This is a genomic window from Streptomyces sp. NPDC088554, assembly GCF_044752945.1.
GTDB lineage: Bacteria > Actinomycetota > Actinomycetes > Streptomycetales > Streptomycetaceae > Streptomyces.
The window spans coordinates 1-57,399 of sequence record NZ_JBIVMF010000033.1 but is presented as its reverse complement, the minus strand read 5'-3'; the positions used below and the strand labels follow the sequence as shown (position 1 = coordinate 57,399).

The following is a 57,399-nucleotide window of genomic DNA, read 5'->3' as shown; positions in this document are numbered from 1 at the left end:
TCGCAGGGCGAGATCGCGGCCGCGGTGGTGGCCGGCGGGCTGTCCCTGGAGGACGGCGCACGGGTGGTGGCGCTGCGCAGCCGTCTGCTGACCGGCCTGTCGGGTGGCGGCGGCATGATGTCGGTACGCCTGTCGGCGGACGCGGTACGGGAGCGGCTGACCGGCAGGGCGGAGGTGTCGGTCGCTGCGGTGAACGGCCCGGGCCAGACGGTGGTGGCGGGTCCGCCCGCCGAACTCGGTGCGCTTCAGGCGGCTTTCGAGGCGGAGGGGGTGCGGGCGCGGATGGTCCCGGTGGACTACGCGTCGCATTCCGCGCAGGTCGAGGTCCTGGAGGCGGAGCTGGTCGCGGAGCTGGCGGGGATCCGTCCGGTGCCGGGCCGGGTGCCGTTGTTCTCGACGGTGACGGGCGACTGGCTGGATCTGTCGGAGATGGACGCGGGCTACTGGTACCGCAACCTGCGGGCCACGGTCCGCTTCGAAGACGCCGTACGCGGCCTCGCCGACGCCGGGTACCGGGCATTCATCGAAGTCAGCCCCCACCCCGTCCTCGTCCCCGGACTGCAGGACACCCTCGACGACACCCCCACCGGCGGCGTGGTCCTGGAAACCCTGCGCCGGGACAGCGGTGACACACTCCGCCTCGCCACCGCCCTGTCCCACGCATACGTCCACGGCCTCCCCATCAACTGGACCAACACCCTCCCGACCGTCCCGGCACGCCAGGTCCCCCTGCCCACCTATGCCTTCCAGCACCAGCACTACTGGCCGCTCGCGCAGCGGTCCGACGCTGTGGACGGTGCGAAGAACACGGTGGACGCGGACTTCTGGCGGATCGTGGCGGAGACGGACCGGCACCGACTCGCCGATGAACTCGGCGTGGGCCAGGAACCGTTGGACGCCGTGCTGCCCGCCCTGTCGTCCTGGCGGCAACGGCTCGGCGAGCAGTCCGTGCTGGAGCGTTGGCGCTACAAGGTGACGTGGGCGCCGGTTGCCGGAGGGACCGGCACCGGCGGTGCCGGTCCCTCCGGAATCTGGCTGGTGGTCACCCCCACCGACAGCTCCGCACAGAACTGGACGGACGCTTCCGTTCGCCTGCTCACCGAGTGCGAGGCGACGGTCGTACGCCTGGAGGTCGATCCCCTCGGTGTCAGTCGCACGGAACTGGCCGACCGAGTAAGGGAGATTCTCGCCGACACAGCCGTCGACTCACCCGCAGGCGTGTTGTCGCTGCTCGCCCTGGCACAGGAGCCCTCCACGGCGCAGGTGCCGGCCGGTGCGGTCGGCACACTGACGCTCGCACAGGCGCTCGGTGACGCCGATGTCCAGGCACCGTTGTGGTGCCTGACCCGGGGCGCGGTCTCCGTGACTCCCGAGGACGTCGTCGACGCGGACCAGGCCCAGGTCTGGGGCATCGGCATCGTCGCCGCGCTGGAGCACCCCGACCGGTGGGGCGGCCTCATCGACGTACCGGTGACCCCCGAGGACGCCGTCGACGTATCGGCGGGGGACACACCGCAGCTGTACGACAAGCGCGTCCTCGACGGTCTTGCCGCCGCACTCGGCGGTGTGCCGGTCGGCGGGCAGGCGGGCGCCGCACACGAGGATCAGCTCGCCATCCGGCCTTCCGGCCTGCACGCCCGACGTCTGACCCGCTCCGCGCGGCCGCGGGCCGCCGCCACGGGCGCCAAGTGGCAGGCCCGTGGCACCTATCTCGTCACGGGGGGAACCGGCGGTCTCGGTGGCCGGCTCGCGGCCGATCTGGCCCGTTCGGGGGCCGAGCACCTCGTGCTGATCAGCCGCAGTGGGCCCCATGCCCCGGCGGCCCCCGCGCTCCGCGCCGAACTCGAAGAGCTGGGTGCCCGGGTGACCATCGCCGCCTGTGACGTCGCGGACCGGGCCGCGCTCGCCGCGCTCGTCGCGGACGTCGAGGCGGACGGGTCCGGCGGGTCCGAGATCCGGGGCGTCGTCCACGCGGCCGGCGTAGGCCAGTTCGTCGAGCTGGCGGCGACGGACGTACCGGAGTTCGCGCGGGTCGTCGCGTCGAAGGTGTCGGGCGCCCGCAACCTCGACGAACTGTTCGGGGACCGTCCGTTGGACGTGTTCCTGTGCTACTCCTCGATCTCCAGTGTCTGGGGCGGCGCCGGGCAGGGCGCCTACGCGGCAGGCAACGCTTTCCTGGACGCGCTGATGCACCGCCGTCGGCGGCGCGGTCTGACCGGTACCTCCGTCGCGTGGGGCGCCTGGGCCGATGCCGGGCTGGCCACCGGCCGGACGGAGGAGGACCTCCGTACCCGGGGTGTCCTCACCATGGCGCCCGAACTCGCCGTCGACGCGCTCCGTCAGGCACTGACGGACGACGAGACGCACCTGGTGGTGGCCAACATCGACTGGGGACGGTTCGCCCCCGTGTACACGATGCTCCGCCCCAGCCCCCTGCTGCTTCAACTCGCCGACGCTCAGGCGGCTTTGATGCAGACCGAGGACGAGAGTGGCGAGCCGGGCGGGGAGAGGCAGCGGCTCCAGGACACCCTGATGGCTCTGCCCGCTCCCGAACGGATCAGGAAACTGACGGAGTTGGTCCGCAGCTACGCCGCGCTGGTCCTGGGACACCCGACGGCGGAGTCCGTGAAGAGTGAACGGCCCTTCCGTGAACTGGGCTTCGACTCGCTGACCGCGGTCGATTTCCGCAACCGGCTCGCCACCGAGACCGGTCTCGCCCTGCCCACCAGCCTCGTCTTCGACTACCCCACTCCCGATCTCCTCGGCCGCCATCTGCTCGGTGAGCTGCTCGGTGACCGGCCCGACGCGGCGTTCACGGAACCTGTCTTCGCCGAACTGGAGCGGCTGGAACTCGCCTGGTCCGAGGCTGCGGCAGACTCCGACGCCGAGACCCGGTCGAGCCTCACCGACCGGCTCCAGGCACTCGTCGCCCGCATGGCTGACGTCGGCCACTCCGGTCCGGCACTCTCCGGCCCCAACGCCTCGGGCGCGGGAGCGGAAACCGGCCCGGATATCGAGCGACTCCTCGACGGTGCATCGGACGACGAGATCTTCGACTTCATCAGCAAAGAGCTGGACTGACCCGCCTTCCGTACGCCCCTGGCAACTCGCCTTTTTGCACGTCCCTGAACTTCCCCCCTTCCCCTTTTCTACGCGGTTCTCGCACCCGGTGTGATGACGCTCGCCGAGCGACTGTGCACTGTGCGACGGAGGTTGACTGAAATGGCAAATGAAGAGCAGCTTCGCGAACACCTGAAGCGTGTAACGGTGGATCTGTACAAGACCCGCCTCCGTCTGCGTGAGAACGAGCAGAAAGCCCAGGAGCCGATCGCCATCGTGGCGACCAGTTGCCGGTTCCCGGGGGGAGTGACCTCGCCCGAGGAACTGTGGGCCCTGGTGGAATCGGGCGGCGACGCGATAGCGGAATTCCCCGCCAACCGCGGTTGGGACCTGGAGGGGCTCTACCATCCGGACCCGGAACACACCGGCACGTCGTACACGCGTCAGGGCGGATTCGTCTACGACGCCGACGAGTTCGACCCCGCTTTCTTCGACCTGAGCCCGCGCGAGGCGCTGGCGATGGACCCGCAGCAGCGGCTGTTGCTGGAGGCGTCCTGGGAAGCTGTGGAACGGGCGGGCATCGAGGCCGGCTCGCTGCGCGGCAGCCGGACCGGTGTTTTCGTCGGGGCTTCCGTCCTTGGGTACGGCGTCGGCCTGGACGAAGTCCCGGAGGGCGCCGAGGGCTATCTGCTGACCGGTACCGCGGCCAGTGTGATGTCCGGCCGGCTCTCGTACACCCTGGGCCTGGAGGGCCCGGCGGTGACGGTGGACACGGCGTGCTCGTCGTCCCTGGTCGCCCTGCATCTCGCCGCACAGGCCCTGCGGGTGGGCGAGTGTGATCTCGCGCTGGTGGGCGGGGTGGCCGTGATGTCGACCCCCGGGGCGTTCATCGAGTTCTCACGGCAGCGGGGGCTCGCGGTCGACGGCCGGTGCAAGTCGTTCGCGTCGGGAGCGGACGGTACGGGCTGGGGCGAGGGCGCCGGTGTGCTCCTCGTGGAGCGGCTGTCGGATGCCGTACGCAACGGCCACGAGGTGCTGGCGGTGGTACGGGGCAGTGCGGTCAACCAGGACGGCGCGAGCAACGGGCTCACCGCCCCGAACGGCCTCTCCCAGCAGCGGGTGATCCGCCAGGCCCTGGCCACCGCGGGTGTTCCGGCGGCCGAGGTCGACGTCGTCGAGGCACACGGCACCGGCACTCGGCTCGGCGACCCGATCGAGGCGCAGGCCCTGCTCGCCACGTATGGCAAGGAGCGCACCGCGGACCGGCCGCTGTGGCTGGGCTCGGTGAAGTCGAACATCGGTCACACGCAGACAGCTGCCGGTCTGGCCGGTGTGATCAAGATGGTGGAGGCGATGCGGCACGGCGTGCTGCCCGCCACCCTGCACGTCGACGAACCCAGCAACCAGGTCGACTGGTCGGCCGGCACGGTTCAGCTCCTGACCCGGGCTCGGGAGTGGCCGGAAGCCGACCACCCGCGCCGGGCCGGTGTGTCCGCCTTCGGTGTCAGCGGCACCAACGCCCACGTCATCCTCGAACAGGCGCCCGTCCCCGAGGTGAACGCCCAGCCCGGGGAGACCGAGCCGCAGCCCACGACACAGCCGGTGTCCTGGGTGTGGCCGGTGTCGGGGCGGAGTGAGGGCGCGTTGCGGGGGCAGGCGGCGCGGTTGCGTGGGTGGGTGGAGTCCGATGGTGGGCTGGACCCGGTGGATGTGGGGTTGTCGCTGGCGGTGGGTCGTTCGGTGTTCGAGCACCGGGCCGTGGTGACGGGCCGGGATCGCGCGGAGTTGCTGGCCGGGTTGGCGGCGGTGGAGTGCGGGGGGGCGGCCGCGGGTGTGGTGCGGGGTGTGGCCGGTTCCGGTGCGTGCGCTGTGCTGTTCTCGGGCCAGGGTGCGCAGCGGCTCGGTATGGGTCGGGAGTTGTGTGAGGCGTTTCCGGTGTTCGCGGGGGCGTGGGATGCGGTGTGTGAGGTGCTGGATCCGTTGTTGGAGGCGCCGCTGAGGTCGGTGGTGTGGGCTTCCGGTGCGGACGAGGGTTTGTTGGATCGGACGGTGTGGGCTCAGGCGGGGTTGTTCGCGTTTGAGGTGGCGTTGTACCGGTTGGTGGAGTCGTGGGGTGTGGTCCCGGGGTTCCTGGTGGGTCATTCGGTGGGGGAGGTCGCTGCCGCGTATGTGGCGGGTGTGCTGTCGTTGGCGGATGCGTGTCGTGTGGTGGCGGCGCGGGGCCGGCTGATGGACGCGCTGCCCGGGGGTGGGGTCATGGTCGCGGTGGAAGCCTCCGAGGCCGAGGTTGTCCCGCACCTGACCGAGGGCGCGGGGATCGCCGCGCTGAATGCGCCGGGTTCGGTGGTGGTCTCGGGTGAGGCCGATGCGGTAGGGGCGGTGGCGGAGCACTTCGCCTCGCTCGGTCGTCGTACGCGTTCGTTGCCGGTGAGTCATGCGTTCCACTCGGTGCTGATGGAGCCGATGCTGGACGACTTCCGGAAGGCACTGGAGGACGTTTCCTTCCGGCCTGCTCGTATGGCGGTGGTGTCGACGTTGACGGGTCGTCCGGCGGGTGCGGAGTTCAGTACGCCGGAGTACTGGGTGCGGCAGGTCCGTGAGGCGGTACGGTTCGCCGACGCGGTGGAATGGCTCGCCGGGGAGGGTGTGTCGGCGTTCCTCGAACTCGGACCGGACGCCGCACTCAGCCCCATGGTGGAGCGCTGCCTGTCCGGCGAGGGCGCCGGTGTGGTGGTGCCGTTGCTGCGCAAGGATCGTGGTGCCGAGCCCGTCCAGTTCGTTGAGGCGTTGGCGTTGGCGCAGGTGAGTGGTGTGTCGGTCCGGTGGGCCGAGTTGTATGCGGGGAGTGGCGCCCGGCAGGTCGCGTTGCCGACGTACGCCTTCGAACGCGAGCGATACTGGCTGTCGAGCCCGGTTCGTGGCCCCGTGGTGGACGGCTGGCGGTATCGGGAGGTGTGGCGCCCGGCGCGGGCCGGGTCGGGCGGGGCGCGGTTGGCGGGGCGCTGGCTGGCCACGATCCCGGTCGGTGCTGCCGAACAGGCTGATGCGCGGGAGGTGTTGGCAGCCCTGACGGCTGCCGGTGCCGAGGTCGTGACCGTCGAGGTGAACGCCGGCGCCCTCGACCGGGCGGAGCTGGCTGTACGGCTGCGGGAGGTCGCCGAGGGCGTCGTCGGTGTCGTATGCCTGCCGATGCCGGCGGACGACGAGGGGGCGACAGGGGTTCCCGTGGCGGTGACCGCCACCCTCACTCTCGTACAGGCGCTGGGTGATGCCGGGGTGGATGCCCCGCTGTGGTGCGTGACGCGGAGTGGGGTCGCGGCCGGTGGTTCGGACGATAGGGTCTCGGTCGCACAGGCGGGTGTGTGGGGGCTGGGCCGAGTGGTGGCCCTGGAGCACCCCGGGCGCTGGGGCGGTCTGATCGACCTCCCTGCCACGACAACGACGGTTGCGCCAGGGGCGGAGGACGCTCCCGTGACGGTTGGTCCTGTGACGGAACGGCTCATCGCGGTCCTCGCCGGCGCGTTTCCCGCCGAGGACCAGCTCGCCGTACGCGCTGCCGGTGTGTTTACGCGCCGCCTGGTCGCGGCCCCGCCCGTTCCCGAGGACGGGTCGGTGTGGCGGACGGACGGTACTGTCCTGGTGACCGGTGGTACGGGCGGTCTGGGCGCGGAGGTGGCGCGGTGGCTGGCGCGGGAAGGGGCGCGGCGGCTGCTTCTGGTGAGCCGCCGGGGCACGCGGGCGCCGGGCGCCGCCGACCTCGTAGCGGAACTGGCGGAGTCGGGCTGCGCGGCGAGTGTGCTGGCGTGCGATGTGTCGGACCGGGCCGCGCTGGCTGAGGTGCTGGCGGGGATTCCGGCGGAGTTCCCGCTGCGGGGCGTTGTCCATACGGCCGGAGTGCTGGACGACGGTATCGTCGAGGCGCTGTCACCCGAACGGTTCGCCGGGGTATGGGCGGCCAAGGTGGACGCGGCGGTTCATCTCGATGAGCTGACCGCCGAACTCCCCGAACCCCTCTCGCTGTTCGCCGCCTTCTCCTCGGCATCCGCCTCCTGGGGCGGCGAGGGGCAGGGCAACTACGCCGCCGCCAACGCGGCGTTGGAGGCATTGGTCGAGCGGCGTCGCGCGCGGGGGCTGGTCGGCTCCTGTGTGGCATGGGGGCCGTGGGCCGGTGCCGGGATGGCCACCGACGAAGTCGTGGCGAGCCGGGTACGGCGTGCCGGGGTCGGACTGATGGCCCCTGCCAGGGCTTTGGCGGAATTCGCGCGGGTGATCGCGGCAGACGAAGGCGTCCTGACCGTTGCCGAGGTCGACTGGAACCGCTTCCTGCCCCTGTTCACCACCACCCGCCCCAGCGCTCTCTTCGACGAGATCCGGAGCGGGACCGGGACGGAGAAGGACCGGGCACGTACCGGCACCGATCAGGCCGGGCAGGGCGCGAACACCCCCGCCGGGTCACTCCACACCCGGCTGGCCCTCCTCCCGGAAACCGAACAGCGCGGTCTGCTCCTGGACATCGTCCGGGAGCAGGCGGCGATGGTGCTGGGACACGCGTCGGCGGACACGGTCGTACCCGGGCGCGCGTTCAAGGAGTTGGGCTTCGACTCGCTGACCGCCGTCCAGTTCCGCAACCGTCTGGGCGCGGAGACCGGCCTCGCGCTCCCGCCCTCGTTGGTGTTCGACCATCCGACCCCGCTCTCCCTGGTGCGGCACCTGTGGTCCGAGCTGGCTGGAATCGTGGATGCGACGGACCAACTCCCTGTCTGGAGTGGGTCATTGGCTGACGACCCGGTGGCGATCGTGGGTATGGCCTGCCGCCTTCCCGGTGGTGTCGCCTCTCCCGAGGAACTGTGGGAGCTGCTGGCCTCCGGTACCGACGCCGTCACCGGGTTCCCGGCCGACCGCGGCTGGGAGCAGGCGTACGACATGGAACCGCGCGGCGACGGTACCGACTACGCTCGGTACGGTGCTTTCCTGACGGACCCGGCCGGCTTCGACGCGGGGTTCTTCGGCATCTCGCCGCGCGAGGCCGGCGCGATGGACCCGCAGCAGCGGCTGCTCCTGGAGACCTGCTGGGAGGCGCTGGAGGACGCGGGGATCGACCCGGTCTCGCTGCGCGGTGGCCGGGGCGGGGTGTTCATGGGCACCAACGGCCAGGACTACGCAGGGCTGTTGTTGAAGAGTCCCGATCCCGCCGAGGGGTATCTGGGCACGGGCAGCGCGGCCAGTGTGATGTCCGGGCGGATCGCCTACACCCTCGGTCTGGAGGGCCCGGCCGTCACCATCGACACCGCCTGTTCCGCCTCCCTGGTCGCGCTCCACCTCGCCGTACAGGCGCTGCGCACTGGTGAGTGCGATGTGGCCCTCGCCGGTGGCGCGACCGTGATGTCCACCCCCGCCATCTTCGTCGAAGCGACTCAGCAGGGAGCTCTGTCGCCCGGCGGCCGGTGCAAGGCGTTCTCGGCCGACGCGGACGGTACGGGCTGGGGCGAGGGTGCCGGTGTGCTGCTCGTGGAGCGGCTGTCCGACGCCGAGCGGCTCGGGCACCGGGTCCTCGCCGTGGTGCGGGGCAGCGCGGTCAACCAGGACGGCGCGAGCAACGGACTCACCGCCCCGAACGGTCCCTCGCAGCAGCGGGTGATCCGCCAGGCGCTCGCCTCCGCCGGACTAACCGCCGCCGACGTGGACGCGGTCGAGGCACACGGCACCGGTACCCGGCTCGGGGACCCGATCGAGGCACAGGCGCTCCTGGCCACGTACGGCAAGGAGAAGTCGGACGACCGGCCGCTGTGGCTCGGGTCCATCAAGTCCAACATCGGACACACGCAGGCCGCCGCGGGTGTGGCCGGTGTCATCAAGATGGTGCAGGCCATGCGGCACGGCCGGCTGCCGGTCACCCTGCATGTCGACGAGCCGACCGACCAGGTCGACTGGTCCACCGGCGCCGTCCGGCTGCTCACCGAAGCCCAGGAGTGGCCGGACAGCGACCGGCCGCGCCGGGCCGGTGTCTCGGCCTTCGGTGTCAGTGGTACCAACGCGCACATCATCCTCGAACACACACCTGAGCCCGCGTCCGAGCCGGAGGCTCCGGCAGCCGCCCCCGGTCCTGTCTCCTGGGTGGTGTCGGCGAAGACCGGCAGCGCCCTGCGCGAGCAGGCCGCGCGGCTGCGGACCCAGGTGGAGAGCACCGGCTCCGACACGGTGGACATCGCCTACTCCCTGGCCACCGGCCGGCAGACCTTCGAGCACCGGGCCGTTGTCATGGGCGCGGACCGCGAACGGCTGCTCGGCGGGCTCGCCGCGCTGGAGTCGGGCGAGCCCGCCGCAGGTCTCGTGCACGGCACGGTCGCACCCGGCGCCGAGCCTCCCCGTACCGTGTTCGTCTTCCCCGGACAGGGCGCGCAGTGGCTCGGTATGGGCATCGAACTCTACGATTCCTCACCGGTGTTCGCCCGGCGCCTCGACGAGTGCGCGGCGGCCCTGGCCCCCTGGGTCGACTGGCCGCTGCTCGGTGTGCTGCGCGGTGAGGACGGCCTGCCGTCGCTCGACCGCCTCGATGTCCTCCAGCCCGCGCTGTGGGCCGTGATGGTGTCGCTGGCCGAGGTCTGGCGGGCGCATGGTGTCGAGCCGGACGCGGTGGTCGGCCACTCCCAGGGCGAGATCGCCGCCGCCGTGGTGGCGGGCGGCCTCTCGCTGGCCGACGCGGCCCGCATCGTGACCCTGCGCAGCACGATCCTCAACCGGCTGTCGGGCCTCGGCAGCATGGCCTCGATCCGGCTGCCCGCCGACGAGGTGCGGGAACTCCTCACGGAACGACCTGAGTTGTCGATCGCGGCGATCAACGGCCCGCGCCACACGGTGATCACCGGTCCCGAGGACGTACTGCACCCCCTCGTCGCCGAGCTGACCGAGCGGGAGGTACGGGCCCGGCTGGTGCCCGCCGCCGCCGCGGGGCACTCGGTCCAGGTCGAGCCCTTCCGCGACGAACTGCTCGCCGGTCTCGCCGAGGTCGAGGGCCTGTCCGGTACGGTGCCCTTCTACTCCACCGTCACCGGTGACCGTCAGGACCTGGCGGCGCTGGACGCGGCCTACTGGTACCGCAACCTCCGCGAGCCGGTCGCCTTCGAGTACGCCGTACGCGCCCTGCTCGACGCGGGCTACCGGGCGTTCGTCGAGGTCGGCCCGCACCCCGTGCTGGCCCCCGGCCTCCAGGACATCACGGAGGACGCGGACATCCGCGCTGCCGTGCTCACCACACTCCGCCGGGACCAGGGCGGGCTGCCCCGGATCCACACCGCGCTGGCCGAGGCGTACATCCAAGGGGTGGCCATCGCCTGGGACACCACGTTCGACGCCGCGCACGCCCACCGGGTGCCGCTGCCGACGTACCCCTTCCAGCGTGCGCGCTACTGGCCGCGGCCGGTGGCTCCGCTGCCCGGCGCCGACGCCGGGACGAGCCCGGCCGACGCCCGGTTCTGGGAGGTCGTCGCCAACGCCGATGTCGACGCGCTCGCCGCGACCCTGGACCTCGACGCGGGCGCCGACCGGTCCTCCCTCGACACCGTGCTGCCCGCGCTGGCCTCCTGGCGGCGGCGCAGCCAGGACCGGTCCACCGTGGACGGCTGGCGGTACCGGGTGCGCTGGTCGCCGCTCGCGGCCCGGCCCGGTACGACCCTGTCGGGGACCTGGCTGGTCGTCACGCCCGAGGACGGGCCGGTCGCCCTGGCCGAGGGCGGGCCGGTGTCCGCCGTTCTGGCCGCTCTCGCCGCCCGTGGTGCCCAGGTCGTCCCCCTGACGGCCGCCCCGGACGCCGACCGCGCCGAGCTGGCCGCCCGCCTGCGGGACGCGCTCGCCGAGCGGTCCCCGGTCACCGGCGTCGTATCGCTGCTGGCTCTTCAGGACGGCGAGGAGCCGGCCACCGTACCGGCGGCCGTGACCGCCACACTCACCCTGACCGTCGCCCTCGGCGAGGCCGGAGTCGAGGCTCCCCTGTGGTGCCTGACCCAGGGCGCGGTCTCCGTGACCGACACCGAGCACGCCACCGCGGCCGCGCAGACCGCCGTGTGGGGGATGGGGCGCGTCGCCGCCCTGGAGTACCCCGGACGCTGGGGCGGGCTGATCGACCTGCCCGAGACCCTCGACGACCCCGCGCTCTCCCGACTGGCCGGAATTCTCGACCAGGGCAGGAGCGGCACGCTCCCCGGGGACGCGGCACTGGGGACCGAGGACCAGCTCGCGGTACGCCGTACGGGCATCCACGTACGACGGCTGATCCGCGCCACACCGGCCGCCGAACCCACCCGCCGCTGGCGGCCCTCCGGCACCGTCCTCGTCACCGGTGGTACCGGCGGCGTCGGCGCCCACATCGCCCGATGGCTGGCCCGTGGCGGCGCCGAACACCTCGTGCTCACCGGCCGCCGGGGCGCCGACGCGCCGGGCGCCGGGGAGCTCGGGGCCGAACTGGAGGAACTGGGAGTCCGGGTCACCCTGGCCGCCCTCGACATCGCCGACCGGCCCGCGCTGGATGCCCTGATCGAGGGCCTGCGGGCGGACGGCGACGAGATCCGGGCCGTACTGCACGCGGCCGGGGTCAGCCGGATGATCTCCCTCGCCGACACCGCCTCCGCCGACCTGCCCGGCCTGCTCGCGGCCAAGACCGCGGGCACCGACAACCTGGACGCGGCCTTCGGCGACGCCCCCCTCGCCGCCTTCGTCCTCTTCTCGTCCTGCGCCGCGGTCTGGGGCGGGGCGGGCCAGGGCGCGTACTCCGCCGCCAACGCCTACCTGGACGGCGTCGCGGGACGCCGCCGCGCCCGTGGGCTGACCGCCACCTCCGTGGCGTGGGGCGGCTGGGCGGACGGCGGCATGGCCGACGCCGAGGCCATGGACTACATGCGACGGCGCGGACTCCACCAGATGGAACCGGAGTTGGCGATCGCCGCGCTGCAACAGGCGCTCGACCTGGACGAGACCTTCCTGGCCGTCACCCATATGGACTGGGAGCGGTTCATCTCCTCGTTCACCTCGGCGCGGCCCAGTCCGCTGCTGAGCGAACTGCCCGAAGCCATAAGGTTGTTGAGCCCACCCGTTGAACCGGACGGGCCTGCCGCCGGCCGGCCCGTCGAGAGCAACGCCCTGTACGAGCGGCTGAGCGGTCTCGACCCGGACGACCGGCTCGAAGCGCTGGTGTCCTTGGTACGCGCCCAGGCCGCCGCCGTGCTCGGGCACGCCTCCGCCGATGCCGTGCCCGCCGAACGCGCCTTCCGCGACTTCGGGTTCGACTCGATCACCGCTGTGGAACTCCGCAACCAACTGATCGCGACGACCGGGCTCGCCCTCCCGGCCACCCTTGTCTTCGACTACCCCACCCCCGAGGTTCTCGCCGCCTTCCTCGGCGAGGAACTCCTCGGACACACCGCTTCGCCGACCGGAGCGGTGGTTACGGAGCAGCGGTCCGCGACAGCCACCGACGAACCCGTCGCCATCGTCGCCATGGCCTGCCACTACCCCGGTGGCATCACAGGACCGGAACAGCTGTGGCAGGTGGTCGCGGACGGCACCGACGCGATCGAGCCGTTCCCCTCGGACCGGGGCTGGGACCTGGCCCCTGCGGGCGAGGGCGCGAAGCACACGCGGGAGGGCGGGTTCCTCGCCGACGCGGCCGGGTTCGACGCGGGGTTCTTCGGGATCTCGCCGCGCGAGGCCCTGGCCATGGACCCGCAGCAGCGGCTGATGCTGGAGACCTCCTGGGAGGCGCTGGAGCGGGCGGGCATCGACCCCACCGGGCTGCGTGGCAGCCGTACCGGTGTGTTCGTCGGAGGCAGCGGCTCCGGCTACGGCCCGGCGATCCAGATGTCGGGCGAGACCTCCGAAGGGCTGCTGACCGGTAGCGCGGGCAGTGTGCTGTCGGGACGGATCTCCTACACCCTGGGCCTGGAGGGCCCGGCGGTGACGGTGGACACCGCGTGTTCCTCGTCCCTGGTCGCCCTGCACCTCGCCGTGCAGGCGCTGCGCGGCGGCGAGTGCGACCTCGCCCTCGCGGGCGGCGCCACCGTCATGGTCACACCGGACGCCTTCGTGGAGTTCTCCCGCCAGGGCGCGCTCTCGGAGGACGGCCGATGCAAGGCGTTCGCCTCGGCGGCGGACGGTACGGGCTGGGGCGAGGGCGCCGGTGTGCTCCTGGTGGAGCGGCTGTCCGACGCGCGGCGCCTCGGGCACCGGGTGCTCGCTGTCGTACGGGGCAGTGCGGTCAACCAGGACGGTGCGAGCAACGGGCTGACGGCTCCGAACGGTCCCTCGCAGCAGCGGGTCATCCGGCAGGCGCTGGCCTCCGCCGGACTGTCCGCTGCCGAGGTGGACGCGGTCGAGGCACACGGCACCGGTACCCGGCTCGGGGACCCGATCGAGGCGCAGGCGCTCCTGGCCACGTACGGCAAGGACCGGCCCGAGGGCCGGCCGCTGTGGCTCGGCTCGGTGAAGTCGAACATCGGACACACGCAGGCGGCCGCCGGTGTGGCCGGTGTCATCAAGATGATCCAGGCCATGCGGCACGAGACACTGCCCGCCACTCTGCATGTCGACGAGCCCACCGACCAGGTCGACTGGTCGGCCGGCGCCGTCCGCCTCCTCACCGAGTCCCAGGAGTGGGCGCGCAACGGGCACCCGCGCCGGGCGGGCGTCTCCGCCTTCGGGGTGAGCGGCACCAACGCCCACGTCATCATCGAACAGGCCCCGGAATTCGAGGAGTCCGAGCCCGAGGCCGATGTCCCGGCCGTACTGTCGGGCCCGCTGTCGTGGGTGCTGTCGGCGAAGACCGAGCCCGCGCTCCGCGCGCAGGCCGGGCAGTTGCGCGACCACCTCCGCACCCGTACCGAACTCACCCCGGTGGAACTGGCGTCCGCTCTGGCCACCGGCCGTACCGCCTTCTCCCGCCGGGCGGCCGTGATCGGCCGGGACCGGGACGACCTGCTGAAGGGGCTCGCGGCCCTGGCCGACGGCACGGCCGCCGCCCAACTGGTCACCGGGGTCGTGGGGGTCGGCAAGACCGCCTTCCTGTTCACCGGGCAGGGCGCCCAACGCCTGTCCATGGGACAGGAGTTGTACGAGACCTACCCGGTCTACACCGAGGCGTTCGACGCCGTCCGCGCGGAGTTGGACGCCCACCTGGACCGCCCGCTGGCCGAAGTGCTGACCGACGGGCACGAGGCGGCGGACGGGTTGCGCGCCCTGGACGAGACGCGATACGCGCAAGCCGCCCTCTTCGCCGTCGAAGTCGCCCTGTACCGGCTGCTGGAGTCCTGGGGCCTGACCCCGGACTTCGTGATGGGCCACTCCCTGGGCGAGCTGTCCGCCGCCCATGTCGCGGGCGTCCTCTCCCTGCCCGACGCCTGCGCGCTGGTCGCGGCCCGGGGCCGGCTGATGCAGGCCCTGCCCCCGGGTGGCGCGATGGCCGCAGTACAGGCCGCGGAGGACGACATCGTACGGTTCCTGGAGGCCGACGGAGGCGCCGTCGCCGTCGCCGCCGTCAACAGCCCCGACTCCACCGTTGTCTCCGGCGACGAGGAGGCCGTCGAACGCGTCGTCGCGCACTTCAGGGCGGCGGGCCGCAAGACCCGCAGGCTCCGGGTGTCGCACGCCTTCCACTCCCACCGCATGGACGGAATGCTCGACGAATTCCGCAGTGTGGCCGAGAAGTTGACGTACCACACTCCGCGCCTTCCGGTCGTCTCGAACCTCACAGGACTTCCTGCCGAGCCGGACGACATCGCCTCCGCCGACTACTGGGTACGGCACGTCCGGCAGCCCGTCCGGTTCCTCGACGGCGTCCGCAGTCTGGCCGAACGAGGCGTGACCCGCTTCCTCGAAGTGGGCCCCGACGGGGTGCTGAGCGCCCTCGTCCCCGAGTGCCTCCCCACCCAGGAGGACGACACGGCGCCGACGGCCCCGGTCGTGGTCGCCGCTCTGCGCGCCGACCGCCCGGAGGCCCGTACGCTCATCGCCGCTCTCTCCACGCTGTACGTCAACGGCGTCACCCCCAACTGGTCGGCGCTGTACGGCGAGGAGCGCGCCCACCGCGTCGACCTGCCCACCTACGCCTTCCAGAAGCGGCGCTACTGGCCGCGGGCGGGGCTGGGCGGCGGCGAACCGAGCGTGCTCGGCCTGGAACGGGCCGAACACCCCTTCCTCCGCGCGATAGTTCGGCTGCCCGAGAGCGGCGGCACCCTCTTCACGGGCCGTCTCTCGCTCCGTACCCACCCGTGGCTCGGCGACCACACCGAACACGGTGTCGTCGTCATCCCCGCGAGCCTCTTCGTGGAACTCGCCCTCTGGAGTGGCCACCGACTCGGCCACGACCACCTGGAAGAACTCACCTTCCAGGCGCCGTTGGCCCTGCCCGAACAGGGCGGGCTCGCCCTGCGGGTCGTGGTGTCCGACGGCGACGCGCCCACGGTGACCATCCACACCAGGCCGCAGGGCGCCGCCGACGACGCGCCGTGGACCCGGCATGTCACCGGCACCCTCACTTCCGCTCCTGCCGCCCCCGTGGACGCCGACCTCACGGTGTGGCCGCCGTCCGGGGCCCTGCCCGTACCCGTCGAGGACGTGTACGACCGCATGGCCCGCACCGGCTTCGGCTACGGCCCCGCGTTCCAGGGGCTGCGCGGAGTGTGGGAGCGGGACGGCGTGCTCTTCGCCGAGGTGGGACCGGAGCAGCGACACGTTCTCGACGCACCGCAGTTCGGCCTCCACCCGGCACTCCTGGACGCCGCGCTGCAACCGCTCGGCCTCGGTACCCTCGACGGCACCGGACACGACCGGTTCCTGTTCGCACTGCGTGGCGTCACACTCGGCGCCCCCGGCCGGTCCGCCCTGCGCGTCCGGCTGGCCCCGGCCGGCACCGCGGGTGGCTCACTGTCGGTGACGGCCACGGACGGCGCCGGACAGCCGGTGCTCTCCATCGCGTCGGCCACCCTGCGCGCCGCACCCGGCGCGAGTGAGACCGCCCTGTACCGGCTGGACTGGACGCCGGTCCCGGCGGCCGTACCGGAGGCCGGAGCATGGGCGTGGCTGGCCGGCCCGGACGACACGACGGGCCGTCCGGACTGCGCCAACTATCCGGATATGCCAGCCCTGTTGGCCGCGCTCGACTCCACCGGCCCCGTGCCCGCCACCCTTCTCGTCCCCTTCGCTCCGGGCCGCGGGGATGCGGCCGAACTGGCCGCCCTGACCCGGTCGGCGGTCGACCGCGTGACGGATCTCGTACGGTCCTGGCGCGCCGACGAACGGCTGAGCGGCTCCCGCCTGGTCGTTGTCACCAGGGGAGCGGTGGCACAGGACCCGGTCGCCGCCGCCGTGTGGGCGGTCGTCCGCTCGGAACAGGAGACAGGCCGGGGGCAGGTCGCAGGCTCACAACAGGCAGGATCGGGCCGGTTGACCCTTCTGGACCTGGACCTGGACCCGAACCCGGACTCGGACGCACCGGACCTCGCATCCGAGCGGCTCGCCGGAGCCCTGGCCACTGGTGAACCCCAACTAGCCCTGTACAGAGATGAGTTGCTGGTACCCCGGCTGCTCAGGATCTCCCCGGTCGAGGGCGTCCGCCCGTTCGACGGGAGCGGTACGGTCCTGGTCACCGGCGGCCACGCCGACCCGGCCGCCGTACGCGCCGCTGTCGGCCAGGCCGCCACGGTCGAGACCTGCGAGGTCACGGCCCTGGGCGCGGCGCTCGACGCGGTGCCCGCAGACCGTCCGCTGGCCGCACTGATCCACACCGTGGACGCCCGGGGCACCGACGACCCGGACGCCCTGTCCCGTACCCTGACCGTTCTCGTCGAGCTGGAGGAGCTGCTCGACTCACATTCGGTAACAGCAGAGGTGGTGCTGTTCACCTCGGCCGCCGCCACCCTCGGGGCGCCCGGCGCCGCCGAGTACGCGGCGGCTCACGCCTTCGCCGACGCCCTGGCGCGCCGGCGCCGGGACCGTGGGCTCCGCGCCCGCTCGCTGGCCTGGGCGCAGCAGCCGCAGGACGCCGATGTCGAGGCGGCCCTGACGGTCGACGTACCCCTCGTGCTGGCGCTCGGCGCGAACAGCGCGCCGCACTCGCCGCTGTGGCGGAGCACGGCTCCCCGGCGGCTCGCACCGCCGGCCGGCCCGGTCGGGGCCGAGGCGGCCGAGACGGCCGCCGACACCCCGGGCGGACGGCTGGCCCGGCTGGCCGCCGCCGAACAGGAGCGCTTCCTGACGAACGTGGTGCGCACCCAGGCGGCCGCTGTCCTCGGCCATGACTCGGCCGACGAGATCGACGTACACCAGGCGTTCCAGGAACTGGGCTTCACCTCCTTGAGCGCGGTGGAACTCCGTGACCGGCTCAACGAGGCGACCGGGCTGCGGCTCCCCGCCACCCTGGTCTTCGACCACCCGACCCCGGCCGCCCTCGTCCGCTCGCTGCGCGCGGAACTGCACCCCGAGGAGGAACCGGCCGCAGCGCTGCGGCCCGCCCACACCACGGACATCGACGCGGGCGAACCGATCGCCATCGTCGGCATGAGCTGCCGCTACCCCGGCGGGATCGCAAGCCCCGACGACCTCTGGCAGATGGTCACCGAGAAACGGTCCGCGGTCTCCGACTTCCCCGCCGACCGGGGCTGGGACATCGACGCGCTGTACAACCCCGACCCCAACGAGCTGGGCAAGATCTACACCCGGCTCGGCAGCTTCCTGTACGAGGCGGGCCAGTTCGACGCGGGGTTCTTCGGGATCTCGCCGCGTGAGGCCATGGCGATGGACTCGCAGCAGCGGCTGTTGCTGGAGGCGTCCTGGGAGGCGTTCGAGCAGGGCGGTATCGACCCGGCGTCGGTGCGCGGCAGCCGGACCGGTGTGTTCGCCGGTGTGACCTACCACGACTACCAGTTGGCGCTCGCGGTGTCCGACGAGAATGTCGAGGGCCTGGTCGGCACCGGCATCTCGCCCAGCATCCTGTCGGGCCGCATCTCCTACACCTTCGGCCTGGAGGGCCCGGCGGTGACGGTGGACACGGCATGCTCGTCGTCCCTGGTCGCCCTGCACCTGGCGATCCAGGCCCTGCGGTCCGGGCAGTGTGACATGGCTCTGGCCAGTGGTGTCACCGTGATGTCCACCCCCGGAGCGTTCATCGAGTTCTCGCGGCAGCGCGGACTGGCGATCGACGGCCGCTGCAAGGCGTTCTCGGCCGACGCGGACGGTACGGGCTGGGGCGAGGGCGTCGGCGTGCTGGTGGTGGAGCGGCTGTCCGATGCCGAACGGCAGGGCCACCAGGTCCTGGCGGTGGTGCGCGGCAGCGCGATCAACCAGGACGGCGCCAGCAACGGCCTGACAGCCCCCAACGGCCCCGCACAGCAGCGGGTCATCCGCCAGGCGCTCGCCTCGGCCGGGCTGACCCCCGCCGATGTGGACGTGGTGGAGGCGCACGGTACGGGCACCCGGCTCGGGGATCCGATCGAGGCGCAGGCCATCCTCGGTACGTATGGCAAGGACCGGCCCGAGGACCGGCCGCTGTGGCTCGGCTCGCTGAAGTCGAACATCGGACACACGCAGGCGGCCGCGGGCGTCGGCGGCATCATCAAGATGGTGGAGGCGATGCGCCACGGCGTGCTGCCCGCCACCCTTCACGCGGAGGAGCGGACCGATCAGGTCGACTGGTCCAGTGGTGCGGTGGAGCTGCTGACCGAGGCCCGCGACTGGCCGCAGAATGGCCACCCCCGCCGGGCGGGCGTCTCCGCCTTCGGAGCGAGCGGTACGAACGCGCACGTGATCCTGGAGCAGGTTCCGGTTCCTGAACCCGAGCCTGAGGCTGAGGTGGTGGGCCCTGTGTCGTGGGTGGTGTCGGGGAAGTCCGAGGCCGCGTTGCGGGAGCAGGCGCGCCGGTTGCGTACGCGGATGGCGGCTGACACCGGGCTGGCCCCGGCCGATGTGGCGTACTCGCTGGTGGCGGGTCGTTCGGTGTTCGAGCATCGTGCGGTGGTGTCGGGTCGGGATCGTGGTGAGTTGTTGGCGGGTCTGGGCGCGTTGGCGTCGGACGAGCCGGTCGGGGGTGTGGTGCGGGGGTCGGTGCTGGCTGCCGGGTTGCGGTCGGTGTTCGTGTTCCCGGGGCAGGGTTCGCAGTGGCTGGGGATGGGCGTGGAGCTGTATGACAGCTCTCCTGCGTTTGCCCGCAGGCTGGATGAGTGTGCGGTGGCTTTGGAGCCGTGGACGGGGTGGTCGTTGCTGGAGGTGCTGCGGGAGGGTGATCTGGAGCGGGTGGAGGTGGTGCAGCCCGCGTTGTGGGCGGTGATGGTGTCGCTGGCCGAGGTGTGGCGGGCGCACGGTATCGAGCCGGACGCGGTCGTGGGCCATTCACAGGGCGAGATCGCGGCCGCGGTGGTGGCCGGCGGGCTGTCCCTGGAGGACGGCGCACGGGTGGTGGCGCTGCGCAGCCGTCTGCTGACCGGCCTGTCGGGTGGCGGCGGCATGATGTCGGTACGCCTGTCGGCGGACGCGGTACGGGAGCGGCTGACCGGCAGGGCGGAGGTGTCGGTCGCGGCGGTGAACGGCCCGGGCCAGACGGTCGTGGCGGGTCCGCCCGCCGAACTCGGTGCGCTTCAGGCGGCTTTCGAGGCGGAGGGGGTGCGGGCGCGGATGGTCCCGGTGGACTACGCGTCGCATTCCGCGCAGGTCGAGGTCCTGGAGGCGGAGCTGGTCGCGGAGCTGGCGGGGATCCGTCCGGTGCCGGGCCGGGTGCCGTTGTTCTCGACGGTGACGGGCGACTGGCTGGACCTGTCGGAGATGGACGCGGGCTACTGGTACCGCAACCTGCGGGCCACGGTCCGCTTCGAAGACGCCGTACGCGGCCTCGCCGACGCCGGGTACCGGGCATTCATCGAAGTCAGCCCCCACCCCGTCCTCGTACCCGGACTGCAGGACACCCTCGACGACACCCCCACCGGCGGCGTGGTCCTCGAAACCCTGCGCCGGGACAGTGGTGACGGGCTGCGGCTCGCCACGGCCCTGTCCCACGCGTACGTCCACGGCCTCCCCGTCGACTGGACAAGCACCCTCCCGACCATCCCGACACGCCAAGTCCCCCTCCCCACCTATGCCTTCCAGCACCAGCACTACTGGCCGCGGCGTCGCCCGGAGCAGGTGGTCGAGACCGTCGGTGAAAAGACGGGTTCGGCGGAGAACGGGTTCTGGGACGCGGTGGAGCAGGAGGACCTCGCGGCGCTGACGCGGGTCCTGGAGCTGTCGGGCGAGACCTCGCTCGGTGAGGCGCTGCCCGTGCTCGCCTCCTGGCGGCGCGAGCAGCGGGAACGCTCCGCGGTGGACGGCTGGCGGTACCACGTGGCCTGGCGCCCGGTGCAGTACGGGCCGACAGCCGCGCTCTCGGGGCGCTGGCTCGTCGCCGTCCCCACAGGGGCGGAGCAGGACGTGTGGTCGGACTCCGTGGCCGGGGCGCTGACCGAGGCGGGCGCCGAGGTCGTACGGCTCGATGTACGGGCGGACGCGACCAGGGCGAGCCTGGCACTCGGCCTCGCCGAGGTCCTGGCGGCCCCCGGAGCCCCGGCGCTCGCCGGTGTGCTGTCCCTTGCAGCGCTGCTCGACGGTGGTGACCGGGAGGCTCCGGTGCCGGCCGCCGTGGCGGTGACCGTGGCGCTGGTGCAGGCTCTCGGCGACGCCGATGTGCAGGCCCCGCTGTGGTGCGTGACCCGGGGCGCGGTCTCCGTGGGCGGCTCCGACGAGGTGACGGCCATGGACCAGGCGGGAGTGTGGGGCCTCGGACGCGTGGCGGCCCTGGAGCACCCGGGGCGCTGGGGCGGACTCGTCGATCTGCCCGAGGTGGTCGAACCGGCCATGGGAGCCCGGCTGGCCGGGCTGCTGGCCGGGTCCGCCGGGCAGGCGGAGGACCAGGCCGCGATCCGGTCCACCGGGGTCTTCGCCCGCCGTCTGGTACAGGCCCCCGCGGCGGAGAGCGCCGGGGGGAGCTGGAAGGTGTCCGGCACCGTCCTGGTCACCGGTGGCACCGGTGGTCTGGGCCGGGAGATGGCGCGTTGGCTGGCCGGTTCAGGGGCCGAGCGGCTGGTGCTGATCAGCCGACGTGGTCCCGACGCCGAGGGCATGACCGAACTACGGGACGAACTGGAGGCATTGGGCAGCCGTACCGAGGTGGTCGCGTGCGATGTGGCCTGCCGCGACGAACTGGCCGTACTGCTCAGCGAGTTGGAGGACAAGGGCACGCCGGTGCGTGGTGTCGTACACACCGCTGGCATCAGTCACTTCACGGGCTTGCCCGACATCGGTGAGGCCGAGTTCGCCGAGGTGTACCGGGCCAAGACCGTGGGCGCGCGGAACCTGCACGAGCTGCTGGGTGACTCGCTGGAGACCTTTGTCGCCTTCTCCACCATCGCCGCGGTCTGGGGCAGTGGTGGGCAGAGCGCCTACGCGGCCGCCAACGCCGAGGTGGACGCCCTGATGGAGCACCGCAGGGCCCATGGGCTCGCCGCCGCCTCGGTGGCCTGGGGAGCCTGGGCGGAGGTCGGCATGGCGACCACGGAGGGCGTCGCGGAACAGCTGGGCCTGCGCGGCATCCACGCCATGCGGCCGCACCTCGCCATCGCGGCGCTGCGCGACTCGCTGACGGCGGGCGACACCTGCGTCACGGTCACGGACATGGACTGGGAACGGTTCGCTCCCTCGTTCGCCGTGGCCCGCGCCACCCGGCTGCTGGACGAACTGCCCGAGGCCCGCAAGGCCCTGACCGGCGAGGAGCCGGCGAAGCCGGGCTCCGGACCGTCACTGCTGGACAGGCTGGCCGGGCTGGCCGCCGGCGACCGTGCCGACGCGGTGCTGGATGTCGTACGTACCGAAGTGGCCACGGTGCTCGGTCACTCAGGGCGGGACGCGATCGAACCGGACCGGGCGTTCCTGGAGTTGGGCTTCGACTCGCTGACCGCGATCCAGCTGCGCAACGCGCTCGGCACGGCCACCGGGCTGAAACTCCCCACCTCCCTGGTGTTCGACCACGCGACCCCCGCCGCGCTCGCCGACTTCCTCGGTACGGGACTCGCCCTGCCGGGAGTGCCCGACGAGCCCCTGGCGGCGACCGCCGAAGTGAGCGCGGCACCCGACCTGCTGGTTTCGATCTTCACCGGCAGTTATGCACAGGGGCGCGTGGACGAGGCGTTCGCCCTGCTGCGGCAGACCGCCGGGTTGCTCCCGAAGTCCGACGAGCCGACTCGTCTCGCCGACTTCGCCGAACCGGTCAGGCTGGCCACGGGAGCGGCGACGCCTCAGCTGATCTGCCTGCCCTCGCACGTGCCGGTGGCCGGACCGCACCAGTTCGCGCGCTTCGCGGCGCCGTTCCGGGGCGCCCGGGACGTCACGGCGCTGGGGCTGCCCGGCTACCGGGCCGACCAGATCCTTCCGGCGAATGCCGAGATGTTGCTGCGGGCCCACGCGGAGCGCATTCGACGGCAGACGGACGGGGCTCCCTTCGTCCTGCTGGGCATGTCCTCGGGTGGCTATCTGGCCCATGCCCTGGCCCGGCACATGGAGGACGCGGGCAACGCGCCGGCGGCCGTGGTGCTCATCGACCCGTACGCGCCGGAGGACGCGGCGCTGCGGAACATCACGGATTCCCTGATGTCCGGCATCTACGAGGATCGGGGCGAGAGCTATGTGTACATGGACGGGCTCCGGTTGAGCGCGTCCTCCTGGTACGGCGACCTGTTGCTCGATCTGGAGCAGCGGGAGGTCGCCGCGCCGACCCTCCTTGTCCGCGCGTCCGAGCCGCTGCCCGGAATCGCTCCGGAACAGGGTGTGGATTTCTGGCGGACTTCCTGGAAATGGGCGCGGACCGTGGTGGATGTCTCCGGTGACCATTTCACGATGATGGAGGAACACGCCGATTCCACGGCCCGAGCGGTCGCCGACTGGCTGGACGCGCAACTCGGTGCCCATTCGACGGACGGCGAAGACTAGTCGTCCTGCTAGGCCCGCCGTGTTAAGGCAACTCGGCGGGCCTGGCGGCCGTACATGATGATCGTAGGAAGTATCTTTCCCCGGGTGGTGTGGTAAATGGATGGTATGTACGAGGCGGTTGTCAACGGCGCCCCTCCGGAAGAACTGGCAAGACTGAGTCCCCCCAGTGATTATCTGGCCGCTTATCTGCGGGCCGAGGACACGGAAATGTTCAAGGGGGTCGAGGACAAGGACGTCCGGAAATCCCTGCATGTCGGTCGGGTGCCCATGCCCGAACTCGCGCCGGACGAAGTGCTGGTCGCCGTCATGGCGAGTTCGATCAACTACAACACCGTGTGGTCGGCGATGTTCGAGCCGCTGCCCACCTTCGCCTTTCTGCGCCGTTACGGCCGGCAGGGCGGTTACGCGGCCCGACACGACCAGCCGTATCACGTGATCGGTTCCGACGGCTGCGGCGTGGTGGTGGGGGCGGGGAGCGGTGTCCGGCACTGGCGGCCCGGTGACCATGTGGTGATCAGCCCGGCGTACGTCGACGACCAGGAACCCGCGACGCACGGCGACGGCATGATGGGCTCCCACCAGCTCGCCTGGGGCTTCGAGACCAACTTCGGCGGCCTGGCCCACTACGCCGTCGTACGAGCCAGCCAGCTGCTGCCCAAGCCGGCCCACCTCACCTGGGAGGAGGCCGCGTCCAACACGCTGTGCGCCGGTACGGCGTACCGCATGCTCATCAGCGAGAACGGCGCCCGGATCAAGATGGGCGACGTCGTGCTGATCTGGGGGGCGACCGGCGGACTCGGCGGATACGCCGTGCAGTTGGTACGCAAGGCGGGCGGTATCCCGGTCGGCGTGGTCAGCTCCGAGGCGAAGGCCGAGGTGCTGCGCCGGCTCGGCTGCGAGGTGGTCATCGACCGCAACGAGATCGGGATGGGCGGCGGCGAGCCCGCCTCTCCCGAGGAGACGATCGAGATCGGCAAGCGGCTGGGCCGCCTCATCCGCAAGGAGGTCGGCGAGGACCCGCATGTCGTGTTCGACTACATCGGCCGCGCCACGTTCGGTGTGTCGGTCTTCGTGGTCCGCCGCGGCGGCACAGTGGTCACCTGTGGTTCCAGCACCGGATATCAGCACCAGTTCGACAACCGGTACCTCTGGATGAACCTCAAGCGGATCGTCGGCAGTCACATAGCAAATCTCCAGGAGAAGGCCGAGTGCAACCGGCTCTTCCAGCTCGGCTATCTGGCCCCCATGCTCTCGACCGTGTATTCCCTGAAGGACGTCGGGGAAGCGGCCCGGCTGGTGCAGAACAACGAGCACATAGGGAAGGTCGGGGTCCTGTGCATGGCCCCCGAGAAGGGCCTCGGCGTGACCGATCGCGAACTGCGGGAGAAAATCGGTGAGGATCAGCTGAAACTGATCTGAGGTTCCGGGCGTTTTTTGCGGGTCCATTCATGGGAGGTGCTTGGCAGTGGTGACGGAAATACCGATTGGAATACTGGAAACCGGCGGGTATGTGCCGGAAACGGAAATATCGAGCGAGGAGGTGGCGAAAAGGGTCGCCGTCACCGACTCCTGGCTCACGGACGAGTGGATCACCCGGAAGACCCGGATCCTCTCCCGTCGGTACGCGGCGCCGGACGAGGCCACGTCGGACCTGGCCGCCAGGGCGGCCGAGGACGCGCTGAAGCGGTCCGGGATCACCGCCGGGGAGCTGGACTACCTGATCGTGTCGACGTCGACGGGCGACTCCCCGCAGCCGCCGACCGCGCACCTCGTACAGAACGAGATCCAGGCGTTCCGCGCGGCCTGCTTCGACATCAACGTCGTATGCAGCGGCTTCGTCTACGCGCTGGCCCTGGCCCAGAGCCTGGTGGCCCGGCGGCCGGGCAGCCATGCCCTGGTCGTCGCCGCGGAGGTCTACTCGCGGTTCGTCGACTTCACCGACCGCCGGACAGCCGTGCTGATGGGCGACGGAGCGGGCGCTGCCGTTGTGGGACCGGTGCCCGAGGGCCGCGGCTTCCTGGGGTTCGAACTCGTCGGGCGGGGCGACGCGCACGGACTGATCCGCGTCGAGGCGGGCGGCAGCCGTATCCCGGCGTCCGCCGAAACCGTCGCGAACGGCGGCCACTTCCTCAAGATGGAGGGCCGCGACGTACGGAACTTCGTGAACGAGAACCTCCCGCCGACCCTGCGCACACTGACCGGGGCACACGGGCTGACCGTGGCCGACGTGCAGCACTTCGTACCGCACCAGCCCAACGGTGTCATGCTGGACGAACTGGTCGAGCACGCCGGGCTGGAGAAGGCGCACAGCCACCGCACCGTGGAGCAGTACGGCAACATCGGCAGCGCCTCGGTCGCGATCACCCTCCACGACGCCAACCGGCGCGGCCATCTGAAGGACGGGGACCTGGTCCTGCTGGCCGGTTTCGGCGGCGGCATGTCCATCGGCGCCGGACTGCTGCGCTGGGGGGCGACGCGATGACCCCGTACAGCCATGAGCACATCACCCGGGTCGGTGTGGTGGGCGGCGGCACGATGGGCGCCGGCGTCGCGGAGGTGTGCGCGAGGGCCGGGCTCGACGTACGGGTCGCCGTCTCCAGCGCCGTCTCCGCCACCCGTGCCCAGGAGCGGCTGACCGCGTCGCTCGCCCGCGCGCTCCGTAAGGAACGGATCACGGAGGCCCTGCGGGAACAGGTTCTGGAACGCGTGGAGTTCACCACCGACCGTACGGAACTGGCGGACCGTCAGCTGGTCGTCGAGTGCATCGTGGAGGACGAACCGACGAAGATGTCCCTGTTCGCCGAACTGGACAAGATCGTCGAGGACCCGGAGGCGATCCTCGCCTCGAACACCTCTTCCCTGCCCATCATGAAACTGGCCCGCGCGACCAACCGGGTCGGCCATGTCATCGGCATGCACTTCTTCAACCCGGCACCGGACCTGCCGCTCGTCGAACTGGTGGGCTCCCTCCTGACGGAGGACCGCACCATGGCACGGGCGCAGACGTTCACCGTGGACGTCCTGGGCAAGGAGATCATCAACTCCCAGGACCGCACCGGCTTCGTGGTGAACTCCCTCCTGATCCCCTACGTCCTGAGCGCCATCCGCATGCTCGAATCCGGCTTCGCCTCCGCCGAGGACATCGACCGCGGCATGGTCGCGGGCTGCGCCCATCCGCTGGGCCCACTGCGGCTGGCGGACCTGATCGGCCTCGACGTCGTCGCGTCCGTCTCCGTCGCGCTGTACGAGGAGTTCAAGGAGCAGTCGTTCGCACCGCCGCCGATCCTGCGACGGATGGTGGAGGGCGGCCTGCTGGGCCGGAAGTCCGGGCGGGGCTTCTACGCCTATCAGTGAACGAGTGTGAGCCCGGGGTGGCGTAGAGGTGAGGTGGAACCGCTGTGCGGGGCACGGAAGCGTGCCCCGCACAGCGGTTTGGTGGAGTGTCAGGCGGTCAGTTCGACGCGGACGGTACGGGCGGCGGTGACCGGGTTCTCCAGCGAGGCGCGGGTCTCGGGCCGGCCGCGGTCTTCAGAGCGCAGTCGGGGTTGACCCACGGGCGTTCGGCGGGAATGGCCTCCAGCCCCTCGCGGAGCAGTGCGGCGGCTTCCTGCGCGTCGGGTACGCGGGGGAAAGGCCGCTTCTCCGTTCGTCGCTTCCCATAATGCCGGCGCCCGGTCAGGCTGGGCTCATGAACATGAGCTCAGAGCACGCAACACAGCAACCGGTCGCCGTGGTGACCGGGGTGGCGCAGGGCATCGGCCGCGAAGTCGCCGAGGTGCTGGCGGGGCAGGGGTACGCGTTGGTCCTGGCCGATCTCAAGGAACCGGTGGAGACCCTCTCCGCGGTGCGCGACGCGGGGGCCGAGGCGGTGGCGGTGGTCGGCGACATCGCCTCGGAAGACTATGTCGCGCACCTCGCCGAGCAGGTACGACAGGGTTTCGGCCGGGTCGATGTGCTCGTCAACAACGCGGGCGTCTCCCTGCTCACCCCGGCCGAGGACACCACCGCCGAACAGTGGCGCCGGGTCCTGGAGGTCAACCTCACCGGCCCGTTCCTGACGTCGCGGGCGCTGGGGCGGCAGATGCTCACCGCGGGCAGCGGCTCGATCGTCAACATCGCCTCGATCGCGGGACTGCACGGCGTCGCCGACCGGGCCGCGTACAACGCGAGCAAACACGGACTGATCGGGCTGACCCGCACCCTCGCCGCGGAATGGGGCGGACGCGGGGTGCGGGTCAACGCCGTATGCCCGGGATGGGTGAAGACCGAGATGGACGCCGCGGACCAGGCGTCCGGCGGCTACTCCGACTCCGACATCGTCGAACGGGTACCCATGGCACGCTTCGCCGCCCCGGGCGACATCGCCCAGGCCGTCGCTTTCCTGGCCGACCCCGCTCGTAGCGGCTTCATCAACGGCGTCGCGCTGCCGGTCGACGGGGGCTGGACCGCCGATGCGAGCTGGACCTCGCTGCGCCTGCGCAAACGCTGACGGCCAATCGGGGATAAGGGCCCCGGCCCGGACGTACAGCGCCGTGCGGGTGTCGGCACCCGTCGCGACGAGGGCGGCGGGTGCATCATGTTGCGCATGAACGAAGAGCCCACAAGCGGTGGAACATCTCTCATGGGTGTGAAGTACCGTGAACTCACGCAAACCGGGGTGCACACCGTCATGGGAACGGTGGTCAACCCGGCCGGGATCACCCTGGCCAAGAGCGTTCCGGTGGCGCGGCTGGACACCTTCCACCGAGCGGGTCTGGGAGCCGCTGCCGTCTGGCACGCCTTCTGCGCGGACTCCGGTATCGCGTTCTCCCCATCGATCACGGCCGTCGGGGATCTGCGGATCCGTCTGGACGCCGAGGTGGTACGCAACCTGGGGGGAGGCGTGGCCTGGGGACCGGCGGACTTCTTCGACCAGTCGGGTGAGCCGGATCCGCGCTGCCCCCGCGGTCTGTTGCGGAGCGTGGGACAGCGGCTTGCCGATGCCGGACTTGCCGCACGGATCGGACACGAACTCGAGTTCGTCCTGGTGGCGCCGGACGGCTCGGCCCTGACCGACACCTCATGGATCCCCTACGGGGTGACGGGGCTGCTCGACCGTGAGGCGTTCCTCGCCGACCTGCACGCCGCCGCCCACGCGGCCGGCCTTGCCATCGAGCAGGTGCACGCCGAGTACGGGCGCAACCAGTTCGAGTTCTCCCTGCCGCCGCTGGAACCGGTCGCCGCGGCCGACGCCGTGGTCCTCGCCAAGATCCTGGTGGGCCGGGTGGCCCGTCGGCACGGTCTGCGGGCGTCCTTCTCCCCGGTGCCCTTCCCCGGCGCGCTCGGCAACGGTGCCCACCAGCACTTCTCGCTCACCCGCGCCGGCGCGCCCCTGTTCAGCGGCGGCCGGGGCCCGCACGGCATGACCGGCGAAGGCGGCGCGGCCATCGCCGGAGTCGTGCGCGGACTCCCCGACATTCAGGGGTTCCTCACCGGCTCGGTGCTCTCGGGCGAGCGCCTGGTCCCCGGACAGTGGTCGGGCGCCCACGCCTGCTGGGGCATGGAGAACAGGGAAGCCGCTGTCCGCTTCCTGGCCGCCGGCCCCGCCAACCCGCACGGCGCGAACTTCGAAGTGAAGATCATCGACCCCTCCGCCAACGTCTACATCGCCTCGGCCGCCGTGCTCGCCCTGGCCCTGGACGGCATCACCACCCACGCGGAGCTGCCCGCCGAAGTCACCGACGACCCGGCCACCCTGACGGAGCGGCAGTGGGCCGCACTGCGCCTCACGGTACTGTCGTCCCAGGTCGGCACCGTCCTCGACGTACTGGACAAGTCGGCGCGCGCCCGGCAGTTGGTGGGCGACGCGATCGTGGACACGACGGTCGTGGCCCGTCGGCACGAACAGACACACCACGCCGAAAAGAGCCCCGAGGAGCGCGCGGAGCTGTTTCGCCTGGCGTGGAGCATCTGAGGCGTGCGTGACGTCGCTCCGCCGGACGCGGAAGGCGGACTCTAGCCGACGGTGCCCCCCTTGGTGACGGTCGGACGGATCCGGCGGACCTGGGGGATCGTGGTGACCATGTGGGCGGTGGCCCGGTCGCTGAGGCAGGTGAGCCGGTGGAGGACGTCGCCCGGGAAGTGGACGAAGTCCCCGCCCGCGAGGTCCACGGGTTCGGTGACCGGGCCGGTGCGGAGCTTACCGGTGATCACGTAGAGGTGGTGCAGGGTGCCCGGCGCGTGCGGGCCGATGGGCTCCGGCTCCACGGCGGTGCGCTCCAGGCGCAGGACCAGGGTGCGCACGTAGCCGGAGCCGTACGTCTCGTCGAGGAGGCGTTCGGACCAGTCATGGGTGTCGGTCCACTCGCCCTGGTCGTGCCGCTGGACGTAGACCGGTGTGCCCCACTCGGTCAGCAGGCGTCTCGTGGGCATGTCGAGGGCGGCGCCGAGCAGGGAGAGGGTCTCCACAGTGGGGTTGCCCGATCCCTGCTCGATTTTCGACAGTGTCTGTTTCGACAGGCCGGACCGGCGGGCGAGTTCACCCAGCGACATGGCCCTCTCCAGACGGAAGCGCCGGACATTGCGGGCCACGAGATCGTTTTCACGGGTCAGGGCGTCACTTTTAATGTGCATGGCGTCATTATTGACGAACGCCTGGCCGACTCGCATCCTGTGTCACATAGAAGTTTCCGAACCGTGTACTGAAATTGACGCGGACTCCTCGAGCCCTGAGGTGAGCCACCATGACCTCCCCCGTTATCAGCGCGTCCCGTGACGACCGGGCCGCCGTCGACAAAGCCATCAGTCTCCTCGTCGCCTTCGGGGACCGGGCCAGCAGCGGGGTGGGAGTGAGCGAGCTCGCCCGGCGGGCGCAGCTGAGCAAGACGACCGCCCATCGGGTGCTCGGCATGCTGGAGCGCAACGGTGTCGTGGAGCGGGTCGGTACCGACTACCGGCTCGGTGAGCGCTTGCACGATCTGGGCCGCACCGTGTACGCCCCGGGCTACGAGGGCATCCGGGACCGGCTCCTGCCCTTCCTGACCGATCTCTACGAACTCACGCGGCAGACGGTCCATTTGTCCGTGCTGCACGGTACCGACGTGGTCTACCTGGCCAAGCTCTACGGTCACCGCCCGGCTCCCGTCCCCTCCCGCATCGGCGGGCGACTGCCCGCCCACGCGACGGCCGTGGGGAAGGTCCTGCTCGCGTACGACTCCGATGCCGCGCTCCGGGTGACGTCCGCGCCCCTGAGCCGTTTCACCGAGCACACGATCACCGACCCCGACGAGCTGACCGCCGAACTGGAGCGGATCCGCCGGGCGGGCATCGGGTACGACAACCAGGAGAGGCAGCTCGGCCTCAACTGCGTCGCCGTGCCCGTTCTGGGACACGGCGGCCGGGCGGTCGCGGCGGTGTCGGTCGCCGGCCGGTGCGGTGAGACCGACATCCGTCGGCTGAGCGCCGACGTACGCCGTATCGCGGCGGCCGCCTCGCAGGCGTGGGTCGTGGGAGGGGCGCGTTCGCGCTCCGGTCAGCTGGCGGGCTGGGGCCTGTCCGACAAATAGCGCCGTCCGCCCGTAGAGGGCGGACGGCGCTCCTTTCGCAATGCGCCCCAGCGGCTGGGCCGGGGCTGTGCGTGCTCCGTGTTCCGGCTCGGAGCACGCCTGCCGTCAGGCGCGGTCCGAGCCCACCAGGTCCAGGGCGATGTCGACGATCATGTCTTCCTGGCCGCCGACGAGTCCGCGTCGGCCGACTTCGAGCAGGAGGGTGCGTACGTCGATGCCGTACTGCCGCGAGGCGGCCTCGGCGTGTCGCAGGAAGCTGGAGTAGACGCCCGCGAAACCGAGTGTGAGGGTCTCGCGGTCGACCTGGACGGGACGGTCCTGCAAGGGGCGTACGAGGTCGTCGGCCGCGTCCTGGAGGGCGAAGAGGTCGCAGCCGTGCTTCCAGCCGTTGAGCGTGGCCACGGCGACGAAGGGTTCGATCGGGCAGTTTCCGGCCCCCGCGCCGTGACCGGCCAGCGAGGCGTCCACCCGGGTGACGCCCTCTTCGACGGCGACGACGGAGTTCGCCACCGCGAGGGAGAGGTTCTGGTGGGCGTGGATGCCGATCTGGGTCTCCGGCAGCAGTACGTCCCGGTAGGCGCGGACGCGTTCGCGGACGTCGTCCATGGTGAGCCGGCCACCGGAGTCCGTGACATAGACGCAGTGGGCGCCGTACGACTCCATCAGCGCTGCCTGCTCGGCGAGGGTCCGGGCGTCCGCCATATGGCTGAGCATCAGGAAACCCGAGACGTCCATGCCGAGTTCACGGGCGGTGGCGATGTGCTGGGCGGAGACATCGGCCTCGGTGCAGTGGGTGGCGATGCGGACCGAGCGGACACCGAGGGAGTAGGCGTGCTTCAGCTCCGCGATGGTGCCGATACCGGGGAGCAACAGGGTGGTGAGGGTGGCTCGTTCGAGGACGGACGCGGCCGCCTCGATCCACTCCCAGTCCGTGTTGCTGCCCGGCCCGTAAGTGACCGAGCCGCCGGCCAGACCGTCGCCGTGGGCGACCTCGATGGCGTCGACACCGGCGGCGTCGAGGGCGGTGACGATCCTGGCCACGTCGGCGGGTGCGATGCGGTGCCGGACGGCGTGCATGCCGTCGCGCAGGGTCACGTCCTGCACGTACAGGTTCGTGGTCACGCGGAAGCTCCCTGTCGTCCGTGGCGAGCCATGTGCTCGGCGGTGCGCAGGGCGGCCGAGGTCATGATGTCGAGGTTGCCCGCGTAGGCGGGCAGGTAGTGGGCGGCGCCCTCCACTTCGAGGAACACCGAGACACGGGTCGTCACCGGGGGAGCGTCGGCGGGCAGCAGCGTATGGACGGGCTCGTCCGGCGGGATGGGCGTGAACTGCACCTCCTGCTTCAGCCGGTAGCCCGGGACGTACGCGGCGACCTCGGCCGCCATGGCCGCGACGGACGCGCGGATCGCGTCGTGCTCGGCGTCGCCGATCAGGCAGAACACGGTGTCACGCATGATCAGCGGCGGTTCGGCGGGGTTGAGGACGATGATCGCCTTGCCACGCCGCGCACCGCCGACGGCCTCGATGGCCGCCGCCGTGGTCTCCGTGAACTCGTCGATGTTCGCGCGGGTGCCGGGGCCGGCCGACTTCGAGGCGATCGAGGCGACGATCTCGGCATAGGCGACCGGAGTCACCCGGGACACGGCGTGGACCATCGGAATGGTGGCCTGGCCGCCGCAGGTGACCATGTTGACGTTGCCGGCGCCCAGATTGTCGTCGAGGTTGACCGGGGGGACGACGAACGGGCCGATCGCCGCCGGGGTGAGGTCGATCAGTGTCTTGCCGTAGGGCTCGAGCACGGCCGCGTTGGCGACGTGGGCCTTGGCCGAGGTGGCGTCGAAGACGATCTCGATGTCGTCGAATCCGTCCAGCGCGACCAGGCCGTCCACGCCCTCGTGGGTCGTGGCCACCTTGAGGCGCCGGGCTCGGGCCAGGCCGTCGGAGTCCGGGTCGATACCGACCATGGCCGCCATCTCCAGGGTCTCCGAGAGCCTGAGGATCTTGATCATCAGGTCGGTTCCGATGTTGCCGGAACCGATGACGGCCACCTTGGTCTTCTTCGTGCCGGTCATGACGGGTCCTTGTCCGTGAACGTGGCGGTCACCGTACCGAGTGCGGAGATCTCGACGCGTACGGTGACACCGGGGGAGACGGCCACCATGGGGCCGAGCGCCCCGGAGAGTACGACCTGGCCCGCTCGCAGTGGGTCGCCGTACTCGCGTGCGGTACGGGCCAGCCACAGCAGCGCGTTGAGCGGGTCGCCGAGGCAGGCGGCGCCGTCGCCCTCGGACACGAGGACATCGTCGGCGTACATCCGCATGGTGGTTTCGCGCGGTTCGAAGGCGTCGAGCGGCAGCCGGTCGGTGCCCAGGACGTACAGGCCACTGGAAGCGTTGTCGGCGACGGTGTCGGTGATGGAGATGTCCCAGTCGGCGATGCGGCTGTCCACGATCTCCAGGGCGGGTATCGCGTACTCCACCGCCGCCCGGACGGTGGCTGTGTCGAGGTCGTCCGTGTCGAGGTCGGCGCCGAGGACAAAGGCGATCTCCGCCTCCGCCTTCGGCTGGAGCAGCCGTGCGGAAGGCACCCGCCCGGCGAGCGAGGACACATCCATGTCCTGGAAGAGGACGCCGAAGTCCGGCTGGTCCACGCCGAGTTGGCGCTGCACCGCAGGCGAGGTCAGCCCGATCTTCCGGCCCGTCACGACCGCGCCCGCAGCCACCCGGTGCGCGGTCAGCCGACGCTGCACCTCGTACGCGCCGCGGAGGTCCTCGCGGCCCAGAAGGTCACGGACGGGGGCGCACGGCTGTCGCCGGGCCTCGGCCGTCTCCAGCCGGTCCACCGCCTTGACGACGGCTTCTTCCTGCTCGGGTGTGGTCATCGGGTTGTCTCCTGTTCCGCTGTCGCCACCGCGAAGCCGGCGATCCATTCGGGGATGGGCGTGTAGAAGCGGGAGGTCATCCGGTACGGGCCCGACGCCGCGAGGGAGGCGAACGCCGCGATCCAGGTGCGTACCTCATGGGCGGAGCCGCCGCCCTCGGCGCCCATCCACTCCACGCTCCAGGCGTCCACCTCCGGCAGACGGCCGCTCTCCAGTGTGTCCAGCACCTGGTTGTCCCAGGCAGGGTTGATGGGGATCATTCCGGTCGACCCCGCCGCGTAGTCGCGGCCCGCCTGGACCACCCGCTCCTCGCCCCTGGCCCGCTGCTCGGGCGTGGGCGGACGCCCCTCGATGAGGGCGTCGGCGACGCGCGGCGGGGCACCGTCCAGGGTGGGGACGGGCGGGTCGTGGGACAGCCCCCCGGAACCGAGGAACAGCACCCGCCGGTCGAGCTCGGCCGCGGCCTCGCCGATCGCGGTCCCCAGCGCCCGGACACGGCTGACCGGCCCGAGGGGGGTGGCGACGCCGTTGACGAAGACGGGCACGACAGGAACCTTGTCGATCCCGTCGAACAGCACCTCCAGCGGTTGTACGAAACCGTGGTCGACGGTCATCCGGGCCGACACGGTCAGGTCGACGCCACGCTCCAGCACACCTCGCGCGAGGGCCTGGGCCGCCTTGGTGTCGACCGAGAGCGGGCCGGCCGCCGAGCCGAAGTCGCCGATGGCGTGTGCCTCGGTGGCCAGGCAGAAGGGCGGCATCTCCTTGTAGAAGAAGCCGTTGTAGTGGTCGGGGGCGTAGAGGACGACGAGTTCCGGATCGAAGGCGCGGATGAAGTCGCGCGCGCCGTCGACGGCGCGCGCGACGGCCGCGAGGACATCGGGGGCGGGGTCGTTCTTGCCGATGAGGGGGGAGTGCGACAGACCGACTGCGGCGGTGGCCATGGTGGTGCTCCTCACTGGTCCGAAGGGGAGGGGTGGACGACGAGTTTTCCGGTGAGCTGTCCGTCGATCATGAGCTGGAAGCCCTTGTGGATCTCGGCCAGCGGCAGTGTGCGGTCGATCACCGGACGTACCCCGGTGGCGTCCATCAGCTTGAGCAGGGAGACCAGTTCGCCGCGGGTGCAGCCGGTGGAGCCGATGACACGCTGCTGCAGGTAGAAGACGCGGCCGAGGTCGGCGGGCGGGTTCGTGCCGCTGGTGGCGCCGGCGATCACCACGGTGCCGCCGGGGCGCAGCGACTTCAGCGAGTGGGCCCAGGTCGCCTCGCCGACGGTCTCTATCACCACGTCCACGCGCTCGGGCAGCCGCTCGCCGGTCGGCACGGCCAGCCGCGCCCCCCAGGCGAGGGCGTCGGCCCGCTTCTCCTCGCTGCGGCTGGTGGCGTACACGACCGCCCCCGCGGCCACGGCCAGGTTGATGGCGGCCGAGGCCACTCCACCGCCCGCGCCCTGGACCAGCACCCGGTCCCCGGCCCTGATCCCGGCCTGGGTGAAGAGCATCCGGTACGCGGTGCCCCAGGCGACGGGCAGACAGGCGGCCTCGTCGAAGGAGAGCCATGATGGCTTGGGGATCAGGTTGCGGGTGGGCACGGACAGGTACTCGGCGAAGGCGCCGTTGTGCTGCTCCGACAGCAGAGCCCGTTTCGGGTCGAGTGTCTCGTCGCCCAGTCCGGCGTCGGCGTCGGCGATGACCGGGTGTACGAGGACCTCGTTGCCGTCCTCGTCCCAGCCGGCGGCGTCACAGCCCAGGACGATGGGCAGCCGGTCGGCCGGGTGGCCGACACCGCGCAACGTCCACAGGTCGTGCATGTTCAAAGAGGAGGAGGCGACCCGGACGACCGACCATCCGGGCCGTGGTTCGGGCGGGGGAACGTCGCCCAGGACCAGTCCGGACAGCGGTTCGGTCGCACTTTGGGAGACGGCGGTGGCGGCAAGCATGTGGCCACGCTCTCCTGGCGAACACACCGCACGACAGCGCGTGTTCCGTCGTACGGAACGACGGATGGAACCCCGCTGACCTGCTGCTGTTTCCTGAGGACATGACCTCGACGATCGAACCTCGGAGCGCGGCCACCACGGCCCCGCGCGGGGCCCTGCGGCGCCCGGCAGACCTGGCACGGAACATCGACGTCTCCGGGCTCGTCGACACCGAGGGCGGGCTGCTGGATCGCGTCATCTTCACCGACCAGGAGCTGTACCGGCAAGAGCTGCGGCGCGTCTTCGCGCCGAGCTGGCTGTTCCTCGCACACACCGACCAGTTCCACAAGCCCGGTGACTTCTTCACCACGTACATGGGCGAGGACCCGGTCATCGTCACCCTCGACCGGGAACGCCGGATCCGCGTCTACCTCAACTCCTGCCGGCACCGAGGCGCTCGCGTCTGCCGCGCCGACTTCGGTACCACCCGCAACTTCACCTGCACGTACCATGGTTGGTCCTACCACCTGGACGGGTCGCTGGTGAGTGTGCCGAACAAGGACGGCTACCCCGATTCCTTCGAGTCGGGGAAGTGGGGCCTGGTGGAGGTGCCGCATGTGGAGACGTACCGCGGGCTGGTCTTCGGCACCTGGAACCCCGACCCGGTCTCGCTGCGCGAGTCGCTCGGTGACATGGCCTGGTACATGGACGCGATGCTCGACCACGACGACGAAGGAACCGTCGTCGTCGGCGGTGTCCACAAGTGGGTCCTGGAGGGCAACTGGAAGCTGGCGGCCGAGCAGTTCGCCACCGACTGGTACCACGTGAACATGAGTCACGCCTCGGCGCTCATGGTGCTCTCGCCGTCCGGCAAGAAGCCCAAGGACGAGGTCGTGCACCGCACGGGCCGCCAGTACCTGGACGCGAACGGCAACGGCGCGGGCTTCCCCGTCCACCCCAAGAACCGCTTCGACGCCCGGACCGTGCACCAGTGGATGGACTACGACGCCCTGCGGGCCCGGCTCGGTGACGCCCGGGTGGAGGGTCCGCTGACGAACGGGCATGCCACCGTCTTCCCGAACTTCTCCTACCTGCCGGTCAACGGCTCCATCCGGGTCTGGCACCCCAAGGGCCCGGACGCGATGGAGGTATGGGCCTGGACCATCGTCGACAAGTCCATGCCCGAAGAGGTCCGGGAAGCGCAACGCCTGTATAATCTGCGGACGTTCGGACCCAGCGGTATCTTCGAGCAGGACGACGGCGAGAACTGGAGCGAGGTCCAGGCGATCTCGCACGGCTTCATCACCAACGGCGTCCCCCTCAACTACCAGATGGGGATGGGCACCGAACGTGAGGACGGCCGCCATCCCGGCACCACCAGCGAGCTCTACAGCGACGCCGCGGGCAGGGCGTTCTACGCACGCTGGCGCGAGCTGATGGACACCCCTGCCTGGCACGAGGCTCGCCAGGAGGAGTCCCCATGACGGAGTCAGGCCGCCCGCGCGGCCGGCGGGGCGGGTACGCCGATCGTGGCGAAGCCCTCCGGCGGCGGGCCGTACCGGCAATGACATAGGAATCGCGGGCGCGACCAGCGGCCGCACACAGCGCGCACATCTCCATCAGCCAGGGCGCCCCGAAGAGCCGGGCGGCCACTCCTTGTCAGCCGCCAAGGACAAGAAACCGCTGAGTCACCTCCGGCCTTTCCGGGCCACTCACACTTACGGAGACCCATGAGTGACGGCATCCGCGTCGCAGCTCTGGCCGATATCCCCGAGGGCGAGGGCATCGCCATCGACAGGACGATCACCGGCACGGACGACAACATCGCCCTGCTGCGTGACACCGACGACCGTGTGTACGCCCTGAACGACACCTGTACCCACGAGGACGCCTCGCTCGCCGACGGCTGGGTCGAGGACGGTTTCGTCGAGTGCCCGCTGCACTCCAGCAAGTTCTGTCTGAAGAACGGCGAGGTGCAGGGGCTGCCCGCCACCAAGGACGCCTGCCCGCACCGCGTCGAGGTGCGCGCCGGCGAGGTCTACCTCTTCCCGGGAGAGACCCCGTGACCGAGCGCGTGGTGATCGTGGGCGCCGGCGTCGCCGGTGTCAGCACGGCCGGTGCCCTGCGGTCCGGCGGGTTCGACGGCGACCTCACCCTCGTCGACCCCGGCGAGTTCCCGTACGACCGGCCGCCGCTGTCGAAGGACTTCCTGGCCGGCACCAAGGACATCAAGCAGATCGCCCTGCAGTCCCCGCAGTGGTACGACGACCAGCGCATCCGCCTCGTCAACCGGACCGCCGTCCTGGCGCTGCACCCACGGGACGGCAGGGTCGAGCTGGCGGACGGCACCCTGCTGCCGGCCGACCGCGTGGTCCTCGCCACCGGCGGCGACGCGGCCCGGCCGCCGGTCCCCGGCATCGACAGCGAGCGCGTGCACGTGGTGCGCACCGCCGAGGACGCCGACCGGCTCCGCCCGGCGCTCGCGTCCGGCGCGGGTGTCCTCGTCGTCGGCGCCGGTCTGATCGGGGCGGAGGTCGCCTCCACGGCGCTCCGCCTCGGCTGTGAGGTCACCCTGGTCGATCCGCTGGCCGCGCCCCTGGTGCCCGTGCTCGGACCGGAGCTGGCCGCCTGGCTGCACGGTCTGCACACGGAGCACGGGGTGACGACCGTACAGGCGTCCGTGGAGTCGTTCACGGACCGCGGGGACCGCATCGAGGCACAGTTCGCCGACGGGGCCGCGCCACGGTCGTACGACGTCGTCGTCCTGGGCGTGGGCATGGTGCCGCACACCGGGCTGGCCGAGCGGGCCGGCCTCGCGGTCGACCGCGGGATCGTCGTCGACCCCGGGCAGCTGACGTCCAACCCGGCGGTACTCGCGGTGGGGGACCCGGCCCGCACCCGGCGCGACGGGGTGCTCCTGCCCCGTACCGAGCACTGGGAGGCCGCTCAGCACGACGGAGCCAGGGCGGCCGCCACCCTCCTCGGCATCGACGCTCCGGCGCCGACGGCACCCTGGTTCTGGACGGACCGGCACGGCCGCCACATCGAGGCGGTGGGGCACATGGAGTCCGCCGACCGGACCGTCGTACGCGGTTCCTTCGACGATCCGGCCTTCGCGGTCTTCGGCCTGCGCGACGGGTACGTCGTCGCGGCCGCGGCCGTCGACGACTCCACCGCCGTACGGGCGGCCCGCCGGATGATCGACCGCCGTGTCCGGGCCGACGCCGAGCGGCTGGCGGACCCCTCCGTGAACCTGCGCGGCCTGATGCGCGGATGACGTGCCCGTACCGCGCCACACCTCGTACCGCCCCACGCGGAGAAGGGACCGAATGACACCGTGAGTACGACCCCCGAGCAGACCCGGTTGCGAGCGGGGACGCGCGCCGACCTTGAGACACACTTCGAAGTCGAGCAGTTCTACTACGAGGAGGCCGACCTCCTCGACGCCGGCCGCTACACCGACTGGCTGGACCTCCTCGCCGACGACCTCGACTACTGGATGCCCACCCGCAGCAACCGCCTCCGGCGCCAGCAGGCGCTGTCGGTGGCAGCGCGGGGCGAGGCCGCGTACTACGACGAGACCAAGGAGAGCCTGGCCTGGCGCATCCGCCGTTTCGACTCGGGCATGGCCTGGGCCGAGGACCCGCCGTCCCGGACCCGGCACCTGGTGACGAACGTGATGGCCCATCACATGGACCCGGTGGAGAACCCCGAGTTCACCGAGCGTGACCTGCACGTGTGCTCGGCGTTCCTCGTCTACCGCAACCGCCTGGAACGCGAGGAGAACGTCTTCGCGGGCAGCCGAACGGACGTGCTGCGCCGGGTCGGTGACGGACTGCGGGTCGCCCGGCGGACGATCCTCCTCGACCAGAACATCCTGCGGGCGAAGAACATCTCGACCTTCTTCTGATGCCGCCCCTCCTCCGATCCGCCTCTTCGTCCCCGGAAACCCGATGGGAACTGTCGTGACCGACCTTGAACTCAAGCACCACCGCGTAACCACCACACTGGGCGAGATCGCCGTGGCCGAAACCGGCGAAGGGCCGGTGCTGGTGATGCTGCACGGTGGCGGACCGGGCGCGTCCGGTGTCAGCAACTACCACCAGAACCTCCCGGCCCTGGCCCGGCACTTCCGCGTCGTCCTCCCGGACCAGCCCGGTTTCGGCGCCAGCTACCGCCCGACCGAGGAGGAGCTGGACGAGCGGTCCATCACACAGATCACCGTCGACGCCCTGTGCCAGACGCTCGACTCCCTCGGCATCGACACCTTCCACCTGCTCGGCAACAGCCTCGGTGGCGCCGCCGCGATCGCCATGGCGCAGCAGCACCCCGACCGCGTCACACGGCTGGTTCTGATGGCTCCCGGTGGTGGCTGGCTGCCCTTCGGCCCCACCCCCACCGAGGGGCAGAAGGAGATGTTCCGCTACTACAACGGCGGCGGTCCGACCGAGAAGAAGATGGCCGCGTTCATCCGGACCATGGTCTTCGACCACAGGCAGTTCGGCGAGGACGTCGTCAAGGCCCGCTACGAGGCATCCCTCGACGAGAGCCACATCGCCTTCTACCACCGCTACAACGCGGCGTTCGGGAAGCGCGGTGGCATGGACCCGCTCTGGCGCGACCTGCACAAGATCAAGGCGCCCACACTGTTGCTCTGGGGCCGCGACGACCGCACCATCACCCTCGACGGCGCGCAGCTGATGCTCAAGCAGATCCGCGATGTGCAGCTGCACGTGTTCGGCCGCTGCGGCCACTGGGTGCAGCTGGAGCGGCAGCGCGAGTTCGAGGAGCTGGTCGGCGGCTTCCTGGCGGAGCAGTCGTGAACGAGGGCTGGCTGAGCGGATACACGGTCCTGATCACCGGCGGTGGCTCGGGCATCGGCCGCGCGGTCGCCGAGCGCTTCCTCGACGAGGGTGCCTCGGTGACGATCCTCGGCCGGGACAAGGCCCAGCTCGACGACGTCGTCCATACGGCCGCCGACCCGTCCCGCGTCCACACGGTCACGGCCGACGTGCGCGACTCCGACGCGCTGCACTCCGCCGTCGCCGAGACCGTCGACCGGTTCGGCAAGCTGGACACGCTCGTGGCCAACGCCGGTGTGTGGGACTATCAGCGTCAGCTGACCCGCCTCGGGACCAAGGAACTCGACACCGCCTTCGACGAGATCTTCTCCATCAACGTCAAGGGCTATCTGCTGGCAGCCCATGCGGCCTGGCCGGAGTTGGTGAAGACCCGGGGCAGCATCATCATGACGCTCTCCAACGCCTCCTTCTACGTCAACGGCGGAGGCCCCCTCTACACCGCCAGCAAGCACGCCTGTCTGGGCCTCATGCGCGAACTCGCCTATGAACTCGCGCCCAAGGTCCGGGTGAACGGCGTCGCCTGCGGTGGCATGAACACCGACCTGCGCGGCCCGGAGTCGCTGGCCCTGGGCGACCGTTCGATCGGGGCGTCCTTCGCCAGGCGCGGCCCGGACACACCGCCGCCGCCCATCCCCCTGCACGATTCCAGTACGGAACCGCGTGACTTCACCGGACCGTACGTGCTGCTCGCGGCCCGCGAACAGAGCGGCCCCATCACCGGCCAGGCGATCTCCGTCGACGGCGGCATCGGCGTACGCGGATTCACGCGCGCGGCCGGCGGCGACGAACTCTGACCACCGCCGACCCACCCTGACGACCGACGACGACGCTCGACGAGGAGCCGACCGTGACGAGACCACACCCACACAACTCCGGCCTGAGGGTCGACCTCAGCCCTGCCGCCGCGGTGGCGCGCAACGCCTGCCACCAGGGCGACAGCGTGGTGATCCGCTATGCGGGTGGTGATCTCACGTACGCCCAACTCGACGACAAGTCCGCCCGCCTGGCGAGTGTGCTCGCGGCGGGCGGGGTCACCGACGGCGACAGGGTCGCCTATCTCGGTCTCAACAGCCCGGCGTTCCTGGTGACGATGCTGGCCGCGTTCCGGCTCGGCGCCGTGTTCGTCCCGGTCAACTTCCGTCTCGCCCACCCCGAACTCGAACGCGTCCTGGCGGACAGCGGCGCCGAGGTGGTCGTCTGCGAGGAGGGCCACCGCTCCGGCGTCGAGGCAGTGCGCGGGGCAACGGAGTTGACCCGTTTCCTCCTGATCGATGACGACCCGGAGATACCGGCCGCGGAGGCCGAGGGCTGGGAGCCCTGGGCGCCCCTGATGGCGGCCGCGCTGCCGAGTCCGGCCCTCACACCGAAGTACGCCGACGACCCGGCGATCCTGATGTTCACCTCGGGCACGACAGGGACGCCCAAGGGAGTCATCCTGACCCACGGCAACGCCTGGTGGAACTCCGTGAACGTCGAGATGCGGCTGGACACCCGCCGCGGCGACGTGACGTACGCCGCCGCACCGCTCTTCCACATCGGCGCCCTCAACAGCTTCGTCCTGCGCACCCTCGTCCGCGGTGGCACCGTCGTCGTCCGCCGGACCTTCGACCCGCAGGGGTGTCTCGACGACCTGGTCACCCACCGGGTCAACTCGATGTTCGGCGTACCGCAGATGTTCGCCGCGCTGGCCCGCGTCCCGGGATTCCTCGGCCAGGACCTCGGCCAACTGCGGACGATCGTGGTCGCGGGCGCACCCGTGCCGCCGTCCCTGGTCGAACTCTACGCCCGGCACGACGTGGTTCTGCAGCAGGCGTGGGGCCTGACCGAGACCGCGCCCTTCGCCACCCACCTGCCGGCCGAGCGCACCCTGGACAAGCTCGGATCGGCGGGCATCGCCATGCCCTACACCGAGGTACGTGTCGTCGACGCCGTCACCAACGAGCCCCTGAAGCCGGGGGAGTCCGGTGAGATCGTGGTACGCGGCCCCAACGTCACCGCCGGATACTGGAACAACCAGCAGGCCACGGCCGCCGCCTTCGACGGGGAGGGCTGGTTCCACTCCGGGGACATCGGCTATCTCGACGAGGACGGTTACCTGTTCATCGTCGACCGGCTCAAGGACATGATCATCAGCGGTGGTGAGAACGTCTACCCGGCCGAGGTGGAACGTGTCCTGGCCGCCATGCCGGGCGTTGTGGATGTCGCCGTGGTGGGGGTCGCCGACGACCAGTGGGGCGAGTCCGTCGCGGCGGTGGTCACCGTCGCCGAGGACACGGCGATCAGCCTGGAGGACGTACGCGAGTACGCGGCCGGCCACCTGGCCCGCTACAAGCTCCCCAGGCGGCTCAAGCTCGTTCCGGCGGTGCCGAGGAACGCCTCCGGGAAACTGAACAAGACCGTCATACGATGTCTGGCGAGCGAGGAGAGCTGACATGATCACCGTGCCCGCGGTGTTCACGCGGCTGCCCCTGGATCCGGCCTGGGAGACGGTCCGGGAGTCCCACCGGCGCTACTCGGCCGACCTTCTCGTACGGGGCGACGGGGTCACCGTGGACGTACGGCTGGAGCGCTGCGCCGCGGGACGGCTGCGCGACGGCTATCCGGTCGGCGCGCGCGACGTGGAGGTACGCGTCGACGACGCGTGTCCCGTCGCCGTCCTGCCCGGCCTGCTGCGTGCCCTGGTGGCCGCCGTACAGCGCGCGGACCCCGACTGCCGTCGGATCGTCCACGCCGTGCCGGTGGGGCGGCCGAGCACGGTCGAGGCCGCGGAGTCCGCCGGTTTCCGCTACGTCGTCGATATCGACCTCGGGCAGACGGAGATCAGCCTGCTGGTCGCCGAGCCGGACTGGGCGACCAGCACCGACATCGACCTGGACCGCGTTCCGGGAGCTTGAGCGGCCGCGGACGAGCCCCACCCCGGGGATCAGGGTCTCCGGCCCGGGCAGAGCCGGCGACCGTGACCCGGCCCTGCCCGGACAGGGACCGGGAATGGCCGAAGGACGCCCGAACCGTTGGCGCAGGTGACCGTTTACAACCCCGTAATGGTCATCTACGTTGGACGAACGTCTACTCCAATGGTCGTCTGCGCGTCTTTTTCGGGAGCCCCCACATGCCCGTTGCCGCCTTTTTCTCCGAGCACGCCGATCCTCCGCCCCCCTGTGGGGGGAGCGCCACCCCAGACCGGCGGACCGCGGTCGACAAGGCGCTGGTGCTCCTCAAATCGCTCGCCGAGGAGGACCGGGACATCGGCGTCAGCGAACTGGCCCGCCGAGCCCGGCTCACCAAGTCGACGGCCTTCCGCCTGCTCGGCATCCTGCAACGCAACGAGCTCGTCGAACGGGTGGGCAGCAACTACCGACTGGGCGTCCAGCTCTTCGACATCGGCAACCACGTCTACGGCCCGAACTCCGCGCTGCTCCAGGAGCGGTTACTGCCCCATCTCGCGGATCTGTACGTACTGACGCACGAGACGGTGCACCTGGCACTGCTGCGCGGCACCAAGATTGTGTATATCGACAAGATCCGCGGCCACCGGGCAGCCCGCTCTCCCTCCAGGATCGGCGCCCGGCTGCCCGCGTACAGCACGGGGGTCGGCAAGGCGCTGCTCGCGTTCGACCACGACGCCGCCGAGGCGGCTATCGCGGAGGGGCTGCCGGCGCGTACCGAGTACACCCTCACCGACCCCGACCGCTTCCGCGCGGAACTGCGGCACATCCGCGAGGAGGGGATCGCCTACGACCGTCAGGAGGCCGCCCTCGGCCTCGCCTGTGTCGCCGTGCCGGTCATGGGGCCGGGGGGACGGCCGGTGGCGGCGCTCTCCGTCGCGGGTGCCAGCCATCGCTTCGACGCCTCCCGCTTCGCCCCGGCCCTGCGCCGCGTGGCGTACGCGGCGGCACGGGCGGTCGCCGCGGCCAAGGCGCAGCACACGGCGCCGTCCGGACTCGACGGGCTGCCCGTGGCCGACTTCGCGTAGCGTGCGAGCCATTGGCGGGGCGGGCGGTCCGTGCCGGACGGCGCCCGGCCCGCCGGATCCGGTGGACCGGGCGTAACTCAGCGCCGCCTGTTCGCAGGAGCGCGCGCGATGTTCGTGCCACCGGTACCGGGCTGGACACGCGGCACACTCACCACGATGTGCACCACACTCTCCCCGTCCAACGACTCGTACACATGCGGCCGGTCGCCGGGGTAGCGTACGAAGTCACCTGCCGACAGTTCCACCGGACTGTCGGCGGGCCCCACCCGCACCCGGCCACTGATCACGTACAGGTGTTCCAGTGTGCCCGCCGGGTGCGGCTCGGACGGCCGGCCCGCGCCACGTGGATCACGGCCGACGCGCACCAGACAGTTCTCGATGACACCGGAGCTGTACACATGGTCGAGCGCCCGTGACTGGTATCCCTCGCGCTGCTTCCAGACCACCTCGTCGGCCCGCTGCACGGTCATCACCTGTTCCCGCTCGGCCATCAGCCTGGTGACCGGCACCCCGAGCGCAGCCGCGATGGAGAACAGCGTGTCCACGGTGGGATTGCCGGTCCCCTGCTCCAGTTTCGACAGCGTCTGTTTCGCCAGCCCCGACTGACGGGCCAACTCGGCCAGTGACAGGCCACGTTGCTCTCTGAGAAGGCGCACGTTGCGCGCCACCACCGCATTACCTGAAGACACGGAACCACTCTCGCACGGAGCGGGTCAGTGGGCTCCGGCGAGCCTCCCGCATCGTTGTGACGCGCCGACCGACCGCACCGCGCGTGCTGCCCGGCGGCCGGAACGCCTTCTGAACATCCCTCGGCTGCGACGCGGTCCGCCCCGTACCCGCCGCCCGCGCCGCGCGAGTGGGGAGGCGGTGGCCGAGCCCGATGACGACCGGTGCCGTAGCCGTTCAGGACGTCCCTCCCGTTGTGTCGTAGTGCCGGACGGGGACGCGTACGGGTCAGGCGTGGCCGATGGCCGCGACGAGCCCCGCGCTGTCTGCCGGTCCAGGAGCCGATGAGTTCGGAGACGGTGGCAGCCCGGGTGCACTGGGCGATCATGCAGCCGGCCGCCGCCATCTCGGGGTCGGCCACCGAGGCGGCGTGCTCGACGGTGTATGGGGCCGAAGCGCCCTGGGCCGGCGTGCCCTCCACGCCAGTTCACCGCAGCAGCCGAGCGCCCCGAGTCGCCAGAGTGCCGAACCCGGTCGAGACCGCGTAGTCGGTGTCGGCGCGGAGATGAGTTCCTCCAGTACGGCCCGGCCCTTCTCCCACGCCCAGAGGGGCGTCGTCACCGAGGAGGACCGTCGCGCCTTCCCGTGCGACAGCGACATCCGGTGTCAGACATCCGGTGTCAGGTGGAAGATCGCAGTTGTAGGGGATGTCGAGGAGAACACGCGATGCCCCCTTCCCACCCTTGAGGGGAGGGCGGTCCATCAGGGTATATGCGCACTCGAATCCGAGCGGGAAGACCGGCGCGGTGGCATCCTTGCCGAGCCCGGAGCGGTAGGTGTCGCTGAGCAGGACCCGGCGCACGTCGGGGAACGCGGCGCGCAGCCGGTGCAACGAGGTCACACGCTTCTTCCTCGGCCACAGGACGTGGTCGAGGAAGAAGCCCTGCTCAAGGGAGATGTCACCGTGGACGAACTTCACTCGCCAGGCGAGCCCGGTGCCGGCGACGGTCTTCTCGCCACCTGGGCGGCGCCCGCGTCGAGATCGATGCCGATGAACCGCTTGCCCGGGCGCCGCTGTGCGAGCCGAATGACACACGCTGGCCGGCCCGTGTGATGTCCGCCCCGTCCCGCAGCCGCATGGCGTCCGTACGCCAGCATGTCGGCCTGGGCGAGTATGGAGCCGTAACCCTTGTTCTCCCATGACGCATGCCGAACGGGGCGTCGGCGTTGTGAGCGGTGGTTGTGGTTATCGGGGCGTCGCCTGGCCGGTGGTGGGGGTGAGGACGGCTTCGAGTCGGCGTATGAGGGTGAGGACGTCGGTGGGGGTGCCGACGGAGATCCGTATCCAGCCGGGCATTCCCATGTCCGTGGCGTCCCGTACGTGGACGTGGTCGGTGAGCAGTTGCCGGGTGACCTCGGGTGCGGTTTCGGGCAGGTGCGCGGTGACGAAGTTGGTCTGGGAGGGCAGGTACGTGATGCCGAGCCGGTCCAGGCCACGGCACAAGGCCGTGCGGGCGGTGGCGGTGTAGACCCTGGTCTGTTCCAGGAACGCCTGGTCCTCCAGGGCCGCGCAGGCGGCCGCCTGCGCGAGCCGGTTCACGTGGAACGGCATGGCGTCCTGCACGGTCCCGATACGGGAGACGACGTCGGGATCGCCGATCAGCGCACCCACGCGCAAGGAGGCCAGACCGTACGCCTTGGAGAACGTCCGCAGCACACTGACACACCCCCCCTCCCGCGCCCACGGCAGCGCCGAGGTGAAGGAAGCGTCGGCGAACTCCGCGTACGCCTCGTCGAAGACGACATGCGACCCGGTGGCACGCGCCGCCTCCGACAGACTCCGCACCGCACCGCCGTCCAGGAGCGACCCGGTGGGATTGTGCGGATTGCACACGAAGACGAGAGCCGCGCCCTTGTCCATCTCCGCCATCAGCGCGGCGGGGTTCACGCGGTGGTGGTCGAGGGGGATGTGCACGACGCGCAGGCCCGCTGCCTCCAGGCTCTTGGGGTAGCCCTGGTAGGTGGCCTCGTTGACCACCGCGCGGCCGGTGGCGCGCAGGGCGAGGGCGAGCATCAGGATGACCTCGTCCACTCCGTTGCCGACGGCGATCCGGTCGGTGGTGACGCGGTAGTGGGTGGAGAGGGCGTCGATGAGCGCGGTGTGCTGCGGGTCGGGGTAGCGGTTGACGCGCAGCAGTTCGGCGTGTGCCGCTTCGACCGCCCTGGGGCTCGCGCCCCAGGGGTTCTCGCTCCGGTGCAGCAGGAGCGGGGCGGGGGGAGCGTCATCGCTGACAGGATGAGCGGTCGGCGTTCTGGTGTACATCAGCGGCTCTCCTCACGCGGGGCCACCAGTGTTGCGGCGGGTTCCACGACCGCGCGTAAGGCGGCCTGGTGCTGCTCCAGGGTGACCAGCGGTGTGTCGTAGGGCATGTTATGGAATGGATGGATCGGGTCGGTGCTGTGTGTTTCTTTTGGAGGTGTGGTCGGGCGGTACTGAGACCGTCGACGGCATGCCGCGGTCTTCGGTCGATCCGTCCCGAGGTTTCTCCAGGACGGGCTTCGCGAGCCGATGAACCGGCTGCCGCCCTCGTCCAGCACGCGAGGGCAGGCAAAAATCTCGTACCGCATCAGATCTCCTACCACCCTTGGACGGAGAACTACTTCCGGGCTGTTACCAGGAGATGACCTTGGACATTTACATGTCATCCCTCCGTGCCGCAGAGCGGCACGGAGGAGGCGGAGCATGGACGGGCAAGGGCGGGGCCTTGCCCAAGGCCGGGTAGTTAACGTTTTCGCAGGTCACGCAAGCGAGTTGAACGATTCCCGACGTAGCGCAACGGAGCTCGTTGGTACAGGCAGCCGACCAGGACAGCTTGTCCCGAAGGAGCTCCGTTGCCCCGTCATTGTGTCCTGCCCTCTGCGCTGACGACTATCACCCGTACGGTCACCGTGGCCGCGGGCCGGTTCGCTCCCGGGCATCTGGGGGCACCGTGAGAGTACGGGTCATCGACGCACAGATCGCCGTGACCTGCGAGGACGGCACGTCCTTCACCGGGTTCTACCGACTGGTCACGACCTTGACCGACGCCCGCCGCTACCCTGCCACCGCGCTGGTGGGTCTCCATCACCAGCGGTGGGAACACGAATCGGCGTACTACGCACTCCGCCACACGATCATGAACGGGCGCAACCGCGCTCGGGCGACCAGGCCGGCGTCGAGCAGGAGATGTGGTCCCTGCTCACGCTCTATCGTTGGCCGTCCTGTGTGACGGCGGCGTCGACGTATGGATCTCCCTGGCTGTCACCGGCCCGGCCCGCGCGAGGTCCGCCGCGCTCTCGCTCTTCGGCGAGGGAGCGTTGTGCGTCGTGGCGACCGTGTGGATCGAGCGCCGGGCGGTCGAACTGGTCACCTCCGGCGCGGAGAACTGCTCTCGGTCTGTGTCAACTCCCTCTGTTGGTAGGCGTACAGTCGTCGGTCGGATGGGCGGAGCGCGCCACCACCACCTCGTCGGTCCTCTTCTGCCGCCAGCTCGGTATGACCGCCGGAGCGGCTCTCTACGGCGCGGTCGCCAACGCCACCCTGGCATCCCGGCTCGCCGAGGCACCGGTGGACGGACTGCCGACCGATGTGGACGGCATCTCCTCCGCTCTCTCGTCCGCCGGGGCACGCGGCCGAAGGCCACAATGTGAGGCGCACATGCCCCGCTGCGTCACGCCCTTGCGTGAGGGCGGCTCGCCTTCCGGTACGTACGTCAGCGAGCCGTCCTCCTCGGGTCACCGGCCTGTGGAAGTAACGCCGATTCAGGCGGCGCCGACATGCCTGAGGAATTCGATGAGTGCTGTGTTCACCTCGTCCGGGCGTTCTTGCTGGGTCCAGTGTCCGCAGCCGGTCAGTTTGAGGGGCTTGCGCCACAGGTTGGGCATGAGGGTGGGGAGGTTTTCGATGAGTTCGGGTGTGCCGGGGAAGGCGGGGACGATGTCGCGGTCGCCGTAGATGTACAGGGCGGGCCGGGTGACGGTGGCGTTGTGCCAAGGGGCGGTCAGTTCCCAGTTGCGGTCGAGGTTGCGGTACCAGTTGAGGGCCCCGGTGAAGCCCTTGGCGAAACTCTCGGCGAGTGCGTCGAGGTCGTCCTCGGTGAGCCACTCGGGCAGCACCTCGGGGTCCGGCATGGTGGAGAGCCAGCCCTGCCCGGGTTCGACCAGCGGCTGCCTGCGCGGGCCGGTGTGCGGAGCGGAACCGGAGGCGGAGTAGAGGAACTTACGGAGGGCGGTGCGGGTGTCCCTGGCGAACTCGGCGTCGGCGACACCGGGCCGGTTGAAGTAGTTCCAGTAGAAACGGCCCCCGAATCGCTTGTCCATCGCCGCCAGCGGAGCCCGTGTCCCCCGGAAGGGAGGCGGCACACTCAGCCCGGCCACCCCCAGCACCATGTCCGGCCGCAGCAGTGCGGTGTGCCAGGCCACCGGCGCGCCCCAGTCGTGCCCGACGACGTACGCCTTCTCCTCACCCAGGGCCTGGATCAGCCCGACGACATCACCGACCAGGTGAAGGATGGTGTACGCGTCGACTGCCTCGGGATGGTCGCTGCGCCCGTATCCGCGCTGGTCGGGGGCGACCACACGGAAGCCCGCGTCGGCCAGTGGTCCGAACTGGTGGCGCCAGGAGTGCCATGACTCGGGGAAGCCGTGCAGGAGCACGACCAGGGGGCCGTCGCCTTGCTCGGCGATATGCAGCCGAACGCCGTTCACGTCAACCATTCGATGCTCAACCATGTGGATGAGCGTACGGGCCGTGATCTTCTTGCTCCCGGTAGCCCTTCGGATCTCCGGCCAGAGTCGGATTGTCCTCCGGGCGTACGGGCGTACTGTCCAGTGCTACGTACCGCGAGGACCGATCACCTTGGGTGTCCGGGGTGAGCCGGAGCCGACTTGGGCAGGACAGGCACTGTCCGCGACCGGGTTGGCCTGCGGTTGTAGTTGTGTGGGAATGGTCCGGTGGCCGAACCTGCGATTGATGATCCTGGGAATCGCGGAGGGGGCATGGCCACGTCATTGGTAGCCTGTCGCCTTCCGTATCGGCTCCTCTGAAAAGGTGTGAATGAAGACAGGCGGACGAACCGTCGCGGCGGCCGTACTCGTGGGGGCGTTGGGTCTCTCGGCCCTCAACGCTCCGGCGGCCCAGGCGGCGGACACCGGTATCACCGTGTCGGACATCGTCATCAACAACGGCAAGCCGATCGTGGCCGGTACGTCGAAGGAGGTGGAGCCGCCCCTCGCCTTCAACGTCGCTCTGCCGTCCGGGTACAGCACAGCCGACCCCTTCAGCTACGACGGGTATCCCTTCCTCTACCACGGCAGTCTGAAGAGGGCGGCCGACACCGGAGAGAACTTCATCTCGCCGGGCAGCTACACCTGCTACGAGATCGACTCCAGGCGTGCTCGCTGCGAGGGCAACCTCTACATCGACCCGCACCCGAGCCAGGAGCACGTCGACTCCAACAGCGACGCCACCACGTGGAAGGTCGCCGTGTCGCTCCGCTTGTTCAAGGCCAATGGCAACCTCAAGGCGGGGGAGCACGAGACGAGGTCCCAGACCGTCCAGCTCAAACGCGCCGCCAAGGTCACCGCTGCCGATGTCACGCCGGAGCCGGTCACCAAGGGAAAGAAGATCACCGTGACGGGCAAGCTGACCCGGGCGAACTGGAGCACGAAGAAGTACGGCGCCTACGGTGACCGTACGGTCAGTCTCCAGTTCCGCGCCAAGGGCTCGGACTCGTTCAAGACGGTCAAGAAGGCCACCACCAGCGGCACCGGTGCGCTCAAATCCACCGTCACGGCCTCCACCGACGGTTCCTACCGCTGGGTGTACTACGGCAACACCACGACCGGCACCGCCGTCAGTACGGCGGACTACGTCGACGTACGCTGACGGCGTCGCCCTCGGGCCGCCGCTCTTCGGCGTCCCTGGCCCTGGCAACGCGAAACGCACGCTACTGCGAAGGCACTCGCCCGACCCGCCCCCGGCGGGACCTTCGCGTGGGATTGAGCACGGCAGGCACTTCCGCACCCCTCGCAACCGGGCCCGCGGCAGTCCGCGGCCCCGCGCCGGTGGTGGCGGGAAGGCTGGTCGGACGATGGTCACTGCGAATCGACTACAGCCACCGCGGCCAGTCGCTCCCCAGGTACGCGTCTGCTGTGCATGAGGCAGCCGGTGCCCAGGGCCGCCCGGCCCGGCGGGCATCCGTGCGCCCGCTGGTAAAATGGGGGCACGTTTCGACACCGCCGGGCCCGTACCAAGGGGTACGGGCCCGGCGCGTTCCGGGTGTCAGATCAGGAAGGTTCTTCGTGAACGTGAAGCCGTCGGCATCTGGGCTCTCCTCTGCTGGTAAGCCCCGGCGGGCGACAGGGCCGCAGGGTGGACTCGCGACGCCGCGGACGGTCTCCCCGGACCTGCCGTCGGCCGCGTCCTTCGACACACTCGGGCTGCCGCCGGATCTGATGAAGACGATGATCGGCCTCGGGGTGACGGAGCCTTTCCCGATTCAGGCGGCGACTCTGCCCGACGCGCTGGCCGGCCGTGATGTCCTCGGCCGCGCGCGGACCGGCTCCGGCAAGACGCTGGCTTTCGGGCTCGCGCTGCTCGTGCGGACGGCAGGTCTGCGAGCGGAGTCGAAGCGGCCGCTCGCACTGGTCCTGGTGCCGACCCGGGAACTCGCTCAGCAGGTGAGTGACGCGCTGGCGCCGTACGCGCGGACGCTGAATGTGCGACTGGCGACGGTGGTCGGTGGGCTGTCGATCAATCGGCAGTCGGCGCTGCTGCGGACCGGCGCCGACGTGGTCATCGCCACGCCGGGGCGGCTGGCCGACCTGGTCTCGCGCCGTGACTGCCACCTGAATCAGGTGCGGATCACGGTGCTGGACGAGGCGGACCAGATGTGTGACCTGGGCTTCCTGCCGCAGGTCTCGGACATCCTGGACCAGGTCCGCGCCGACGGGCAGCGGCTGCTGTTTTCGGCCACGCTCGACCGTGGCGTCGACCACCTGGTGCGGAGCTACCTGCACGACCCGGTTCTCGCATCCGTCGACCGGGTGGCAGGCTCGGTCACCACGATGGAACACCACGTGCTGAACGTCCACACCGCCGACAAGTACGCGATCGCGACCGAAATCGCCGCGCGGGACGGCCGGGTGCTGATGTTCCTGGACACCAAGGCCGGTGTGGACCAGTTCACCCGTCACCTGCGGGCCAGCGGCGTACGGGCGGCAGCCTTGCACAGCGGGAAGTCGCAGCCCCAGCGCACGCACACGCTCGGCCAGTTCAAGGACGGTGAGATCACCGTGCTGGTGGCCACCAATGTCGCGGCGCGGGGCATTCACATCGACGCGCTCGACCTCGTCGTCAACGTCGACCCGCCGGCCGACGCCAAGGACTACCTGCACCGAGGCGGGCGCACAGCGCGCGCCGGGGAGTCCGGGAGCGTGGTCACCCTGGTCACCCCCAACCAGCGGCGCGATGTGAACCGGATGATGTCCGACGCCGGGATCCGGCCAACGGTCACACAAGTGCGCTCGGGCGAGGAGAAACTGACCACGATCACCGGGGCGAAACGCCCGTCGGCCGGGACGAAGACCAACGGCAGCACCCCCTTCCGTGGCCTCGGCACCCGCCCAGGCCGCCCCGCGAAGGAGTCCCGCAAAGCCGCCGAGTCCCGCAAGACCGCGGAAGCCCGTGCCGCGGCCCGGGTGCGCAAGGGTCGCTGACACCGGACTGACCTGGCGGAGCGGGACGAGGCGCTCGCCATGCCCCGGACCCGTGACAGCATGGCCCTGCTGCGCTTGTCCGTACGCCTGACATGGCACCCGTGCGGGAAGAGCGTCCCCTCGGTGCCGTCGGTGTGTGCCGAGTTGCGGCAGCCGGCCCGCGCCCGAGGAGCAGCCCGAGCCGTATGAGGGACGCCCGGATGCCCTCGGCTGTTCAGGAGTACGGCACCGCGTCAGGTTGCGGTAGATGTTGCGCCGGGGGGCGCTGGGTATTGCGCGAGACCGCTCCAGCAACATCCGTATCGTGTCGTCCTGGCTTATGGTCATGTCCCGTTTGAGTACGGTCGGTTCGGTGTTCGCGGAGTCGAGTTCACCGATCGGTCGTACGAGTCGGGTGTCGAATTCCGGTACGGCCGCTTGTCCGCCACGCGCTCAGACCCGGCTATCGGAAAACAAGGGATAACCGATGACCCCGGTGAGACCATTGACTGCCCGAAGCCGCAGGCAGGCACGTACTCGGCCCCCTGGAACCTTTAACGCTTCAGACGGTGATCTTTGATGTTCTGGACCCGGACTCTTGGATAGTTCATGCCGTGGTTCCGTACTTGGGAGAACACGGGCCGCGAGCCCGGGTCGAGCGGGGCGTGGTGACGGCCCTGGACGCTGCGCTCGACCGCACACCCCCCGCCTGCCGCGACCATCGCCGCCGCGCTGTTCACCGGCGTCTCCCTCCAACAACTCGCTGCTGCACGTCCCCCGCGACTACGATGACGACACAGCCACGCTCGCAAGGAGATCATCAACTCCCAGGACCGTACCGGCTTCGTGGTGAATCCCCCTGCGAAGGATGGCGGAGGGCGGCCTGCCGGGCCGGAAGTCCGGGCGGGGCTTCTACTATCGACGAACGAGGTGCGAGCCCGGCCCGCTCTTCGCCCTGCTTCCTGAGCAGTAGCCCGGGAAAGAGTGACGGGGAGAATTCCTGGCAGGCACTCTTTCCGGAGCCGGGGGAATATTCAGTCCAGCAGGGACAGAAGTGATTTCTTTTCCGTGTCCGACAGTTCAATCAGGAAAATCTCGGAAAGGATTTTCGGGATCTCCGCGACTGGGATTTCTCCGCGCTCGGCCGTGCCGTCCGGATAACCGGTGGTCAGTTCCCTTCCTACCAGGGCGTAACGCCGGTCATGGGTGGTCCGCTGGAGGACGATCCGGCCGGTGAAAGGGGAATCCCGGTGGGTGGAGGTGTAGTGGCTGATTACCTTGTAATCCGTCGGCCAGTACGGCTCATGGGTGAAGGCGTACAGATCGCTCCAGCCCTCCGGACGTAGCGACTGCAACACCCGTACCCCGAGCTCTTCGCTCTTCAGACGATACGTGCGGCCTCCGTGCGCCCGGTATGGTTCGGCCCCGGCTCGCAGCGGCACCGCGTTCAGGAGCCCTTCGCTGCCGAACCCGACGTCCGCGACCCAGGATTCCCCCGCCACTTCGACGCGCAGCAGCATATGAGTCCTGGCGCGGAACCGGTTCCCGGTTCCCATGCGTACCCGGGCCGCCAGACCCGTGAAGGAGTAGCCGAGTTTCTCCAGCGCCGCCGCGAACAGTAAATTCTGCTCGAAGCAGTACCCGCCGCGCCGTTGGTGCACCAGCTTTCTCTGCAACCGGCCGATATCGAGGTGCACAGGTCGGCCGAGAAGAATATCGATGTTCTCGAACGGAATGATGGAAACGTGTAGGCGGTGGATTTCCTGAAGCACTTCAAGGGTCGGATGGTCCGGATCCACCGGTTCTTCGAATCCGATCCGCGCCAGATAGGCGGGCAGATCCAGCTCCTCTGATCCCCACCCCGGTTCGGTCACGACCGGTCCTTCCGCGCCGCTGCCCGGGACACCGAGCCGGCCCGCACCTCGTGCAACCGGCGCTGGTCCAGCCGGGCCGGGCGGCGGTCCAGCCTCCGGGAGAGGAGATCCGCCGCATCGTCCGAGCAGCCGCCCGCGATCAGTGCGAAGAGCAGGGTCTCCTCGATGACCTCGCGCTGTGCCAGGCTGCCGCCGACCCGGTCGAGGTAGGGAAGGGTCTGCCGCAGAACTGTGATGGCGTCGAGCCACCGGCTCTCGACGACCGCTGTCAGCGCGTCGCACAGCGGGGCGATCACTTCCCGGAACACGGCCCGGGGATGGGCGTGGGCATGGCGTCCGAGTTCCAGCAGGAGCCCCCGTTCGGACGCGGCCGCGAGCGACAGCGCGCCGTGCAGGGCGGCGAAGGCGGTCGGCGGCCGGCGCAGCCACTCCACGGGGGCGACATCGGTGACCGGGCGGACCGGGAGACTCTCCGGCCAGCTGCCGACTACGCGGCACCGCCACAGGAGGGACATCGAATCGACCAGCGCCCGCGGGCCGGTCACACGGGGCGGGGCCAACTGCGTTCCGTACCGGTGGGAAACGGCCTGTGGTTTGTCGAGCATCAGCTCATGGAGGGCCGCGTGCCAGGAGAAGTGGGACGGCTGGTCGGTGTGCGGCCCGTACTTCCGCAGCCACTCGTCGAGCCACACCAGCCCCTCCTGGTGTGCACCGGTCTCGTAGAACACATGGGTGCGGGCGTGCACCGCATGGCCCGCAGACGGATCCTGCCGGAGTGCGCGGACAGACAGGCTTTCCGCCTCTTCCCAGCGTTCCTGCTCCTGTCGTACGAAGGCCAGTTGACCGAGAAACCACCAGTCGTCCGTGCCGTAGACGCGGGTCAGCCCCTCGACCAGGTCCCAGGCTTCCCTGCCGGTCGTCACACCGTCCGAGGAGATGGTCGGCAGTGCGGTACTGACCGCCAGGGCGTCCCGTGGGTAGGTGTCGACGTACCGTAGCAGTGTGGCGGCGCCGGCTTCGGGGGTTCCCGTGAGCCGCGCGGTCACACTGGCGACGAAGGCGGCCTCGCGGTGGTCCGCGTGGGTGCTCGCGGCCGTCTGCGCGGCCCTGAGTTCGCCCGGGGTGTCGATACAGCCGACTCCGGCGTGGCCGAGGAGTGCCAGCGCCGCGTGCCCCACCGCGAAGCGCGGGTCTGCGGCCAGCGCTTCCCGTAGGAAGGGCGCGGCGCCGCTCTGCACCCGCAGGATTCGGTCGAGCGCCTCGTTGTACGCGGCCGCCGCCTTCGCGTTGGTGGTCAGGGGCAGTCCGTACCGGTCCTTCGGACGGCCGGTCCCGCGCTTCTTCCGGACGGCGCACAGCACCGACCGGGCGACATCCTCGGCCTGCTGCCGGATCTCCGGGATGGCGGTACTCTCCAGCAGAGTGCCCCGGCGCAGCGCGCCGAGCGTCCAGATGCGGGGGAGACCCTCCCGCCGGGATGTACAGAGCCTGCCGTCCTCGCGGGTGTCCAGGCCGACGCCCACCGCGTCCTGGCGACCGGTCCCGGAGCCGAGCAGCCCCTGGAGCAGCGGATCGTCGGCCTCGGCCGGCGCGGCGGGCGGGCCCGCGCAGTTGACGACGGCGCCCACATCGAGGCTCCGGCCACTGGCGAGCCGTATCCGTAACCCGTCCGGTAACGCGACTGCTTCGCTGATCTCGTCGGTGCTGATGGTCACCGACCCGGCGTCCAGCGCCGCGTCCAGCGCCGCGGCGGTGGCGGGGGCCATCCGGTGCCGGTGGACGTCCCACAGCCGGAGGTCCTCTGCCAGGAACCGGCTACGGTCCGGCACAGGAAGCTGCTGCCACAGAGTCGAGGTGAGGGACCGGAGGCCGTCCATCCCCGTCCGCCAGTCGCCGTGCAGCCGCCGGCTTCGGGCGATGTGCCGCAGCACCGCGCGGCGGAGATCCGCCAGCCCGGCGGCACCGGACAGTTGCGGACTCCTGATCGCGGCCCCGGGGTGCCGCCGGTGCGCGTTCGGCACCATCCCACGCCGGGACACCGCGTGCACGACCCGGCCCCGCGCGCCGAGCGAGACCGCCACATCCACCATCGTCAGCCCGGTGCCCACGATCAGCACATCGGCTCCCGGAGGTACGGCCGAGAGCGCGCCCGGCCGCCACGGATCGGGGACGAAGCGGTGGCTCGCCCGCAGTGACGGCGGAGCCCACGTACACTCCGAGCCGACATTCCCGAGTGCGAGAACGACCGCGTCGACCGGGAGCGATCGGCCGGAGCGCAGGGCCAGCACCATCGGCTCCGCCGCACTGTCCACGCCCGTCACCCGGTCCCGCAGCCTGTGCAGGAGCGCTGTCGTACCCCGTCGGGACACCGAATCCAGGATGTCGGACAGATACGCGCGGAAGCGGAACCGCGACACATACTCACCGGGGTCGACGGGACCGTCCCCACGAGCCGAGAGCCAGTGCACGAAGTGTCCGGGGTCTCCGGGGAAGGCGCTCATCCGGCCTACGGGCACATTGAGCAGATGCCGGGGGTCGTCGGTGTCATAGGCGGGTCCCCGGCTGTCCGCCTCGGCGGGATCGATCAGCCAGACGTCGAGGGGAAGGCTGTCGTGTTCCGCGCCTTCCAGCAGATGAACCGCCGTGAGCGTGCCGGAGGCCCCGGCTCCTATCACTGCGACATTCCGTGGGCGCCGAGTGGTCGTCATGGGTTCGGGTCTCCGATCGGGGTCGTTGGCGCGTTGCGGATGCTCAACAGGCCGGGCCTGTCACCAGCGGTGGCAATCGGTCCTCGCTCGGACCGTCCGCGAACGCCTCGCCCGCCATCCCCGCGGTCAGCGTCGTGCCGTCGGCGGGGTCGATGAGGAGGAACGATCCGGTGCGTCGTGAGGCCGC

General features: G+C 70.7%; 30 protein-coding genes and 3 pseudogenes. 20 read left to right on the top strand and 13 right to left on the bottom strand.

Annotation, left to right across the window (positions count from 1 at the left end; genetic code table 11):
• From ACIP8W_RS28390 to ACIP8W_RS28370, 5 genes and pseudogenes are all read left to right on the top strand, one after another.
• Positions 1 to 3,081 (top strand): SDR family NAD(P)-dependent oxidoreductase (locus ACIP8W_RS28390; RefSeq protein ID WP_402205188.1); only part of this gene is annotated, 3,081 nt, incomplete at its 5' end.
• A gap of 159 nt (positions 3,082 to 3,240) precedes the next feature.
• A pseudogene (locus ACIP8W_RS28385) lies at positions 3,241 to 22,992 on the top strand (type I polyketide synthase); the annotation flags it as partial.
• 153 nt (positions 22,993 to 23,145) lie between these two features.
• Entirely contained in the window at positions 23,146 to 24,468 is a 1,323-nt protein-coding gene (ccrA, locus tag ACIP8W_RS28380) for a crotonyl-CoA carboxylase/reductase (RefSeq protein ID WP_401957567.1), read from the top strand.
• A 49-nt stretch (positions 24,469 to 24,517) separates the two neighbouring features.
• The gene (locus ACIP8W_RS28375) at positions 24,518 to 25,531 is read left to right on the top strand and encodes a 3-oxoacyl-ACP synthase III family protein (RefSeq protein WP_401957569.1); all 1,014 of its coding nucleotides are present in this window, start codon (positions 24,518 to 24,520) and stop codon (positions 25,529 to 25,531) included.
• The gene (locus tag ACIP8W_RS28370) at positions 25,528 to 26,403 is read left to right on the top strand and encodes a 3-hydroxybutyryl-CoA dehydrogenase (protein ID WP_402153576.1); all 876 of its coding nucleotides are present in this window, start codon (positions 25,528 to 25,530) and stop codon (positions 26,401 to 26,403) included. The genes ACIP8W_RS28375 and ACIP8W_RS28370 overlap by 4 nt, the downstream gene beginning before the upstream one ends.
• A gap of 89 nt (positions 26,404 to 26,492) precedes the next feature.
• Here ACIP8W_RS28370 and ACIP8W_RS28365 read toward each other — a convergent pair.
• Positions 26,493 to 26,677 (bottom strand): annotated as a pseudogene (locus tag ACIP8W_RS28365) (hypothetical protein); the annotation flags it as partial.
• Positions 26,678 to 26,743: 66 nt separating this feature from the next.
• On the opposite strand from ACIP8W_RS28365, the gene ACIP8W_RS28360 reads away from it, so the two are divergent.
• Positions 26,744 to 27,538, top strand: a complete 795-nt coding sequence (locus tag ACIP8W_RS28360) for an SDR family NAD(P)-dependent oxidoreductase (RefSeq protein ID WP_401957572.1) — start codon at positions 26,744 to 26,746, stop codon at positions 27,536 to 27,538.
• A 132-nt stretch (positions 27,539 to 27,670) separates the two neighbouring features.
• The gene (locus ACIP8W_RS28355) at positions 27,671 to 29,002 is read left to right on the top strand and encodes a hypothetical protein (RefSeq protein WP_401957575.1); all 1,332 of its coding nucleotides are present in this window, start codon (positions 27,671 to 27,673) and stop codon (positions 29,000 to 29,002) included.
• A 41-nt stretch (positions 29,003 to 29,043) separates the two neighbouring features.
• Here ACIP8W_RS28355 and ACIP8W_RS28350 read toward each other — a convergent pair whose 3' ends face one another.
• A complete protein-coding gene (locus ACIP8W_RS28350) occupies positions 29,044 to 29,661 on the bottom strand; it encodes a helix-turn-helix domain-containing protein (protein ID WP_401957578.1) in 618 nt (205 codons plus the stop codon).
• 110 nt (positions 29,662 to 29,771) lie between these two features.
• Here ACIP8W_RS28350 and ACIP8W_RS28345 point away from each other — a divergent pair, with 110 nt between their 5' ends.
• Positions 29,772 to 30,593: an IclR family transcriptional regulator gene (locus ACIP8W_RS28345; protein WP_401957579.1), complete on the top strand. Its 822-nt coding sequence runs from the start codon at positions 29,772 to 29,774 to the stop codon at positions 30,591 to 30,593.
• Positions 30,594 to 30,698: 105 nt separating this feature from the next.
• Here ACIP8W_RS28345 and dmpG read toward each other — a convergent pair whose 3' ends face one another.
• Genes dmpG through ACIP8W_RS28320 form a run of 5 tightly spaced genes read right to left on the bottom strand, consistent with a single transcriptional unit; the run spans position 30,699 to position 35,413 of the window.
• The gene (gene dmpG, locus ACIP8W_RS28340; RefSeq protein WP_401957580.1) at positions 30,699 to 31,715 is read right to left on the bottom strand and encodes a 4-hydroxy-2-oxovalerate aldolase; all 1,017 of its coding nucleotides are present in this window, start codon (positions 31,713 to 31,715) and stop codon (positions 30,699 to 30,701) included.
• Positions 31,712 to 32,665 (bottom strand): acetaldehyde dehydrogenase (acetylating), encoded by a 954-nt coding sequence (locus ACIP8W_RS28335; RefSeq protein ID WP_401957581.1) that lies wholly within the window; start codon positions 32,663 to 32,665, stop codon positions 31,712 to 31,714. Before ACIP8W_RS28335 ends, dmpG begins: the two co-directional genes overlap by 4 nt.
• Positions 32,662 to 33,474, bottom strand: coding sequence for a 2-keto-4-pentenoate hydratase (locus tag ACIP8W_RS28330; protein ID WP_401957583.1), 813 nt, complete (start codon positions 33,472 to 33,474; stop codon positions 32,662 to 32,664). Before ACIP8W_RS28330 ends, ACIP8W_RS28335 begins: the two co-directional genes overlap by 4 nt.
• Complete coding sequence (locus ACIP8W_RS28325) at positions 33,471 to 34,418, bottom strand: 3-carboxyethylcatechol 2,3-dioxygenase (protein ID WP_401957584.1); 948 nt, start codon at positions 34,416 to 34,418, stop codon at positions 33,471 to 33,473. The genes ACIP8W_RS28330 and ACIP8W_RS28325 overlap by 4 nt, the downstream gene beginning before the upstream one ends.
• 11 nt (positions 34,419 to 34,429) lie before the next feature.
• On the bottom strand, positions 34,430 to 35,413 hold the full coding sequence (locus ACIP8W_RS28320) for a zinc-binding dehydrogenase (protein WP_401957585.1): 984 nt from the start codon (positions 35,411 to 35,413) through the stop codon (positions 34,430 to 34,432).
• Positions 35,414 to 35,514: 101 nt separating this feature from the next.
• Between ACIP8W_RS28320 and ACIP8W_RS28315 the strand changes: the two genes are divergently transcribed.
• The 9 genes from ACIP8W_RS28315 to ACIP8W_RS28275 all read left to right on the top strand — a co-directional run bounded on the left by ACIP8W_RS28315 (position 35,515) and on the right by ACIP8W_RS28275 (position 44,227).
• Entirely contained in the window at positions 35,515 to 36,876 is a 1,362-nt protein-coding gene (locus ACIP8W_RS28315; protein ID WP_401957586.1) for an aromatic ring-hydroxylating dioxygenase subunit alpha, read from the top strand.
• Between the two features lie 246 nt (positions 36,877 to 37,122).
• A complete protein-coding gene (locus ACIP8W_RS28310) occupies positions 37,123 to 37,458 on the top strand; it encodes a non-heme iron oxygenase ferredoxin subunit (RefSeq protein ID WP_401957588.1) in 336 nt (111 codons plus the stop codon).
• Positions 37,455 to 38,669 carry an NAD(P)/FAD-dependent oxidoreductase gene (locus ACIP8W_RS28305; protein ID WP_401957590.1) on the top strand — a complete coding sequence of 405 codons (1,215 nt, stop codon included), beginning with the start codon at positions 37,455 to 37,457 and terminating at the stop codon, positions 38,667 to 38,669. The genes ACIP8W_RS28310 and ACIP8W_RS28305 overlap by 4 nt, the downstream gene beginning before the upstream one ends.
• Positions 38,670 to 38,729: 60 nt before the next feature.
• Positions 38,730 to 39,302 (top strand): 3-phenylpropionate/cinnamic acid dioxygenase subunit beta, encoded by a 573-nt coding sequence (locus ACIP8W_RS28300; protein ID WP_401957593.1) that lies wholly within the window; start codon positions 38,730 to 38,732, stop codon positions 39,300 to 39,302.
• A gap of 55 nt (positions 39,303 to 39,357) precedes the next feature.
• The gene (locus ACIP8W_RS28295; protein ID WP_401957595.1) at positions 39,358 to 40,215 is read left to right on the top strand and encodes an alpha/beta fold hydrolase; all 858 of its coding nucleotides are present in this window, start codon (positions 39,358 to 39,360) and stop codon (positions 40,213 to 40,215) included.
• A complete protein-coding gene (gene hcaB, locus ACIP8W_RS28290; RefSeq protein WP_401957598.1) occupies positions 40,212 to 41,048 on the top strand; it encodes a 3-(cis-5,6-dihydroxycyclohexa-1,3-dien-1-yl)propanoate dehydrogenase in 837 nt (278 codons plus the stop codon). Before ACIP8W_RS28295 ends, hcaB begins: the two co-directional genes overlap by 4 nt.
• Positions 41,049 to 41,101: 53 nt before the next feature.
• Complete coding sequence (locus tag ACIP8W_RS28285; protein ID WP_401957601.1) at positions 41,102 to 42,685, top strand: long-chain-fatty-acid--CoA ligase; 1,584 nt, start codon at positions 41,102 to 41,104, stop codon at positions 42,683 to 42,685.
• 1 nt (position 42,686) lies between these two features.
• Entirely contained in the window at positions 42,687 to 43,148 is a 462-nt protein-coding gene (locus tag ACIP8W_RS28280) for a hypothetical protein (RefSeq protein WP_401957604.1), read from the top strand.
• Between the two features lie 215 nt (positions 43,149 to 43,363).
• Positions 43,364 to 44,227 (top strand): IclR family transcriptional regulator, encoded by an 864-nt coding sequence (locus tag ACIP8W_RS28275; protein ID WP_401957605.1) that lies wholly within the window; start codon positions 43,364 to 43,366, stop codon positions 44,225 to 44,227.
• Positions 44,228 to 44,304: 77 nt separating this feature from the next.
• Here the strand turns inward: ACIP8W_RS28275 and ACIP8W_RS28270 are convergent, their stop codons facing one another.
• The 3 genes from ACIP8W_RS28270 to ACIP8W_RS28260 form a co-directional block, all read right to left on the bottom strand.
• Entirely contained in the window at positions 44,305 to 44,883 is a 579-nt protein-coding gene (locus ACIP8W_RS28270; RefSeq protein ID WP_401957607.1) for a helix-turn-helix domain-containing protein, read from the bottom strand.
• Positions 44,884 to 45,380: 497 nt separating this feature from the next.
• On the bottom strand, positions 45,381 to 45,872 hold the full coding sequence (locus ACIP8W_RS28265; RefSeq protein WP_401957609.1) for a hypothetical protein: 492 nt from the start codon (positions 45,870 to 45,872) through the stop codon (positions 45,381 to 45,383).
• A 267-nt stretch (positions 45,873 to 46,139) separates the two neighbouring features.
• Positions 46,140 to 47,216 (bottom strand): pyridoxal phosphate-dependent aminotransferase, encoded by a 1,077-nt coding sequence (locus ACIP8W_RS28260; protein ID WP_402205182.1) that lies wholly within the window; start codon positions 47,214 to 47,216, stop codon positions 46,140 to 46,142.
• A gap of 1,104 nt (positions 47,217 to 48,320) precedes the next feature.
• Between ACIP8W_RS28260 and ACIP8W_RS28255 the strand changes: the two are divergent.
• Positions 48,321 to 48,560: pseudogene (locus ACIP8W_RS28255) on the top strand (MFS transporter); the annotation flags it as partial.
• A 134-nt stretch (positions 48,561 to 48,694) separates the two neighbouring features.
• Here the strand turns inward: ACIP8W_RS28255 and ACIP8W_RS28250 are convergent.
• The gene (locus ACIP8W_RS28250; protein WP_402205180.1) at positions 48,695 to 49,663 is read right to left on the bottom strand and encodes an alpha/beta fold hydrolase; all 969 of its coding nucleotides are present in this window, start codon (positions 49,661 to 49,663) and stop codon (positions 48,695 to 48,697) included.
• A gap of 325 nt (positions 49,664 to 49,988) precedes the next feature.
• On the opposite strand from ACIP8W_RS28250, the gene ACIP8W_RS28245 reads away from it, so the two are divergent.
• Positions 49,989 to 50,819, top strand: a complete 831-nt coding sequence (locus tag ACIP8W_RS28245; protein ID WP_402153824.1) for a hypothetical protein — start codon at positions 49,989 to 49,991, stop codon at positions 50,817 to 50,819.
• A 416-nt stretch (positions 50,820 to 51,235) separates the two neighbouring features.
• Positions 51,236 to 52,651: a DEAD/DEAH box helicase gene (locus tag ACIP8W_RS28240; RefSeq protein ID WP_402153826.1), complete on the top strand. Its 1,416-nt coding sequence runs from the start codon at positions 51,236 to 51,238 to the stop codon at positions 52,649 to 52,651.
• Positions 52,652 to 53,664: 1,013 nt separating this feature from the next.
• Here ACIP8W_RS28240 and ACIP8W_RS28235 read toward each other — a convergent pair.
• Both ACIP8W_RS28235 and ACIP8W_RS28230 read right to left on the bottom strand, forming a co-directional pair.
• Positions 53,665 to 54,504: an arylamine N-acetyltransferase gene (locus ACIP8W_RS28235; RefSeq protein WP_402205178.1), complete on the bottom strand. Its 840-nt coding sequence runs from the start codon at positions 54,502 to 54,504 to the stop codon at positions 53,665 to 53,667.
• A complete protein-coding gene (locus ACIP8W_RS28230) occupies positions 54,501 to 57,179 on the bottom strand; it encodes an FAD/NAD(P)-binding protein (protein ID WP_402205176.1) in 2,679 nt (892 codons plus the stop codon). The genes ACIP8W_RS28235 and ACIP8W_RS28230 overlap by 4 nt, the downstream gene beginning before the upstream one ends.
• Between the last annotated feature and the right edge of the window lie 220 nt (positions 57,180 to 57,399).

Excerpts from the sequence above, each read along its gene's own strand:
- ccrA (WP_401957567.1), top strand. The coding sequence starts at position 23,146 with ATGGATGGTATGTACGAGGCGGTTGTCAACGGCGCCCCTCCGGAAGAA.
- ACIP8W_RS28370 (WP_402153576.1), top strand. The coding sequence starts at position 25,528 with ATGACCCCGTACAGCCATGAGCACATCACCCGGGTCGGTGTGGTGGGC.
- ACIP8W_RS28360 (WP_401957572.1), top strand. The coding sequence starts at position 26,744 with ATGAGCTCAGAGCACGCAACACAGCAACCGGTCGCCGTGGTGACCGGG.
- ACIP8W_RS28355 (WP_401957575.1), top strand. The coding sequence starts at position 27,671 with ATGGGTGTGAAGTACCGTGAACTCACGCAAACCGGGGTGCACACCGTC.
- ACIP8W_RS28350 (WP_401957578.1), bottom strand. The coding sequence starts at position 29,661 with ATGCACATTAAAAGTGACGCCCTGACCCGTGAAAACGATCTCGTGGCC.
- ACIP8W_RS28345 (WP_401957579.1), top strand. The coding sequence starts at position 29,772 with ATGACCTCCCCCGTTATCAGCGCGTCCCGTGACGACCGGGCCGCCGTC.
- ACIP8W_RS28335 (WP_401957581.1), bottom strand. The coding sequence starts at position 32,665 with ATGACCGGCACGAAGAAGACCAAGGTGGCCGTCATCGGTTCCGGCAAC.
- ACIP8W_RS28330 (WP_401957583.1), bottom strand. The coding sequence starts at position 33,474 with ATGACCACACCCGAGCAGGAAGAAGCCGTCGTCAAGGCGGTGGACCGG.
- ACIP8W_RS28325 (WP_401957584.1), bottom strand. The coding sequence starts at position 34,418 with ATGGCCACCGCCGCAGTCGGTCTGTCGCACTCCCCCCTCATCGGCAAG.
- ACIP8W_RS28320 (WP_401957585.1), bottom strand. The coding sequence starts at position 35,413 with ATGCTTGCCGCCACCGCCGTCTCCCAAAGTGCGACCGAACCGCTGTCC.
- ACIP8W_RS28315 (WP_401957586.1), top strand. The coding sequence starts at position 35,515 with ATGACCTCGACGATCGAACCTCGGAGCGCGGCCACCACGGCCCCGCGC.
- ACIP8W_RS28310 (WP_401957588.1), top strand. The coding sequence starts at position 37,123 with ATGAGTGACGGCATCCGCGTCGCAGCTCTGGCCGATATCCCCGAGGGC.
- ACIP8W_RS28280 (WP_401957604.1), top strand. The coding sequence starts at position 42,687 with ATGATCACCGTGCCCGCGGTGTTCACGCGGCTGCCCCTGGATCCGGCC.
- ACIP8W_RS28275 (WP_401957605.1), top strand. The coding sequence starts at position 43,364 with ATGCCCGTTGCCGCCTTTTTCTCCGAGCACGCCGATCCTCCGCCCCCC.
- ACIP8W_RS28260 (WP_402205182.1), bottom strand. The coding sequence starts at position 47,216 with ATGTACACCAGAACGCCGACCGCTCATCCTGTCAGCGATGACGCTCCC.
- ACIP8W_RS28250 (WP_402205180.1), bottom strand. The coding sequence starts at position 49,663 with ATGGTTGAGCATCGAATGGTTGACGTGAACGGCGTTCGGCTGCATATC.
- ACIP8W_RS28245 (WP_402153824.1), top strand. The coding sequence starts at position 49,989 with ATGAAGACAGGCGGACGAACCGTCGCGGCGGCCGTACTCGTGGGGGCG.